This window comes from Roseinatronobacter sp., assembly GCF_051859525.1.
In the GTDB taxonomy this organism is placed as follows: domain Bacteria; phylum Pseudomonadota; class Alphaproteobacteria; order Rhodobacterales; family Rhodobacteraceae; genus Roseinatronobacter.
In genome coordinates, this window is the sequence record NZ_JBHYFM010000005.1 from 8,828 (window position 1) to 65,783 (window position 56,956).

Below are 56,956 nucleotides of genomic sequence, written 5' to 3' on the forward strand. Positions count from 1 at the left end.
GGCCAGGTTCATGGGAAATGCATCCGCGGCCTGCATCATGCGCCCCAGATGCCACGGGCCGGGGGTGCAGGTGGTGGCCAGCGTGCCATGTGCGGGGCCGGTGCCGCCGCCCAGCATGGTGGTCAGGCCCGAATGCAGCGCATCGTCAATCTGTTGCGGGCAGATGAAATGGATATGCGCATCAAACCCGCCAGCGGTCAGGATCTTGCCTTCGCCCGCGATGATTTCGGTGCCCGGCCCGATGATGACATCAACGCCGGGCTGCGTGTCGGGGTTTCCGGCCTTGCCGATCTTGGCAATACGCCCGCCACGCAGGCCCACATCGGCCTTGATGATGCCGGTATGATCGACAATCAGCGCATTCGTGATGACCGTGTCCATGGCCCCCTGTGCGCGCGTCAGTTGCGACTGGCCCATCCCGTCGCGGATGACCTTGCCGCCGCCGAACTTGACTTCCTCGCCATAGCCGCCGCGTTCCGCAATCAGGTCGCGTTCCACCTCGATTATCAGGTCGGTGTCGCCCAGCCGCACCTTGTCGCCCACAGTGGGGCCATACATGTCGGCATAGGCTTCGCGTGTGATCTTATATGACATTTACAGCGCCCCCATGACCTTGGCATTGAACCCGTAGACCACGCGCGCCCCGCCATAGGGCACCAGCGCCACGTCGCGCCGCTGGCCCGGTTCAAAGCGCACGGCGGTTCCGGCGGGAATGTCCAGCCGCAGCCCGCGCGCGGCAGCGCGGTCGAATTCAAGGCCGGCATTGGCCTCGGCGAAATGGAAATGGCTGCCCACCTGAATGGGGCGGTCGCCGGTATTGGCCACCATCAATATGGTCACCGGCTGGCCTGCATTCACGTCCAACTCGCCATCAGGGGTAAAGATTTCGCCCGGGATCATGCGCTTGCCCTTTCGCGGATGGGGTGGTGAACGGTGACCAGTTTCGTGCCATCGGGAAACGTGGCCTCGACCTGCACGGAATGGATCATGGACGGAATGCCGTCCATGCATTGATCAGCCGTGATGACATGCGCGCCTGCCTGCATCAGGTCGGCCACGCTGCGCCCATCGCGCGCCCCTTCGACCACATAATCGGTGATCAGCGCGATGGCCTCGGGGTGGTTCAGCTTGACGCCGCGCGCCAGCCGGTTGCGCGCGACCATGGCAGCCAGCGCCACCAGCAGCTTGTCTTTTTCACGAGGGTTCAGGTTCATCTATGCTCACTCACATTTGCCAGACACGGGGAAGGGCGGACGGGCGCAGCGCCTGCAACAGCCGCACCATTTGTTGCCGCAAGGGCCAGTTGTCGCGCGCCATCAGGCGCACCACCAGCCGCCCAGGCATTGCGGATGCGGCGGCGTTTACGTCAGGGTCGGGGTGCAGGGCCGTGCGCGCCAGTGCCAGCTTGTCCTGTGCGCCATCCGCGACCAGAACCAGCGTGGAAAACGCGCGCATGCCCGCCAGCCCTGCGGCGCGACTGTTCAGGCGCGCGGCATCCAGCGCGAACCCCTCGGCATGGCAGGGCGCGTTGGCGTGCTGCACCAGCCGCCAGTCGTGGAAATCCAGCGCGGTGACCTGTTCGTTCATGGCGGCGCGTCCCAGAACCACGGTTTCGGCCATCAGGCAACTTGCGCCCTCGCCCAGTGTGATAATGGTGCGCCGCCGCAGCTGCGCGGCGTCAAACAGGATGGTTTCTTGTGGCAGCCAGTCCAGATGCGCGCCATCGCCCACACTCATGGTAATATCGACATGTGCCGCGCCCGTTGTGCTGCGATAGGCGCGTTCGGCCGTCTGGGTGGTGGCGGTCAGGCGGCAGCCTGCGCCCAGCGTGATGTTCAGGCCCAGCCTGTCGCCCCCTGTCAACCCGCCCGATGTGTTCAGAAACACCAGTTCCGGCCCCGACAAAACAATTAGTTTGGCGGACCCCTGCTGATACAGATCCCCCAAGACGGCCCGCCCGCCCTGCGCAAAAAAGCCAGCGCGGGCAAGGCCCTTGCTGCGTTGGTGGGGGTCTGGCAGTTTCAGCGGGATCATGCGCACCTCGGGTTCTGATGTGTCGCTAGCAAGGGCGCGGGGGACCAATCCAGCCCCGCCGCGTTGATGCCCGTTGGAATGCGCTGGCACAGCCTGTGCCCGAATGGTGCGTGATTAATTTTAAGGCAGTGTGATTAATTTATGTGCCGAACTGAGTCACGACCCGCTGGCGGCACTGCCCCGCGCGGCACAGGGGCAAAACGCTGCCAATGGGGCAAGACATTCCAGCGCCCCTTCACCTTTCGCCATGGATGCGTTATGTGCCCACTCACTTGTTTCAAGGAGGCCAATATGGGCTATAGAGTCGTCGTTGTCGGTGCCACAGGGAATGTGGGCCGCGAAATGCTGAACATCCTCGCTGAACGCGAGTTTCCGGTTGACGAGATTGCTGCGCTGGCGTCGCGCCGCTCTCAGGGGACCGAAGTCAGCTTTGGCGACCGAACTTTGAAATGTCAGGATCTGGAACAGTTCGATTTCACCGGCTGGGACATGGCCTTGTTTGCCATCGGGTCCGAGGCAACGCAGAAATACGCCCCCATCGCGGCCAAGGCGGGCTGTGTGGTGATCGACAATTCGTCCCTGTATCGCTATGACCCTGATGTGCCGCTGGTGGTGCCGGAAGTGAATGCCGAAGCGGTGGACGGCTACACCAAGAAAAACATCATCGCCAACCCGAACTGTTCCACCGCGCAGATGGTTGTCGCGCTGAAGCCGCTGCATGACCGCGCCCGCATCAAGCGCGTGGTGGTCAGCACCTATCAATCGGTGTCGGGATCGGGCAAGGAAGCCATTGACGAGCTGTGGAACCAGACCAAGGGCGTTTATGTCCCCGGTCAGGAAGTCGCGCCAAGCGTCTATCCCAAGCAGATCGCGTTCAATGTGATCCCGCATATCGATGTGTTCATGGAAGACGGCGCGACCAAGGAAGAATGGAAGATGGTCGCCGAAACCAAGAAGATCGTGGACCCCAAGATCAAGGTTACAGCAACCTGTGTGCGCGTGCCGGTCTTTGTCGGGCATTCCGAGTCGATCAATATCGAGTTCGAGGATTTTCTGGACGAGGATGAAGCCCGCGATATCCTGCGCGAAGCCCCCGGTATTCTGGTTGTCGACAAGCGCGAGGCTGGCGGATACATCACGCCGGTCGAATGTGTGGGCGAATATGCGACCTATATCAGCCGCATCCGGCAGGATTCGACCATCGAAAACGGGTTGAACCTGTGGTGTGTGTCCGACAACCTGCGCAAGGGCGCGGCCCTGAATGCGGTACAGATTGCCGAAGTGCTGGGGAATCGTTGCCTGAAGAAAGGCTGATCCTAGCGCGACAGACCAGAAAGGCACGGGGTTTTACCCGTGCCTTTTTTTATTGGTCGGCCCCCGTGTTTCCCGCTGGTGGCCTTTGGTTTCCAATCGGAAATATGAAAGGCGTTTCCGGTGCCGAAAATGTCGGAATCGCGGCTGTGTGTTCCGACCGGCCCCGTTATACCTGTTGCAGCAGCGACATCTTACCGCAGGGAAAAGCAATGACCTTCAAGACCGATATCGAGATCGCCCGCGAGGCAAAGAAGAAGCCCATTCAGGACATTGGTGCAAAACTTGGCATCCCGTCCGAGCATCTTCTGCCCTTCGGGCATGACAAGGCCAAGGTCTCTCAGGAATTCGTGGCCGATGCGCGTGCGCGCAAGCGCGGCAAGCTGATCCTTGTCACCGCGATCAACCCGACCCCTGCGGGCGAGGGGAAGACCACCACCACGGTTGGTTTGGGTGACGGTCTGAATGCAATCGGCAAAAACGCCGCGATCTGCATCCGCGAAGCCAGCCTTGGGCCGAATTTCGGCATGAAGGGCGGCGCGGCTGGCGGCGGCTATGCGCAAGTCGTGCCGATGGAAGACATGAACCTGCATTTCACCGGCGATTTCCACGCCATCACATCTGCGCATAACCTGCTGTCGGCGATGATCGACAACCATATCTATTGGGGCAACGAGCTGGAGATTGACGAGCGCCGCATCACATGGCGTCGTGTCATGGACATGAATGACCGTGCGCTGCGCGATATGGTCGTCAGCCTTGGCGGGGTGTCGAACGGGTTTGCGCGCCAGACGGGGTTTGACATTACTGTGGCGTCGGAAGTGATGGCGATCCTGTGCCTTGCTGCCGATCTGGAAGACCTGCAAAGCCGCCTTGGTGACATTGTGATTGCCTACAGGCGCGACAAGTCCCCCATCTATTGCCGCGATATTGGTGCAGAAGGTGCGATGACCGTGCTGCTGAAGGATGCGATGCAGCCCAATCTGGTGCAGACGCTGGAAAACAACCCTGCCTTTGTGCATGGTGGCCCGTTTGCAAATATCGCGCATGGCTGCAATTCGGTGGTGGCCACGCAAACCGCGCTGGGCCTTGCCGATTATGTCGTGACCGAAGCCGGTTTCGGGGCCGATCTGGGCGCAGAGAAGTTTTTCAACATCAAGTGCCGCAAAGCGGGGCTGACGCCTTCGGTTGCGGTGATCGTGGCGACAGTGCGCGCCATGAAAATGAATGGTGGCGTTGCAAAAGCGGATCTGGGTTCGGAGAATGTGGACGCGGTGAAGAAGGGCTGCCCCAATCTGGGCCGCCATGTCGAGAACGTCAAATCCTTCGGGGTGCCGGTCGTTGTGGCGATCAACCATTTCCATTCCGACACCGATGCCGAAGTTGCCGCCGTTCAGGAATATGTCGCATCGCTGGGTGCAGAAGCGATCCTGTGCCGTCACTGGGCGCAGGGGTCTGCGGGTATTTCCGAACTGGCCACCCGCGTTGCGGAAATCGCCGATGGGGACCGCGCACAATTCGCGCCCCTATATGGCGATGACATGCCATTATTCGAGAAGATCGAGACCGTCGCGCGGCGCATTTACCGCGCCGACGAGGTTCTGGCAGATGGCAAGATCCGCAACCAGTTGAAGGAATGGGAAGCGGCTGGATATGGCCATTTGCCGGTCTGTATGGCCAAGACGCAATATTCCTTTACCACGGACCCGAACCGCCGCGGCGCACCTGTCAACCATTCGGTGCCGGTGCGGGAAGTGCGCCTGTCGGCAGGGGCGGGGTTCATTGTGGTGATCTGCGGTGAAATCATGACCATGCCGGGCCTGCCGCGCAAACCGGCGGCGCAATCGATCAGGTTCAATGACGAAGGGCTGATCGAGGGTTTGTTCTGACAATTCCGCCCGTCGGGGGGTGGTGGACGGACGCTCGCGCGCGGTATGCCGCGCGCATCGCCCCGCCCACCATCCCCTATGGGCGTCTGGCACACGTAAGCGCGTATCGCCCGACGACACGGGCGTTGCGGGCCGGGACTGACAAAAGGATCGACACATGAGCGCGGCTATTATCGACGGTAAGGAATTTGCAGCACGGGTTCGCGCGAAGGTCGCGGCACATGTGGACAGGCTGAAGGCGGATCACGGCCTGACACCGGGGCTGGCTGTTGTGCTGGTGGGGGAAGATCCTGCCAGTCAGGTCTATGTGCGGTCCAAGGGCAAGCAGACGCTTGAGGTGGGTATGAACTCCTACGAGCACAAGCTGGCGGATGACATATCCGAAGCCGAATTGCTGGCAGTGATCGACCGGCTGAACCGTGACCCTGATGTGCACGGGATTCTGGTGCAACTGCCGCTTCCGGCGCATCTGGATTCCGATCTGGTGATCAACGCGATTGATCCTGCCAAGGATGTGGACGGGTTCCATATTTCGAATGTCGGCCTGTTGGGGACCGGACAGAAAAGCATGGTGCCCTGCACCCCGCTGGGCTGCCTGATGATGCTGCGCGATTATCACGGCGATTTGTCGGGCATGACTGCCGTTGTTGTCGGCCGGTCCAATATTGTGGGCAAACCCATGGCGCAGCTGTTGTTGGGGGACAGCTGTACGGTGACCATCGCGCATTCGCGCACGAAGGACCTGCCCGCCATGTGCCGCAGCGCAGATATTCTGGTAGCTGCCGTGGGACGCCCTGAAATGATACAGGGCGATTGGGTCAAACCTGGCGCGACAGTTATTGATGTGGGCATCAACCGTGTGGAACGTGACGGGCGCAACAAGCTGGTGGGGGATGTGCATTTTGACAGCGCCGCCGCCATTGCCGGTGCGATTACCCCGGTGCCCGGCGGTGTCGGGCCGATGACCATTGCCTGCCTGCTGGCCAATACCGTGACAGCGGCCTGCCGTGCCAATGGCCTGAATGAGCCGGAAGGGCTGACGGCCTAGCCCCCGATCAGAACCGCGTGCATGATGCGTCCGGGCGAAAGGGTAAACAGCCCCGCGATCACCAGCCCGCCCCAAACCATGCCCAGCATCATGCCGCGATGGCGCGCGGTTCGTCCGCGCCTGATCTGGACAAGGGCATAGATGATGCCTGCGACCACCCAGACAGACAGCAGGTGTATCCAGCCATAGCCCAGTACCGGCCCGCCATGGGTAATGCCGAAGCTGGTGACGGCAACTGTCAGCATGGCCCCAACCCATATCCAGCCCAGCATGCGATGTGCGCGCGACCCCCTTGGGCGTGTGAAAATCAGCAGGGTCACGATGATCGCAAGCAGCGCGCTGGCTGTGTGAACCTGTATGGCCAGCGTTGTGTTCAAAAGCGGGTGCAGATTTGGTGTCATTTCGATGCCGTTCCTGTTGTTGGAAAACTGCTGCAGGGTTTGCATTCGGTCGCAGGGCGCGGCAATAAAGGTTGCGTGGAGTGTAGATAGGGTTTCGTGTATGACCGCGCATTCAAGGGCTTTGCAGGTCGCGCTTCGTGAATCGCGCAGCGTTGGTTTTCTGTGGTTAGGTTTGACAGTGCTGGCCACGCTGGCTGGTCCGTTCGGCACAATGGATGCGCTGGCCCCGGGTCCGCGTGCGGGGTATTGGGGCGGCGTGATTGCCTGTGCCATCGGGTTGCATTTCGCCATTCGTCATATGCAGCACTATCTGCCCGCGCACAGGGCAAGCGCGCTTGCGGGCAGTGTCGCCTATGCGGTCATTCTGGCAGCGGGTATTTTCGGTGTGAATGTCTGGCTGTTTCCGGGCTGGCAGGGGGGGGATATTGCCAGCCTTTTGTGGTTGATCATGATTGTGCTGGTAGTCGCCGCCGCTGTTCATGTGGGTATGACCCGACTGCGTCCGCCCCAAGTGCCTGATGCGCAGGCAGACGCACATGACGCATTCATGGCGCGGGTGCCCCTGTCCAAGCGCGGGCCACTGATCCGGCTGGAAGCGCAGGATCATTATCTGCTTGTTGTCACGCAAAACGGGTCCGAACTGGTCCTGATGCGCATGGCCGATGCGGAAGCCGCGCTTCAGGGGGCAGGCCTTCGGGTTCACAGATCGCATTGGGTGGCGTTGGCCGCCATAACGCGGGTTGAACGTCATCAGGGCAGGATAGGTCTTGTTATGCAAGATGGTGCGATTGTTCCGGTCAGCCGCTCAAACCTGCCAAGGCTGCGCGCCGTGGGGCTGTTGCCAGCCTAGCATTTATACTCGGTAGCGCAGGGTTGGCGTCACAAGGGCCGCAAACAGCACACCCGCCAGAAACCCGCCAAGATGCGCTTCCCATGCCAGCAAACCGGACAGAAGCACCCATAGCACGATGTTCAGAATGGCCAGACCCAGCAAGGACATCCAAAGGGGGCGCATAGGGCTGCCGAAATGTTGTCGCGCTTGCCATTCCCAGAATTTCCACGCCCCGATCAGGCCGAACACAGCCCCTGATGCGCCGACCATGGGCGATTCGGACCCTGACAGAAGTGCAAACCCTGCGGCCCCGCCCAATGTGCTTAGCGCATAGAGCAGCAAGAAACCCTTCTGGCCGATACGGGCAACGACAATGCCCCCCAACGCCAGAACCGCGACCATATTGCCCAACAGGTGCATCAACCCGCCATGCAGGAAGGCGTAGCTTATGAACATCACCTCGCGCTGGAAGGGGTAAAGCGGGTCCCAGCCACGCAACAGCCCGTTCCAGAACGCCCCGTATGCGATGGTGGTCATGCGCCATTCGGGGGCCGCGCTGAATGTCGCGCCCAGCAGCGTCAACAGGATTTCCGGCAGACATGTTATGGCCACCAGCGCCAATACGACGGGGCTGTTGGCTTTGGTCGAAAATGTCACGTTTCTGGGGGCCATAAGCGCCGCTTTGACATTGTCTTCTACCGGTTGCAAGCGACCCGTATCATTTTGACCATGTCGCGTGTCTTTGGCGATCAGGCGCATGGCGGTTCAGATACCGGTGCTGCGCAGCACGACCTTGATGGTTTTCGCCACAAGACGCAGATCGTTCGCGAAGCTGAGGGTGGCGGCGTATTCTGCATCGATCATGGCGCGCTGTTCAAAATTGGCATCATTGCGTTCGGTCACCTGCCACAAGCCCGAAATGCCCGGGCGCAGCGCCAGATAGGCGGGCAGGGAGGCACCATAGAGTTTGACCTGATCAAGCATCATCGGGCGCGGGCCAAGCAGACTCATGTCGCCGCGCAGGACGTTGAATATCTGGGGCAGTTCATCAATCGAGGTTTGCCGCAGGAAATGCCCGACCCGTGTGATGCGGGGGTCATTCTGCAGTTTCTGTCTGGTGTTCCATTCGTTGCGCAATGCGGCATTCTCGGCCAGAAGCGCCTGAAGGCGCTGGTCCGCATCTGCGTGCATTGTACGCAATTTCCAGATCCGGAACACCCTGCCAAACTGGCCAACGCGTTGCTGGGCATAAAAGGGGCTGTTGCCGCCGGCCACGATCATCAGGGCACTGATGGCAATGACCGGAATGGCAATGGGCAGCAGCATAAGGACCAGCGCGATATCCAGCATGCGTTTGCCAAGGCGGGCATATACCCCGCGCGGCAAGTCGCGCGGGACGGGCACGCGCTGTGCGTTTGTCCGCAACCGCAAGAAACTGTCACTGGTCGAGATACTACTCATGCTACTTGTCCTGATCGACTTATATTGGCCAGCAATGCCCGTGACAGCGCTTACCAAATTCTTAAACATTAAATTTTGATACAATACTTATGAAGTCTGGGGGGCAAAAAAGTTGTTCGTCACGAAGGATTTATACGGATTCATAAGCCGGGCTGCCGGCATTGTTGATGTATCATGAATGGTCCTTCAGTAATCTGCATATTGTTGATGGAAAGACGCCGAAAGACGGGGCCCTTTGATGTGATAGGCCGTGATCCTGTCCAGATTCGGCCAGAAAATAGCCCATAGCATGAAAGGTTGACGCGAATCGCTGCCAGTCCGAAATCAGGCCCTGCTTAGGGCACAAGGCGCGTCGCGAACTTGCCATGACCTTGACTTGTTTCAGCTTGAATTTTGTCACATCCGGCCTGTAGACCGATGCAAGTAGCATATCGATTGGCGTTAGTACCGGCTTCAGGGATCAATGGCACATAGTTTTTCTTCATATCTGGATCATTTCGGCCTGCATCAGCGGCCGTTTTCCCTGACACCAGACCCGGAATTCCTGTTCTGGTCCGATGCTGCGCGCGGGGCCTATGCCATGTTGCAATACGGGCTGGCGACACGCTCGCCCATCACAATGCTGACCGGCGAAATCGGCGCGGGCAAGACTGTGTTGTTGCAGCATTTCATTGAAGAAGCAGAAGATGACGATTCCCTGTCCATTGCGCTGGTCACGAATACGCGCCCCAATACGCGCGATATCCTGCAATGGCTGCTGCCCGAGCTTACGAAATCCGACCTGAGCGAGGAGGGCAAGTTTCTGAAAGTTCAGGAATTCCTTATTCAGGAATACAATGAAGGCCGTCGCGTTCTGCTGGTCATCGATGAAGCGCAAAACCTGTCGCCCGAAGCGCTGGAAGAACTGCGCATGCTGACGAATATCAACTTGGGCAAGGAAGAAGTGTTGCAGCTTTTCCTGATTGGCCAGCCGGAACTGCGCGATCATGTGCGCCGCCCCGATCTGGTGCAGTTCGCACAACGCGTGGCCGCGAACTACCATCTTCCCTATATGAAAATGGATACAGTCGCGCATTATATCGCGCATCGCCTGAAAATCGCGGGCGGGCGGTCCAGTGTGTTCAGCAAGCAGGCCGCGATGCTGATATTTGACGTCACCGGCGGTGTGCCGCGACTGATCAACCAGCTTTGCGATATGTCGCTGACCTATGCATTCGCGCAGGACGATCCTGTGGTGAAACGCGCCACCGTCCAGTCAGTGCTGGACGATGGTATTTTCTTCGCGCCGGTGCAGCGCGCCTGAGAGCGCGCCCTACCAATGGCCGGTATTGCCCATGCTGGCCCATGGTTCTTGCGGGGGCAGGGCGTCACCTGCTTGCAGCAATTCGATTGACACATTGTCGGGCGAACGGACAAATGCCATGTTCCCGTCACGGGGCGGGCGGTTTATTGTGACGCCTGCCGCCTGCAATTCCGCGCATTTGGCGTAAATATCGGCAACCTCATAGGCCAGATGCCCGAAATGGCGGCTGTCTGATGGCAGGCCGTCATCACCGTCCCAGTTATACGTCAGTTCGACAGGGCATTCGGGTTGTCCCGGCGGGGCAAGGAAGACCAGCGTAAAGCGCCCTTTTTCACTGTCATGGCGGCGGGTTTCTTCCAGTCCCAGAAGTTTGAAGAATGCGATCGTGGCATCAAGATCTTTGACGCGGACCATCGTGTGCAGGTATTTCATGGTGCTTGCTCCTTTTGGTGAACATGGTAACTGAATTTCCGCCCTGTTCAATGCCCTTGGGGGTTCCAGAATCAGCGCGTTCCCGCCATTGTGCAACTCATCCACAACATATTGCGGGACGGGGACAACGTGAAACAGTATCTGGATGGTTTGCAGCATATTCTGGACCATGGCACCCCATCAGAGGACCGCACCGGAACAGGCACGCTGTCGGTGTTCGGGATGCAGATGCGCTATGATCTGGAAGACGGGTTCCCGTTGGTGACAACCAAGAAAGTGCACCTGAAATCCATCATCCATGAATTGCTGTGGTTTCTGTCAGGTGACACGAATATTGGCTACCTGAAGGAAAACGGCGTCCGTATCTGGGATGAATGGGCCGACGCGTCGGGCGATCTGGGGCCGGTTTACGGGCGGCAATGGCGTGACTTCGGTGGTGTTGACCAGATTACAGAATTGCAGCGCATGATTCTGCAGGCCCCCGACAGCCGCCGCATGATCGTATCGGCATGGAACCCGCCCGATGTGCCGGAAATGGCGCTGCCGCCCTGTCATACCTTGTGGCAGGTGCGGGTTCTGGCGGGCAAGCTGCATTTGCAGCTGTATCAGCGATCTGCCGATATGTTTCTGGGGGTTCCGTTCAATATTGCGTCCTACGCGCTTTTGCAAATGATGCTGGCGCGTGTTGCGGGGCTGGGGCTTGGCAGTTTTGTGCATACGCTGGGGGACGCGCATATCTATTCCAACCATATGGATCAGGTGCGCACGCAGCTTGCGCGCGACCCGCGCCCCTTGCCCAGAATGAACATTCTGCGGACACCGGATACGGTTTTCGATTTCCGCTATGATGATTTCCAGATTGAAGGCTATGATCCGCATCCGGCGATCAAGGCCCCTGTGGCGGTGTAGCGCATGATCAGTCTGATTGTTGCACGGGCGCGTAACGGGGCCATCGGGCGGGACAATACAATCCCGTGGGACGCGCCTGAGGATCTGAAGTTCTTTCAGCGCGAAACCCTGGGCGGGGCCGTGGTGATGGGGCGCAATACATGGGACAGCCTGCCAAAGCGCCCCTTGCCGCGGCGGCTGAACATTGTCGTCACGTCCCGCCCTGCGGAGGGCAGTGCCGATGCGCTGTTTGTGCCGCTGGATCGCGCGGTCGATGCAGCGCGGCAGGCAGGGTATTTCCGTATTTACGCCATCGGGGGGGCAGGGATTTATCGGGCGTTCTTGCCGCTGGCCGAACGGTTGCTGGTTACAGATGTGGATATTGACGTGCCCGATGCCGATACGTTTTTTCCGCAGCTTGACGAGGCGCAATGGCGGGTGTCTGCCGAACTGACGTTGCGTGCCGATACGCCAGCCTGCACGATACGCGAATTTCGCCGAATTTCGCCCGCGCAATCTTGAAGCCGCAGAAGATGATGCATACCCTTGAGGTGTAATAACAAGCCGGAAAGGGCCATAAAATGCATATTCAGGTAAACACCGATAACACCATCGAAGGGCGCGAGGATGTGACCCGTTTTGTCACGCAAGTCATCGAGTCCAAACTTGGTGCGGTTTCCGGTCCGATTACCCGTGTGGAAGTGTATCTGCGCGACCAGAACGCGACGAAGAACGGCCCTGATGACAAGCATTGCAAGGTTGAAGTGCGCCTTGAGGGGCGCCAGCCTGTCACCGCTGAAGATGCCGCCGACAACATTCGTTCTGCCGTGACCGGCGCGACTGACAAAATGCGCAATGTTCTGGACAGGGAACTTGGCAAACAACGCGAGCGGCGCTGACCGGAACGCCGGACCAGAACCGGTATTTGTGGCCCATGCGCAACAATGGCGTGCCGCAATGATGCCCACGATATATTGTGACATGCGGGGCGCAGAAAACTATCTGCGCCCTTTTTCCGTCGTCCTTGGGTCTGAAACTGGTGTTTCACCCGTCATGGATCATCGATGTGGCAATGCCATGAATGCGCATTCGAGACTGCAAAACCCCGAATGGTTTATCAATCGTTGCAAACGGGCAGGCCGTGCGGTAGACTTTAGTACGAAAATCAGAATATCCGGCAGGAAATGCCGGTAATTTCCGGTAAAAGCACCCGCAAGAGGCGCTTGATCGGTTGGGCATGGGCAAGTAATGGGCAGGTCAAGCGACCAGATCCGTAATTTTGACGGCAGGATGAAACGCATCCTGACGGCGTTTTTGTGGATCATGCCCCGGCAGGCAGGGCAATGTTTAAGGATTACAAGTTTCGCGCGCTGAACAGTTTACAGGCCGCAATTCCCGCATTTGTGCGGGTTGGTGCTCTATCAGCAATCGCCGCCTTCGCGGTGTCCGCCTGTGACGGGGGCTTTTTGTCCAGCCTTGACGGCTCCAGCCCCACGGAGCTTGCCGAAGCGGTCACCGAATTTCGTGTCGTTCCCGCATCGCGTGCACTGATAAATGTGCCCAACGCGCTGATCGTCCTTGAACGCGAATTGGATGGCGCGCTGGAACAGCGGATCACCTTGCCGAATTCCACCAGTTTGCAGGGCGAAAACACCATTATTCTGCGTGCCCAGACCAATATGACGGCCAGCCGGTCGCGTTTGGTGCTGGATGACGTGCTGCGCCAGTTCGGGGGGGCACCCGCGCCTTTCGGGTCGGTGACTGACAGTTCGCTGACGTCGATTTCCGACCAATATGGCGATATCACCTATATGACGCGTGCGCCGGGGGGCGATGTGACCTGTGCGCTGGCGTTCCGGCGCACCCAAATGGGTGCGCGGGCCTTGCCGCGTGGCGCATCCGCGCTGGATATTATGCTTCGAAACTGTATTTCCGGGCCGGTTGAGCGTGCCCTTGCCCCGATAGGCCAGGGGGCGTTTGGTCTGGCCTCTCCTGTTTTGCAATAAGTATAGCAGAGGGTGTTAGTGCAATGAGTATGTTGATCGCAAATAGGCGTCTGCGCCCGAGTGAGGTGTTTCTGGCCCTGCTTTGGTTTGCCGTTGTCATTCCGCTGGCATTTCTGGCCAGTATTCCGACATCTACGGCGGTGCAGGGCGCATTGGGCCTTTTTGCTGTTTTGCTGGTTGCGGCGCTGAAACCCTTTACCATGAAAACGATTGTCGCGCGCTTCGCGCTTCTGGCAATCGCCAGCGCGATTGTCATGCGCTACTGGTCATGGCGGCTAACCGAAACGCTGCCGTCATCGTCAAATCCGCTGGAATTTTCTATCGCAGTATCGCTTTTCGCGGTTGAGACCTATGCTATCTGGGTGTTCTTCGTCAGCTCCTTTGTGACCGCCGATCCGGTCAATCGCACCTTGCCGCCCAAGGTTGCGGTGCAGAACCTGCCGACAGTCGATATTCTTGTTCCCAGTTATAACGAGCCTATCGACATGCTGGCCGTAACATTGTCTGCGGCCAAGAACATGCATTATCCGGCGAACAAGCGCACGGTGGTTTTATGCGATGACGGGGGCACGGATGAACGCTGCAACCACGAAAACCCCGAAATTGCCATCAAGGCGCGCGCGCGGCGCAAGGATTTGCAGGCGCTATGTGCTGAACTGGGCATCGTCTATTCGACACGCGCGCGCAATGTCCACGCGAAGGCAGGCAATATGTCCGCCGCATTGGAACGGCTGGACGGGGATCTGGTTGTCGTGTTCGATGCCGACCATGTGCCAAGCCGTGATTTTCTGGCGCGCACAGTCGGCTATTTCGTGGCCGATCCGAAACTGTTTCTGGTGCAAACCCCGCATTTCTTTTTGAACCCCGACCCGATTGACCGCAATATCGGCCTGCGCGATGACTGCCCGCCTGAAAACGAGATGTTCTACCATCAGGGGCACCGTGGCCTTGACCGTTGGGGCGGCGCGTTCTTCTGCGGGTCCGCGTCGGTTCTACGCCGCGCCGCGCTGGATGATGTGGGCGGTTTTGCGGGCGAAACCATCACCGAGGATGCAGAAACCGCGCTGGAAATTCACAGCAAGGGCTGGAAAAGCCTGTATGTCGATCACGCCATGATTGCGGGGTTGCAGCCCGAAACCTTTGTGACCTTCATTGAACAGCGCGGACGTTGGGCTGCGGGTATGATGCAGCTGTTGATGCTGAAAAACCCGCTGCGCCGCAAGGGCATGAGCCTGAGCCAGCGACTGTGTTATCTGAATTCCATGACCTTCTGGCTGTTTCCGCTGGTGCGGATGGTGTTCATTCTGGCACCCTTGGCCTATCTGTTCTTTGGTCTGCACATATTCGTTGCCACAATCGAAGAAGTGCTTGTTTATATGGGCGCCTATATGGCGATCAGCTTCATGGTGCAGAACGCGCTTTATGCACGGGTGCGCTGGCCGCTGATATCGGAACTGTATGAAACGGCACAGGCCCCCTATTTGTCGGGGGTGGTCATCAAGACCATTTTCAAACCGCGCGGGGCGAAATTCAATGTGACCGCCAAGGATGAAGTCCTGATCGAGGATTACATCTCGCCTCTGTTCAAGCCGCTTCTGTTTGTCTGGGTTCTGTCCCTGATGGGGGTTATGGCGGCGGGCATCCGGTGGGTCATGTTCCCCGGTGACCAGACCATCCTGTCCATTGTCGGCGGCTGGGCGGTGTTCAATTTCTTGATTGTCAGTGCATCGTTGCGCGCCATCGCAGAACGCCAGCAGCGGCGCGGTGTGCCGCGTGTGGATATGAATGTGCCCGCGGTCGCTGCAATCGGGCGCAATGACATGTTCAGTTTCACGGCGGCGACGGTCCTTGATTCCTCGACCAGCGGGGCGCGGCTTTTGTTGCGGCCCGGCCCAGATACGGACATGGCGGAATTCGCGGCAATCGAGAAGGGCTATATTTTCTATTTCACGCCGGAATTTCCGAAATCGCCGCATCTGGAAAACGCTGTCCGCGTGCAGGTCCAGAATGTGCAGCGCGACAATGCTGGTGTGATCGTCGGTGTGCATTATGACCCCGAACAGCCAATGGTTGTGCGCGAAACGATTGCGCATCTGATTTTTGGCGATTCCGCCGTTTGGGAAGCGATCCGCGAAAGCAGGAACAAACCCAAGGGCCTGTTGGCGGGGTTCGGGTATGTGGTCTATCTGGCATTCAGCGGTGTGTATCACACGATGCGCGCGCTTGCGGCGGAACCCGCACGGCGCAAACGCGCCGAGGAGCGTGAGCGCGCCGAAGTCGGCGTGACACAGGCCCCCGCGCATATTCTGGCCTTCGGCGAGGCATTTGATCCGGTGGTGATCAACCCTGATATGCCGCGCCCGTATTCGCCTGCGGCACATCGCCAGACGCAGCAAAACCCCTTGCAACCGGCCCGGGTTTTCAAGCCGGACCCCGATCAGGAGGTGCCACGATGATGGCGCGCGGGTTTCTGGCATGGGCGCGGGCGCAGATCCCGGCGCTGTGCTGCGTGACCGCATTGTGCGTCGGCCTTCTGGGGGCGGGCGCAGGGCTGGCACAAACTGCCAGTGACGGGCTGATTCTATTGCCCGAGGATGGCCTGTCCGATGGACCCCCGCAGGACAGCCTGACGCAGGCGCTGGACGAGGACCGTTTCGACCCCGCGCGGCGCGGGCTGGAGGCGATGCCACAAACAGGCCGCCAAGGCTGGGTGTCGCCCTTGCGGTTGATGGATTTGAACATTCCCGTCACTGGGACGGCGGCCCGCATCAGTGGCGAGCGGCAGGTGGTGGCGTTCGATCTGTATGTCAGCACGCCATCCGCGCACCGTGTGTTGCAACTGGTCACGCAATCCAGCATCGATCTGCTGCCCGAAAGGTCATCGATGCGTGTGCATCTTAATGGTCAGGAAATCGGTGTTGCAGGATTGGGCAATTTCGACGCGTTCGAAGGTGTGTCGCTGGATATTCCCGACAATCTGTTGGTTGCGGGCCGCAATGGCGTGCAGATCGAATTTGTGCAGGGGCATCGTATCTTTTGCGGGCCGGAGGCATCCTTCGGCTTGTGGACCGATCTCGACCTGAAACAGTCCGGCTTGCCGGTTGCCTATGGCGAGATCGGCGGCGATGCCGACAGTTTCATGATGGCCTTTGCCGCGCAAACAGCCGGCGGCGCGCCGGTTGAAATTCGTGGGATCGACCGTTTGGGGCCACAGGCCGCAAACTGGCGCAGGCACCTGATACGCAGCTTCAATCAGGCATTGCTGGGCAGTCCCGTGGCCTTCGGGTTCAGTGATTACTGGACCGTGGCGCAGCAGGACCGCGCGCTTGCCAGAATAACGATTCTGCCCGCATCCAGCGGGCGCGTCAGTTTCCACATTGGCGGTGATGGCGCGCATGTCATGGTGCTGGAAGTTGGTCCTGATACCCAGCCGCAAAATGTGCTGACCACAATCGCCCAGCTTGCCCCGCAGCCCGCCGCCAGCCGTGCGCCACTACTCCAACCCGAGCAGGATGTCCCCCTGTCTGCTTTGGGTGTGCACACCGAAAGTTTCTCGCAGCGGTATGCGCGCCGCGATCATCCTTTCAGGTTGCCAGATGACTGGCTGGTTCTGACGGCTGCGAAGGCACGGCTGAACCTTGATTATATCTACGCAACCGGCCTGCCCCGAGAGGCGATGTTGCTGATCAGCGTCAATGGCGAAGCCATCCGCCTGCTGCCCCTGCGCGATGAGGGGGGGCAGGTTATTTCCCAGTTTCCCATCGATTTCGAGGCCCGCATCCTTCAGCCGGGTGCCAACCGCCTGACATTCGAGGTGATGGTTCCGGGCGATCCGCCGGATCTGCCTTGCCCAGCTGTGGACCGCCCGTTTTTGCAAATCGGTGACTCCTCGACGTTGCATGTCCCCTATAGCCCGTCCATGGCGATTCCTGACATGAACCTTGCATTCGGGGCATTGACGCCCGACAGCATCCGGCTGAATGACATGACCGCGCGCGCCTATAGTGAAACCGATATTCTTATGCTGTCGGCGGCACTTGCGCGTTCGCAGGCGGATATGCGCGCCGCAACGCTGCATCTGATCTCACTGGATGATCTGGGGTCTGTGCCCGCCGCACATCACAGGGCGGATCGCCGGTTGCTGGAGGACACGGTGTTGTCGGTCCAGCAGCTGGATACATCCCAGTCCGATCCTGCGCTTGCGTTCAGTGACGACCCGTTCGAGCGGCGCAGGCAACAGGATTCCAGCTTCTCGCTTGGGTTCGGTCGGGCCTTCAGCAATGGTTGGGGGGCCATCAGGGACAGTGTAAGATGGGCCACGGACCGGATTTTCCCCAGCTCTGGCGAGCAGTTGAACCAATGGCTGCAAGACCGGCGCGGACAGGCGGTGCTGTTTCACCTTGACGCGACACGGCCCGATGAAATCTGGATGCTGCGCAGCCCCGACAGCGACATGAACGAGATTGCACATGCCATAGCGGCAGCACGCGCAAACGGTGCCGGACCGCGCGGGCAGGTGTCGATACTGGGTCATCAGGGGGACTGGCAAAACTGGATCGCGCCCGATCGCCGCCCCATACTGCTGGAACCCTGGTCAATGACCAATTTCCGCTATGCAATGGGCAATTTCGTATCGGCCAGACCGATTTTCTTTACGATTATGATCCTATTTCTGGCGTTGCTGTCCGCAGTCATTGCGCTGCGTCTGGTCATTTCAACAAGAGACACCAAGACATGAAAAGAAGAACCTTGATTTCAGGTCTGGGCGCGGTCGGGGCCTTGGGGCTGGCGCGGCCTGCGTTTTCCTTCGGGACTGTGGACCTTGCCGATGTGGCCATGCCTGTCTGGAACAGCTGGAAGGCCGCGTATCTGGCCAGTGACGGGCGCGTGATTGACGGGTTGCAGCGCGATGCCAGCCATTCCGAGGGGCAGGGCTACGGGATGGTGCTGGCAACGGTGTTCGGTGATGCCGCCAGCTTCCAGTCCATGTTCCAGTGGACGGAACGCAATCTTGCCATCCGGCCCGATCCCTTGCTGGCGTGGCGTTGGTTGCCGGGGCAGGGCAATCCCGTGCCTGACCGCAACAACGCATCTGACGGGGATCTGTTTTATGCATGGGCGCTGGTGCGGGCCGCGCGGCGGTTTGACAATCGCACCTATCTGGCACGGGCGCAGGAAATCGCACAGGCGCTGGCGGAAAAATGTATCGCCCCAAGGCCGGACGCCACGGACCAGACCGTTTTCCTGCCGGCGGCGTTCGGGTTTACCCATGAGACGCATGTGACAATAAACCCGTCCTATTACATGCCGGTTGCGATGCGCGAACTGGCCGCAGCGACCGGCGCCAGCGCGCTGGCCATCTGTGCCCAGCAAGGCGAGGCATTGTTGGCCCAGATCGCGTCTGAAGGGTTGGTGCCGGACTGGATTGATATATCGGCAAACGGTGTGCGGGGGGCGCAATCGCTGTCGCCCAATGCCGGCTATGAAGCGCTGCGTGTGCCGCTGTTCATGATCTGGTCCCGCGTGCCACAGCATCCGGCTGTTCAGCGCATGGTGGCGGTTTATGAACGCACAGTGCAGCCCGGCATCGGGGTGCCCACGGTGATTGAACCCTTGTCGGGTGTCGTCCTCGAAACCAGTGCGGATATGGGGTATCAGGCGCTTGCCGGTCTGGCCATGTGTTCCGGTCGCAAGTCAACTGGCGCGGCAATCCCGCCCTTTACGCCGGACCAGCCCTATTACCCTGCCACATTGCAACTTTTTGCGATGATTGCCGCGAATGAAACCCTTCCGGAATGTGTGCCGCTATGACCCATGCGTTGTTGAATATCCGTCCGGTCGCGCTTGCTGCTGTGATGCTGCTGGCGTCCGGCGCCGGTAGTTTCGCGCAGACCGCCAGCTATGATGATTTGCGCGCCCTGCGGTATTATCTGACCCAGAATGACAGCGCTGCTGCGCAGGCAGAATTGCGGCGCTTGCGCGCGGCGTTTCCCGACTGGCGCCCGCCAGCGGACCTGAATGAGGTGCTGGCCCCCCCGCAGACACAGGCCGGTGTCGATGAGGCCGAGATATGGCGGCGCATTGAACTGAAGGATTTCGCTGCCGCCCGCCGCCTGATTGATGACGGGCGCAGTCGTGTGGCGGGCTGGACACCCCCGTCCGATATGCTGCGCGTTCTGGAAACCAACGAGGCCCAGAGTCAGTTTGACGCTGCCGTGTCCAGCCGCGATGCGGGCCAGGCCATTGCGGTGGCCCGCCGGTCGCCGCAGATAATGACATGTGAACGCATCAATAACGCATGGCTGCTGGCCGATATGTATGTGCTTGCGGGGCAAACGCAATCGGCCGTGACCACCTATCGCAACGCGCTCCAGTCTTGCACGGGCTTCGGCCAGATGCAGCCGACCTTGCAAAAGGCAAGTGCAGTCGCATCAGGGTCGCAACTGGCGGAATTGTTCAGCGTTGCCCGCGCCGCCAATAGCGGCGCATCGGCCCAACTCGATGCATTATATGCGGAACTGACGGGCGGTGCCGCAACGCCACAGCCTGCCGCGCAGCCCCAGCCCCAGCAGGCCACGTCCCCCGCTGCCCCTGCACCCGCTGCCGCGCCCGCCCCGGTCGCCCCGGCGCCGGCAGTTGCCGCCCCGACCGACACTGTGTCGCGCAACCTGCCAATACAGGGCGATCCGCGTCTGGCAGAGGTGCGTCGCCTGAAAGAACAGGAACAATTCGCGCTCTGTCTTGCCGCCTCGGCGGGGCCACGGTCGCTGGATGTCTTGTATGAACGGTCGTGGTGCGCCTATAGCCATGACCGCCCGACCGAAGCGCTGTTCGGCTTCCAGCAGGCCGCGCGCGTGGGGGACAGGCTGGGGCCGAATGTCGGGCGCGATGCAACCTTCGGTATGGCGCTGGCCTATTTGTCGATGACTATGACCGAACAGGGCGCGCAGGTCGCGTCACAGGTGAACCTGAATGAGTCACAGCGCCGCGAGATTGAAACGATCGTGCTGGACCAGCGCGGTGTGCGCGCCTACCGCCTTGGCGATTTCCATCACGCAATCAGCTATTTCAACGCGCTTGAGCAGGTTCAGGGCAGTTTGCGGCGCGATCTTGCCATGCTGCGCGCCTATGCCTACCTGAATGCGGGCCAGCGCGGTATTGCGCGCGAACAGTTCGAGCGGCTGCATTCACAACTGGCGACGGCAGAAACGCGGCAGGGCTTGAATGCGGCGCGTGGTCCGTAAGCGGTGTAGCGCTGCCGTTGACATAAAAAGCCCCGCTGACTGGCGGGGCTTTTTCTATGTCGTGTCTGTCGGTAACAGATTAACCGTTCGCGGCCACGGCCTTCAGCGTGGCCTTGCCATCGGTCGGGCCGGAATGGGCGTCCATGAATTCCATCACCAGCGGGCGGATGTTGTTGCGCCAGGATTTGCCCGCAAAAATACCGTAATGACCGGCACCCGGTTCCAGATGGCTGGCCTTCTGGCTGTCTTTCAGCCCTGTCAGCAGGTCAAGCGCGGCCAGACACTGGCCGGGTGCGCTGATGTCATCCTTTTCACCCTCGACAACCTTGACGGCGACATTGGTGATCTTGCCCATATCAACCTTGTGGCCATCCACAACAAACGCATTGCGCGCAATCTCGCGATCCTTGAAGATGCGTTCAACCGTGGACAAGTAGAATTCGGCAGTCATATCCATGACGGCAAGGTATTCGTCATAAAAGCGGTTGTGCTTGTCGCTTTCGCCATCCTCGCCGCGGGCGGCGGCAGAGATCTTTTCGGAAAAGGCTGTCGCATGGCGTTCCAGATTCATGGAGATGAAGCCGCCCAACTGCAACAAGCCGGGATAGACAAGCCGCCCGACACCGCGATATTTGAAGCCCACACGCTGAATGGCCAGATGTTCCAGCTGGCCCATTGTGACGCTGCGCCCGAAATCGGTGACTTCGGTCGGGGCGGCGTCGGGGTCTACCGGCCCGCCGGTCAGTGTCAGGGTGCGGGGTTGTGCGTCGGGGTCCAGCTCGGCCAGATAGGCCGTTGCCGCCAGCGCCAGCGGCACAGGCTGGCACACGGCCAGCACATGTGTATCCGGCCCCAGATGGCGCATGAAATCGACCAGATACAGCGTGTAATCCTCAACATCGAATTTGCCTTCCGATACGGGGATATCGCGCGCATTGTGCCAATCCGTGATCCACACCTCGCAATCGGGCAGCAAACTGGCCACGGTCGAGCGCAGCAGGGTCGCATAATGGCCCGACATGGGGGCGACCAGCAGCACGCGGCGGGGTTTTTCGGGGCGGTCATGCACCTTGAAATGCAACAGATCGCCGAAGGGGCGTTTCACAGCGACCACTTCTTCGACCACATGGTCGCGCCCGTCATCGCCCACAACCGACCGGATGCCCCAGTCCGGCTTGATAACCATCCGCGCAAAACTGCGTTCGGTGACCCGCCCCCAAGCAGAAAGCGCCTTGAACATCGGGTTTGGAACCATGCCCCAGATCGGGTATGATGCAAAAGCGCGCGCAGACGCGCCCATCCATTCATTCGTGTTTCGGATGGTTTCCATCATATCATAGGTTGCCATGCCCTTCATATCAGTCCCTTTCACGGTGCCCGACATACCCGACTCAAAACGAGTATACGCGTATTTACTTAACGACCAGCTACCTTATGCTGCACTTGCGAAGGATACGGGGGAAATCTTTCTATGACAACTTCTGAATATGAGGACCACCAAAAAGCCGAGCGTATGAAGGCAAATATGGCACGCATCGAGGAACTTACAGCGCGCCTGACCAATGCCCTTGCCCAGCGCGAACAGCCCCGCGCCAGCCTTCAGGCCCCCGATTCGGACATATTTGTGCAAGCGACAGCCGCGTTCTGGACCGAAATGGTCAAGAACCCGTCCAAGATACTGGAAAAACAGCTGGATTATTGGGGTAGATCCCTGAAACATGCGGTCGAGGCGCAAGAAGCGCTGCGCAGCGGCAAGTTGCAGGCCCCCGAGGACCATACACAAGCTGATCGCCGTTTTGCCAACCCGCTTTGGAAAACGCACCCGTATTTCAACTACATCAAGCAACAGTATCTTATGGCCAGCGAGGCGGTGAATGATGCGGTGCTTGCGCTGGACACCATGACCCCGCGAGAGAAGAAGCGCCTTCAGTATTTCACGCAACAGATCGTGGATATGATGGCACCCACGAATTTTCTGGCGACCAATCCCGATGCCCTGATGAAAGCGGTCGAAACCGAAGGCGAAAGTCTGATCAAGGGGTTGGAAAACCTTGTCCATGACATAGAGGCGGGGGGCGGTGAATTGCTGGTCAGTCTGGCCGACAAGGAAGCCTTCAAGGTCGGCGAGAATTTGGCGACCACCCCCGGCAAGGTGGTGTTTCGCAACCGCATGTTCGAACTGATCCAGTACACCCCCACAACCGAGAAGGTGTATCGCACGCCGGTGGTTATTTTTCCGCCATGGATCAACAAGTTCTATATCATGGATCTGAAGTCGCAAAACAGCCTGATCAAATGGATTGTGGATCAGGGCTATACGCTGTTCGTGGTGTCCTGGGTGAACCCAGACGCCAGCTATGCCGATGCGGGCATGGATACCTATGTCGAGGAAGGCTATCTGGAAGCCATTCGCGTGGCCAAGGAGATCACCGGCGAAGCGCAGGTCAATGCGGTGGGATATTGCATTGCGGGCACAACCCTGTCGCTGGTTCTGGCACTGATGAACAAGCGCAAGGACAAATCCGTCCGATCAGCCACGTTTTTCACCACATTGACCGATTTTTCGGATCAGGGCGAAGTGGGTGTATTTCTTGAAGATGACTTCGTTGACGGGATCGAGGCCGAATGCAACGAGAATGGCTATCTGGACAGCTTCTTCATGTCGCGCACGTTTTCCTTCCTGCGGTCCAATGACCTGATTTATACCCCCGCAATCCGCAGCTATATGATGGGCGAGGCACCGCCCGCGTTCGATTTGCTATATTGGAATGGCGATGGCACCAACCTGCCGGGGCGGATGTGCGTGGAATACTTGCGCGGATTGTGCCAGCACGACCGGTTTGCGTCCGCCAGTTTTGCCATTTGCGGCGAAGACGTCAGCATCAAGGATGTCAAACACCCCTTATGCGCGATTGCGTGCGAAACCGATCATATCGCCGCATGGCGGTCCAGTTTTCGCGGGATGTCCAAGATGGGCAGCAAGGACAAGACGTTCATTTTGTCCCAATCAGGACATATCGCAGGGATCATCAACCCGCCCTCCAAGAAGAAATACGGCCACTATACCGGCACCCCGCCAGAAGGCAGCCCCGACGACTGGAAAGCGGCGGCAGACTTCAATGACGGGTCGTGGTGGCCGCGGTGGGATGGCTGGCTGTCAAAGCGTTCCGGCGCGAAGGTGGCGGCGCGCATTCCCGGTGATTCGGCCTATCCCGCCTTGGGTGATGCGCCGGGGCAGTATGTTATCAGTTCCAAAAATGATGATATGTCATAGGGTTATTTCTGGATGGCAAGAAAAATGCCGCAGTGCAGCAAATAAATCTTGAAATGCCGCAGTGCAGCATGCATATTGTTTGCAGATGCAGCGAACGGATGATCCTGAAACTGCAAGTCAGTTCAATCTAGGAGAAATACCATGAGCAAGACCGTTGACTATACCAAAATGATGAAAGACATGATGGGCGCATTCCCGATGGACACAAGCGCAATGCAGGACGCGTTCAAATCGCAAGCAGCGCTGGCCGAGAAAATGAGCAAAGTCGCTTTGGAAGCCGCTGAAAAGTCCACCGAAGTTTCTACCAAATGGACCAAAAGCACCCTGGCCAAAGTTGGTGACGTGTCCACCATCAAGGAAGACCCCGCAGATTATTCCAAAGCCATGACCGATTTCGCATCGGCCCAAGCTGAAATGGCTGCTGAACATGTTGCCGCTTTCGCTGAAATCGCGAAAAAAGTGCAGATGGACACTGTTGAGCTGCTGATGGCTGCCGGCAAGGACATGCAGGAAGAAACTGCTGCTGCTGTCAAGAAAGCAACCGACACAGCAACCAAAGCTGCCAAAACCGCTGGCGCGAAATAAGTGCCTACGGCTTTCTGAAGGACATAGATGTCTCCTCCCCGTCTTATGCCTTCACAAAGGGCGAGCGTCATGCTCGCCCTTTTCTTTTGCATCCTGCTCGCCTAGTGTTGCTGCAGTGCAAAACCCGAGGGAGGGACGCTCGTGGCCCAAGACGACAAACCGCTGCTTATCAAGCGTTACGCCAGCCGCCGGTTATACAATACCGAAACCAGTGATTATGTGACCCTTGAAGATATCGCGGGTTTCATCCGTGCGGGACGTGAAGTGCAGATTGTCGACCTGAAATCGGGGGATGATCTGACGCGGCAGTATCTGCTGCAAATCATTGCAGAACATGAAAGCCGGGGCGAGAATGTCCTGCCGCTGGATGTGCTGACCGATCTGGTGCGCAGCTACACCACGCAGGCGCAAAGCGTTGTTCCGCAGTTCCTTGCAATGTCATTTGAAATGCTGCGCGATGGCCAGTCGCATATCGTTGAAAACATGACCCGCGCCAATCCGATGGCCGCCATGCCCGGATTCGAAGAAATGCAACGCCAGCAACAAGCCTTCATGAAAACGATGATGACGGGATGGCCGCCTGTTGCCGGTGCGGCAGAAGCCGATGACGAAAAATCCGCGTCGCAGGAACTGTCCGACATCAAGCGTCAACTGGCAGAATTGCAAAGTAAACTGTCGGGCATGGACAAGTAATCAACGCCCCAGCCGGTCGCGCAGCGCATACCAGGTCATCGCCAGGGCCAGCAGCGGGCTGCGCAGGGCCGAACCGCCCGGAAAGCGTGGCAGGTTCAGCGCGGCCATCAGGTCGAACTGTTCTGCCTGCCCCGCGACCGTATCGGCCATGATACGCCCCGCCATTGTCGCCATGCCGACACCCGCGCCCGAATAGCCCGACGCGGACAGTATGTTCGGGGCCAGTCGCACGAAATGGGGCATGCGGTTGACGGTAATGGCCAGTGTGCCGCCCCATGCATAGTCGATTGGCGTGTCGCGCAGCTGCGGAAACACCTCCAGCATGGGTTTGCGCACGGTTTTCAGGATATCCGGAAACCGGTATCCGTAGCTTTCACCGCCACCAAACAGCAGCCGCCCGTCGCGCGACATGCGGAAATAGTTGATCACGAATTTACTGTCTGCCACCGCCACGTCACGGGTCAGGACCGTGCCTTGGGGCAGGGGGGCCGTGGCCACGATAAAGTTATTGATCGGCATGACCCTTGCCGCGACTTGCGGGGCCAGCCCGCCAAGATAGCCATTTGCCGCCAGCAGGACATGTTCGGCGTCAATATGCCCGCCAGCGGTCAGGACGCGGATGCGCGTGCCTTGCTGGATATCCGTCACGACAGAATTTTCGAAGATTTGCGCACCCGCAGCCTGCGCCGCGCGTGCAAGGCCCAGTGCATAAGCCAGCGGATGCACATGGCCCGCACCCGTGTCAATCACGCCGCCCTGATAGGCATCACTGCGGATAATGTCGCGGATCTGGGCGCGGTCCAGTGGTTGAACCTGATCATAGCCATATTCGCGCGCCAGCTTGTCAGCATAGGCATGCGAATGGGGGACATCGCGCGCCTTCCAGTCTGCATGTATTACACCGGGGCGAAAACCGGTTCCCATGTCATGGGTGGCGATCAGGTGTTTGACCAGTTCTTTCGCATCCTCGCCGATCTGCCACAGCTTGCGGGCGTCATCGCGACCATACAGGCGTTCAACCTCGTCCTGCTCGATGCGCTGGCCGGAACTGACCTGCCCGCCATTGCGCCCCGATGCCCCGAACCCCGCACGATGCGCGTCCAGCACGGCCACGCTGTAGCCGCGCTGCGCCAAATGCAACGCCGCCGACAGGCCGGTATATCCCGCGCCCACGATGCAGACATCCACACTCTGGCCGCCTGCAAGTGCGGGCAGGGACGGGGGCAGGGGCGTGGATGCCGCGTAATAGCTGGGCGGATATTCCCCCGCGCGATCATTGGCGAATAGCAGGTTCATACGTTCAACAGCAGATGTTCGCGTTCCCATGGGCTGATGACTTGCAGGAACTCGTTATATTCGTCGCGCTTGACCGCGCTGTAGATGCGGCAAAACTCCGGCCCGAGGATGGAATGCAGTTTTTCCGCCTGACCGAACATGTCCAGCGCGGCGCCCAGTGTCATGGGCAGTTCATTCGCGTCCATATAGGCATTTGTGGTGCATTGTTCGCGGGGGTGCTGCTTTTCCTTCAGGCCCAGATACCCGCACGCGAGAGAGGCCGCGATACCCAAGTAAGGGTTGCAATCCATCCCCGCCAGCCGGTTTTCAACACGCCGCGATGCAGGCGATGAAATGGGAATCCGCAAGCCGGTGGTGCGATTGTCATAGCCCCATTCCAGATTGATGGGGGCCGCGAAATCAGGGACATAGCGGCGATAGCTGTTCACATAGGGCGCAATCAACGCAACTGCCGACGGCAGGTGCCGCTGCAAGCCACCAATGAAATGCATGAACATTTCGGTGCTTTCGCCCGTTTCGGTGGAAAACAGGTTCTGACCTGTTTTGATGTCGATCACCGAATGGTGGATATGCATGGCGCTGCCCGGCTCGCCCTCGATGGGTTTGGCCATGAAGGTGGCAAACATGTCATGGCGCAGGGCCGCTTCGCGGATCATGCGTTTGAAATAGAACACCTGATCGGCCAGCTCGATCGGTTTGCCATGGGCCAGATTGATTTCAACCTGTCCTGCGCCGCCTTCTTGCAGGATACCGTCAATTTCCAGCCCCATCGCCTCGGCGAAATCATAGATATCGTCGATGACCTTGCCGTATTCGTCCACGGCGGACATGGAATAGGCCTGCCGCGCCGCCGCGCGCCGCCCTGTACGGCCCATGGGGGGGATGATCGGCATGTTGGGGTCGGTGTTGCGCGCAACGAAGAAGAATTCCAGTTCGGGCGCGATCACAGGTTGCCAGCCTTCGGCGCGGTACAGGTCCAGCACATGCTTCAGCACATTGCGCGGCGCTGTCGGGATGGGGGTGCCGTTTGCGTCTTCTGCGTCATGGATGATCTGCAAGGTCCAGTCGGCGGTCCAAGGTGCTGCGGTTGCCGTCGAGAAATCAGGGCGCATGATCATGTCGGGTTCCAGATCGGCCCCGTCACGGAATTCTGCCCAACCGCCTGTGATTGTCTGCAAAAAGATTGATGTGGGCAGATAGTATTTTGTGTCACCGTCAAACTTGAACGCGGGCATGGCCTTGCCACGGGCCACACCGGCCATATCGGCGATGATGCATTCAACCTCGTCCAGCCGCCGCCCGCTAAGGTAGTCGCGCGCGGTTTGGGGGATCTGGTCTCTCCATTCGGCCATAGGGCCTCCTACAGGGTTCACGCGCTGGGTGCGCTGCTGCGTTTTCGGTCGTGATGTTGGAAAAGTGCCACAATCTGGTCGGCAATGATATCGGAATCGCGTGGCCCGCCTTGCGCGGTCCGCGCCTGTTCCAGCAACGGTTCGGGCACGACACCCTTGCCGCGCGTGTCCATCAGCCCCTGAATGAAGCGGTCGGAAAATTCCGGATGGGCCTGCACCGAATAGGCGTGGTCGCTGTAGGACAGTCCGGCATAGCGGCAGAACTCATTGCTGGCGATGATGCGCGCACCATGGGGCGGTGTCAGTACCTGATCCTGATGCCATGCGTTCAGGGTCAGGGTTTTCCCTTCAAAATCATACTCCTGCGCACCAACAGCCCAGCCGCCCTGAAATTTGCCGACCTGTCCGCCAAGGGCTTGCGCCATGATCTGGTGACCAAAGCAGATGCCGGCAACCGGCAGTTCCGCACCGAAGGCGTCGCGGATAAACTGTTCCAGCGGCGCGATGAAGTCATGGGGCTCGTAAACCCCGTGGCGCGATCCGGTGATCAGCCATCCATCCGCGTCATGTATGGATGCCGGAAAGTCCATGCCTTCGACGTGCCATGTTTGAAAAGTGAAATTGCCCTTGGCCAGCAGCCTTTCGAACATTGCGGGATAGTCCCCCAGTTCGCTGCGCAAGACATCCGGGGCCTGGCCGGTTTGCAGAATGCCGATTTTCATTTTCGCGGACTTTCGGAATTTGATCAAGTTTATCAGTGTTGCATTGCGCGGGCAAGGATAGCGTCAGACAGTTTCCAGATACAGGTCCAGCACTTGTTGCGCATCCAGCCCTTGCACCGCGGCCATTTCCTGACGTTTGGTACGGATCATGTTGTCGATCAGCATGGGGTCGAAAATACGCCGCATGGTGGCGGACCCTTCAAACGCGGCCAGCGCCTCGGGCCATGTGGCGGGAATTTGCGGCAGGTCCTGCGCATAGGCATCGCCCTTGATGGGGGCGGGCGGCGCAAGCCCGTCTTCCAAGCCCAGTGCCATCCCCCCCAAGACTGCCGCCATCACCAGATAGGGGTTCACATCGCCGCCGGCAACGCGGTGTTCCAGCCTGCGCGCGCGTGGTGCCCCCAGTGGCACGCGCACGGACGCTGTGCGGTTTTCATAGCCCCACGCAATGGCTGTAGGCGCATGCGCAGCAGGGACAAGGCGGTCATAACTGTTGGCATGCGGCGCGAAAATCAGCGTGGCATCTGCCATGCTGGAAAGCGTGCCTGCAATGGCGTGGTGCAGGGCCGCGCTGCCATCCGGCCCGCCATTGTCAAATATATTCACCCCGTCACGGTCCAGCAGGGACGCATGCAAATGCATGCCGCTGCCGGATGCACCCGCATAGGGTTTGGCCATGAAACTGGCGGCCATGCCATGCTGGCGGGCCAGCCTGCGCACCAGCAGCTTGAACAGCCATGTGTCGTCCGCCATCCTCATCGGGTCGGACCCGTGGTTCAGGTTGATTTCAAACTGCCCCGGTCCTGCCTCGGATGTGGCGGTATCGGCATCAATGCCCATCGCATCGCAGCCGTTATACAGCGCATCGAAGAAGGCGTTGAATTCGTCCAGCATGCGCAGCGACAGGGTTGCCGCGCCAGTTGCGCGCCGCCCTGATACGGGGCTGGCAGGGGGACGGTAGGCGGCTTCGCTGTCATCGATCAGGTAGAATTCCAGTTCCGTGGCCGTCACAGCCGTCAGCCCGCGCGCGTGCAGCCGTGCCACAACCTGTGCCAGCGCATGGCGCGCATCGCCTGCGAAGGGGCGGCCATCCTCATAATACATGCTCATGGGCAGCAGGGCCGCGTCCGGCCCGATCCATGGCATGGGCAGCAACCCGCGTTCGGTCGGGCGTAAAAAACCGTCTGCATCGCCGGTTTGGAATACCAGCGGACTGTCCGCGATGTCGTTGCCCCAGATATCAAGGTTCAGCGCCGAAAGGGGCATTTTCGCGTCGCCGCGCATCAGTTTTTCATATTGCACGGCCGGCACCCGTTTGGCGCGGGCCTGCCCGTTCAGGTCGGGAATGGCAATGCGGATATTCTGCAATTTCGCTGTATCCATGTTCTAACGGATATACTGGGGACGAAACCGCAACCGCTGGCGGCGTTCGCGTGGAAGATGGCGGTTCAGGCGCAAATTGGCCAGCGCGAATAACCCGATAATGGCCAAGGTCAGCGCGATGAAATAGGCCGCCACAATCGGATAGGCCACGAACGGGTTGAATGTCTGGTCCACAAAATAGCGCGCGTAATAGAATGCCTCGCCGGATTGTTGGCGTGCCGGGAAGGCCGACAGGAATACCAATGTTGTGGAATGCGTCAGAAAGATCGCCTCATTGGTGTAGCTGGGCCATGCCAGCCGCAGCATGGACGGAAAGACAACGCGCCGGAATTTGGTTATGCCTGACATGCCATAGGCGTCAGCCGCTTCCAGATCGCCCTTGGGGATGGACCGCAGCGCACCGTAAAACAATTCGGCCGAATAGGCAGTGGTGTTCAGCACCAGAACCACCAGCCCGCCCACCTGTGCCGTGGTCAGCGCACTGGTGCTTATGGTCAGCGTGGTGAAGCCCAGCGGAATTTCCAGACCTGTGCGCGGCAGCAGGATGAAAAGCGCATAGAAAAAGAAAAACTGGATGAACAGCGGCGAGCCGCGAAAGATGAACACAAAGGCCGATGCCGGGCGGTTGATCCAGCGGTTCTGGCTGAATTTGGCCAGTGCCACGCCTGTAGCCAGAAAAAAACCGATGCCGATGGCGATGGCCGCGAAATAGATGTTCCAGATCAACCCGCTGCCGATCAGGAAAATCTGGTCGCATAGCGTAATATCAAGGCCGCGTGGCAACAGGTTTTCGCCATATTGCCGCCCCAGCGCCCGCAACCCGTAACCCTGAATGCTTTCCAGACATGTCCTCATGCGGCGGCCTTTCGCTGGCGTTCGCCTGCGGCAGTCGCCTGACCGCGCGACAGCTTGTCATTCAGCCGCGCGAATGCCCGTTCGCTGGCCCATGTCAGGGTCAGGTAGAAACACAACAGAACAAGGAAATACCACACCCGCCAGTCAGGATGGGGATAGGTGAAAAGTGACGTTTTCTGCCCGCCCAATTCGCGCGCCCAATAGACAATGTCCTGAATGCCCAGCAGGAACAGAAGCGGCGTGGCCTTGGTCAGGATTTGCCAGATATTCGACAGGCCCGGCAGCGCATAGACCCACATTTGCGGCAGGACGATGCGCCGGAATGCCTGACGCGGTGTCATGCCATAGGCCTCGGCGGTCTCAACCTGCGCCTGTGGGACCGCGCGCATGGCCCCGTAAAGCGTGTTGGCCACGAATGCTCCGAACACCAGCGCAAATGCGACAACCGCCATGAAAAACGCATAGATATCATAGACCCAGCGCGGCGAATTCACCGGCGGCACCTTTGCGTCGCGGCAGACAATGAAATCATTGCCCTGCCGGATGGGCTGGTCCCAGTCGGGGCAGTTGATCTGGTGCATGACCCATTCTATCCCTTGCCCAAGGGCAATGGGCACGAACAGGAAGAACACGATATCGGGCACACCGCGCACAATATTGACATACCCCTTGCCCAGCCAGTTTAGGGGCGCAATGCGCGAGCGCAGCGCCAAAGCGCCCGCCATGCCCATGGCAAGGGCCGCGGGGGCGGTGATCGCCAGCAAAAGCAACACCACCCCGAAGGCACGATAGAAATTAAGATGGGTCGCGCTTGTCAGATAACAGGCGAACCACTGCCATTGCGGCAGGCTGGACGGATCGGTGCAAAAACTGAACATGCGCGCGCACAGGGGCCACAGGCGGGGTGCGCATGCGCGCGCCCCGCCTTATGGTCTATCAGTCGAACAGCGGGTGTTCGTCGCCAAACCATTTGACGATCATTTCATTCAATGTGCCGTCTTCCTTCATGCTGGCAATCGCGGCATCAAGGGTTTCGCGCAGGCTGTCATCGCTTTGGCGCACGCCGACACCGATTCCGCCGCCCAGCAACACGTCATCGCCCAGAAAGACCAGTTCGCCACCGGAATCACCCACATAGGGGGCCAGAAACGCCTTGTCTGCCAGCACGGCGTCCGCTTCGCCGTTGCGCAGGGCGGAAATGGTTTCGTCCGGGGTGGGGAATTCCAGCAGGTCTGCATCCCCTTCGGCGACATGGCCTGCCTGAATGGTGTTGGACTGCGCCGCGATTACGCCGCTGTCGCGCACGGACTCGTCGGTTCCCGCCAGCCCGATATAGGCCGAGGGTTCGGGCAGCAGATAGTTCTGCGTGAAGGAAATCACTTCCATGCGGGCATCGGTAATGCTCATGCCGGCCATGATGGTGTCGTAATTGCCCGACACCAGATTCGGGATGATGGTGTCCCAGTCATTGATGACCCATTCGCAATTCAATTCCGCGCGGCGGCAGATTTCATCACCCAGTTCACGTTCATAGCCGTCAAGTTCGCCTGTGGCGTCATTGATGAAGTTATACGGGGGGTAGGCGCCTTCGGACCCCATGCGCACCACGTCTTGTGCCATGGCCCCGGACGTTGCCAAGGCCAGCGCGGCCAGTGTCAGACTTGTTGTTTTCATGTCAATCTCCCTTATGGATCGGTGAATATTGCCTCAGGCCGCATGCGTATGGCTGAGGAATTGCTTAAGCCGCGCGGATTGCGGGGTTTTGAACAGCGATGCGGGCGGACCTTGTTCCTCGATCCGGCCATCATGCAGGAACACCACATGATCGGACACATCTGCCGCCAGCCGCATGTCATGGGTCACAATCAGCATGGTGCGCCCTTCCTGTGCCAGCGCCTTGATCACGCGCACAACTTCCTGTTCCAGTTCCGGGTCCAGCGCGGATGTGGGTTCGTCAAACAGCAATGCCGCCGGTTCCATACACAGCGCGCGCGCGATTGCTGCGCGCTGTTGCTGCCCGCCCGACATTTGTGCGGGAAACACATCGGCCTTGTCACCAATACCGACCTTGTCCAGCAGGGCGCGCGCGCGGGTCTCAACTTCTGCGCGGTCCTGTTTCAGCACATGCAACGGCGCTTCCATGACATTTTGCAGCACACTCATATGCGCCCACAGGTTGAAACTCTGGAATACCATCGACAGGTTGGTGCGAATGCGCGTCACCTGCGCGCGGTCTGCTGGCTGGCGGCTGTGTCCGGTCCCACGCCAGCGCACGGGTTCGCCCTGAAACAGGATTTCGCCTTGCTGGCTGTCTTCCAGCAGGTTGCAACACCGCAAAAGTGTGGATTTGCCCGACCCAGAAGACCCGATCAGCGATACGACATCGCCCTTTTGCGCGTTGATGCTGACGCCCTTCAGCACATCAAGCGTGCCATAGGATTTATGCAGATCGCGAATCTCTATTACTGGCGTCGCTGGCATGGTCCCTGTCACGGTGCTTGTTTTCAGCAATACTAACACGGAAAATCCGGGTAAAGGCAAGCCTGCGTGACGGGATCGGTGAATTGCCCCTGCGTCAGTGCCGGAATTGCCCTGTGAATGGCCAGCGCGGCCACCGTGTCAGACAAAGAAAAACCCCCGCAGGACGGGCCTGTGGGGGTTCGTATTACAGGCACGGGTTTCCCCGCGCCGTCGTGGTTCTGCCGTATCAAAGCATACCTTCGCGTTGCGCCTTCTTGCGTGCCAGTTTGCGCGCACGGCGGATCGCTTCTGCTTTCTCGCGGGCTTTCTTCTCGGAGGGTTTCTCGAAATGCTCTTTAAGTTTCATTTCACGAAACACACCTTCACGCTGAAGTTTTTTCTTCAGTGCACGAAGCGCCTGATCGACATTGTTATCACGAACCGATACCTGCATGTGGTTTTCACCACCTTTCCAAGTTAGAGTTGCATATAGTGCAGGAAGCGCTCGCATAGCAAAAACGATGTGCTATGTCTAGATAGAAGCAACACAGGCAAACACGGAAGGTGCGGCGACATGACCGATAAATCCGAAACCTTGCTGGATGCAGCGTTGAACCATGTCCCTTTTGACGGCTGGAGTGATGACAGCCTGCGCGCTGCCGCGCGCGATCTGGGCATGGATATGGCCCATGCGAAAGCGTTGTTCCCGCGCGGCGGTGTGGACCTTGCGCTGGCCTATCACAAGCGGGGTGATGCGCAGATGCTGGCGCGGCTGGCCGCATCGGATTTGCACGACTTGCGGTTTCGGGACCGTATCGCCACGGCGGTGCGCCTGCGGATCGAAGCCTGCGAGGACCGCGAACTGGTCCGGCGCGGCACCACACTTTTCGCGCTGCCCCCCTATGCAGCGGATGGCGCGCGCGCGATCTGGGGCACCGCAGACCGGATATGGACGGCCCTTGGCGATACATCGCAAGATGTGAACTGGTATACCAAACGCGCCACATTGTCGGGGGTGTATTCCGCCACAGTGCTGTTCTGGCTGGGCGATGACAGCACCGGCGCACAGGCAACATGGTCGTTTCTGGACCGGCGCATTGATGATGTGATGCAGTTTGAACGGGTGAAGGCCGCGGCAAACCGCAACCCGTTGTTGCGCACAGTTCTGGCCGGACCGCGCGCGGTTTTGTCCTGCATCAAGGCCCCGTCCCCCGATTTGCGCGACACCCTGCCCGGATATTCACGCCCCACCCCGCCCGCGCAGGGTTGACGCCCGCGCATTTGCGCCGCAGGTTGCGCCGGTTACGGGATGATGCGGGGAAAGCTGGATGGCTGTCGGAAAAGAAATTGTAACCTGGTATGAGGGGCAGTGGCACAAAGGCAATGCCCCGATCATAGGGGCCGCCGACCATGCCGCATGGCTGGGATCACAAGTGTTTGACGGCGCGCGCCAGTTTGACGGCGCACGTCCTGATCTGGACCTGCATTCGGCGCGTATCATCCGGTCCGCGCAGGCGATGGGCATGGTGCCGCCTGTGGATGCAGACACTGTTCAGGGGCTGCTGGAGGAAGGCTGCAAACATTTCTCCCCCGATGCAGCCCTGTATCTGCGCCCGATGATGTGGTCGCGCGAGTCTGCGCCCGGTATTATCGACGCTGTGCCCGACAGCACAGGATTTGCGATTTGCATCGAAGCACTGGCCATGCCCGAACCGGGCAGTTTTTCGCTGACAGTCTCGCCTTTTTGCCGCCCGCGCCCCGATATGGCCCTGACCGAGGCCAAGGCAGGATCGCTTTATGCCAACAATGCGCGCATCATGGCGGATGCCCGCGCGCGCGGGTTTTCCAATGCGCTGTCGCTGGATGTCGAGGGCCATGTGGCCGAAACCGCGTCCACCAATGTGTTCATGCTGCGCGATGGTGTGGTGTTCACGCCGGTCCCCAATGGCATGTTCCTGAACGGCATTACCCGCCAGCGCGTTATCGGGCTGTTGCGTGGGGACGGCGTTGAAGTGGTGGAGACCAGCCTGACGCTGGATGATTTCGAGGCTGCGGAAGAAATTTTCGTCACGGGCAATATTGCCAAGGTGATGCCCGTGTCGCGCTATCTTGACCGCGATCTGGGCACGCCGCGCATGGGGTTGCGCGCGCGGCAGCTTTATTGGGATTATGCGTTAAGTGCCGGGGCATAAATCCGGCGGGGTTTGGGGGCGCTGCCCCCTTGCCCCCCGGAGTATTTGGGGCAAGATGAAGCGGGTAGAAACACCATGACCATGTCACATATGATGCGCGCAATCGAGATTTCGGCCCCCGGTGGTCCGGAGGTGTTGCGTGAGGTGGTCTGTCCGGTTCCGGTTCCTGGCGCGGGGCAGGTGGTGATCCGGCTGGCCTATGCGGGTGTGAACCGGCCTGATGCCTTGCAGCGTGCAGGTGCCTATGACCCGCCCGCAGGCGCGTCGCCCTTGCCCGGTCTGGAAGGGGCGGGGCATGTTGTGGCCGTGGGACCGGGTGTCACGCGCTGGGCAACGGGTGATGCGGTCTGTGCGCTGTTTCCCGGCGGGGCCTATGCGGAATACGCGGTGACGGATGCGGGGCAGGTGCTGCCTGTCCCGGATGGTATGACATTGAAGGCGGCGGCCTGCCTGCCAGAGACATATTTTACCGTGTGGTCCAATGTGTTCATGCGCGGGCATTTGCAGGCAGGAGAGCGGTTTCTGGTGCATGGCGGATCTTCGGGGATCGGCACGACCGCCATTCAACTGGCCCATGCCTTTGGCGCGCGCGTCTTTGCGACAGCGGGCAGCGAGGAGAAATGTGCGGCCTGTGTCCGGCTTGGGGCAGAGCGCGCGATCAATTACCGCGAAGAGGATTTCGTGGCGGTGTTGCAAGCAGAAGGCGGCGCAAACCTGATTCTGGACATGGTGGGCGGCGATTACATTCCGCGCAATCTGAAGGCACTGGCCGAGGACGGGCGGCTGGTGCAGATCGCATTTCTGCAAGGTCCGAAAATTGCCGTGAATTTTGCGCCATTGATGATGCGGCGTCTGAGCATCACCGGATCGACCTTGCGGCCACAATCGGATGCGGCGAAAGCCGCGATTGCGGCCTGTCTGGAAGCCGAAGTCTGGCCGCTCCTCTGTGCCGGTCGTCTGGCCCCTGTCATTGACAGCGAATTTCCACTGGCGCAGGCAGCCGCAGCACATACGCGCATGGAGAGTTCGGCGCATATTGGCAAGCTTGTTCTGAAAATCGGGGATTGAGCAAGTTTGGCATCTGCCCGGCCGGCTGCCCTACCGACTGCCTGAAACGCGCGCGGATCGCGGGGGCGTGTTCACAGATTGCAGGGTCGTTTCACAATCTCTCTTGCCAAGGCGGGCTGTTTTCCTGTCGAATGCGGGAACAGAAGAAGCGGGGGCATTGCGCATGGCAGGTGAGCTGCAAGCATGTGTCCGCCCAGTACAGGGAGATCAGAATGACCGCATCCAATCGCGCGCGCAGCAAATGTTTCATTCTTGCCGTGAGTGCCGCCATGGCCGTTCAAGCCGGCAGTGTCGCGGCAAACAGCATCAATGTCTTTAACTGGTCCGATTATATCGCCCCCGACACGATCGAGAAATTCACAGCCGAAACCGGGATTACCGTGAATTACGACGTGTTTGATTCCAATGACACACTGGAGGCGCGCATGCTTGCGGGGTCTTCGGGATTCGATGTTGTGGTGCCCACATCGGACTATATGCAGCGCCAGATCATGGCAGGCGTCTATCAGCCGTTGAACCGCGACCTGCTGCCCAATCTGGGGAACATGGACGCCGACCTGATGGAGTTGGCGGCCGCGTTCGATCCGGAGAACGAGCATTCTGTCATCTATCTTTGGGGCACGACCGGGATCGGCTATAACGCGCAGGCGGTGGCGGACCGTCTGGGCGAGGATTATGTCGTGGACAGCTGGTCCATTCTGTTCGACCCTGAAAAGGCCGCGCTGTTCCAGGATTGCGGTATTGCCTGGCTTGATACCGAAAAGGAACTGATTCCGCCTGCAATGCGGTATCTGGGTCTGGACCCCACCTCGACCTCGGAGGAGGATTTCAACACCGCTGCCGATATGCTGCTGCAAGTGCGCCCGACCGTGCGGTATTTCCATTCCTCGCAATATATTTCCGATCTGGCCAATGGCGAGATCTGTCTTGCTGTGGGGTGGTCGGGCGATGTGTTGCAAGCGGCCGAGCGTGCGGCAGAAACCGGCCAAAGTTTCGAGGTGGGCTATGCCATTCCCGATGAAGGGGCGCATTTGTGGTTCGACATGCTGACCATTCCCGCCGATGCCCCCAATCCCGAAGGGGCGCATGCGTTTATCAACTTCATTATGGATGCGCAGATTGCAGCCGATATCACGAATTATGTGATGTTCCCCAACGCGAATGCAGCATCGACCCCGTTGATTGACGAGGCGGTTTTGAATGATCCGACAGTCTACCCTTCGGAGGCGGCGCGCGCAGGGTTCTGGACATTGCAGCCCTATGACAACCGTACCGAGCGGATGAGCACACGACTGTGGACACGGCTGCGCACCGGCCAGTAACACCCGCCACCGCGGCTGCAGCACTGATGTGGCCGCGGTGCATTTCATATGGTCCTTGTTCGGGAATACGGCATGTCAAAACCCGCAATTGCTGCTGATACCAAACCCTGGCGCAAGGCCGGTGCGGAACCGTTTGTTTCGGTGCAGGGACTGTTGAAGCAGTTTGACGACTTCACTGCCGTGTCAAATGTGGATCTGGAAATATACAAGGGTGAATTGTTCTGCCTGCTGGGGGAATCCGGCTGCGGAAAATCCACCTTGCTGCGTATGCTTGCCGGTTTTGAGATCCCGACACGCGGGCGCATTGTTATTGACGGCGAAGACATGTCGCGGGTGCCGCCGGACCGGCGCCCCACAAATATGATGTTCCAATCCTATGCGTTGTTTCCGCATATGAGCGTGGAAAAGAACGTGGCCTACGGGTTGCTGCGCGAAGGGCTGGGCAAGCGCGAAGCCTATGCCCGCGCGGGCGAGATGCTGAAAATGGTCAAGCTGGAGAAGCTGGCACGGCGCAAGCCCGACCAGTTGTCGGGCGGCCAGCGCCAGCGCGTCGCCCTTGCGCGCGCGTTGGTCAAACGGCCCAAATTGCTGTTGCTGGATGAACCGCTGGGCGCATTGGACAAGAAGCTGCGCGAGGAAACGCAGTTTGAACTGATCAAGATTCAGGAAAGCCTTGGGGTGACCTTTATTGTGGTCACCCATGATCAGGATGAAGCGATGACCCTTGCGACCCGCATCGGGGTGATGAAGGACGGGATTATCAAGCAAATCGGGGAACCGCAGGACATATATGAACGGCCGAATTCCCGTTTTGTGGCCGATTTCATTGGCACAGTGAACCTGTTTGAAGGCACCGTAGAGGCCGTTGCCCCCGACCTGATGCGCATTGGAACGGCGGAACTCGGGCCTGTGCTGGTGCCGCCGCAAACAGGGTTGACGCGCGGCCAGCAGGTGTGGGGGGGCGTGCGCCCCGAGAGATTTGCCCTGTCGCGCCAGCGCCTGGAGGGCGCGCGCAATGCATGGGCCGGTGTGGTCGAGGAAATGGGCTATATCGGCCATATGACGCAATACCGCATCCGGCTGGAAAACGGCCGGCTGATCCGCGCCAGCCAGTCCAACCGTTTGCGCGACGAAGACCCCATTTCATGGGATGAAAAGGTCTGGATCAGCGTGCAACCCGCCGCCTTCAGGGTGTTGACGGAATGAGTGGCGGGAACGCCATCACGCGCTCGGTCCCGTGGCGGGGCACGGCATGGGCCATGGGGAAACTGGGCCTGTCGGGGCGCACATTGGTCATCGCGATTCCCATGTTGTGGTTGCTGGTGTTCTTTCTGGCCCCGTTTTTCGTGCTGGGGCGCATTTCGCTGGCCGAGGCCATCATTGCCCGCCCGCCCTATACCCCACTGTTCGAACGCGGGCCTGACGGGTCGCTGGAATTCATTGCCAGTCTGGAAAATTACCGTTTCCTGCTGACGGATGCGCTGTATCGCAACGCCTATCTGTCATCGATCAGGATTGCGGCTGTCTCGACGGTTTTTGCGCTGTTGATCGGCTACCCGATGGCCTATTTCATCGCCCGCGCCCCCGAGCCGCGCCGGTCACTGTTGCTGTTGTTGGTTATCCTGCCGTTCTGGACCAGTTTCCTGTTGCGCGTTTATGCGTGGATGGGGTTTTTGCGCACCAATGGCGTTATCAATAACATGCTGATGGGGTTGGGGGTGATCGATCAGCCGCTGGTGATGATGCAGACTGATTTCGCGGTCTATATCGGCATTGTCTATACCTATCTGCCTTTCATGATCCTGCCGCTCTATGCCAACCTGACCAAACTGGACGGCGCGCTTCTGGAAGCGGCCAGTGATCTTGGCGCCTCTCCTGTTGTGACATTCTTCACGGTCACCTTGCCGCTGTCATTGCCGGGCATCGTGGCGGGGTCCATGCTGGTGTTCATTCCGGCCATCGGGGAATATGTGATTCCCGCGCTGTTGGGCGGGCCGGATACGCTTATGATTGGCCGTGTCCTGTGGGATGAGTTTTTCGGCAGTCGTGACTGGCCAGTGGCCTCGGCGGTGGCGATTGTCATGCTGGTGCTGGTCGTTGCCCCAATCATGTGGCTGCAATCGGTGCAAAACCGGCGGGGGACAGAGTGATGCGGGGATGGTTCCTGCCGGTGGCGGTGCTTTTGGGGTTCATCTTCCTATATGCGCCTATCATTTCGCTGGTGGTATTTTCCTTCAACGAGTCGCGCCTTGTGACCGTCTGGGGCGGGTTTTCGACGCGGTGGTATGGCGAATTGCTGAACGACCGCCAGATCATGGGCGCGGCATGGGTCAGCCTGAAAGTGGCGTTGTTCAGCGCGACACTGGCCACGGTCATCGGCACGCTGGGTGCGTTTGTTCTGACGCGGTTCAGCCGCTTTACGGGGCGTTTGTTGCTGACAGGCATGATCACAGCGCCGCTGGTCATGCCCGAAGTGATCACCGGCTTGTCGCTGTTATTGTTGTTCATCTCCATGGAGCTGACGCTTGGCTGGCCTGCGGGGCGGGGTTTGGTCACAGTGATTATTGCCCATACGACATTCTGCGCGGCATTTGTGGCCGTGATTGCGCAGTCGCGGCTGCGCAGCATGGACGACTCGCTGGAGGAAGCCGCGCGCGATCTGGGGGCAGGGCCGGTGCGGGTGTTTTTTGACGTTACCCTGCCGGTCATCACGCCTGCGCTGGTATCGGGCTGGCTGCTGGCATTCACCTTGTCGCTGGATGATCTGGTGATTGCCAGTTTCGTGACGGGGCCGGGGGCGTCCACCTTGCCGATGGTCATTTTCTCCAAGGTGAGGCTGGGGGTCAGTCCGGATGTGAATGCGCTGGCGACCATCATCATCGGGTTTGTGTTCGTGGCGGTTCTGGCTGCGGGCTGGCTGATGCGCAAACAGATGTCCAAGGGCCTGTAGGGGGCTTGCAGGCATGGGCATGTGACGCGCATGCCAGCTTGAAATTGGGGTGTTTCGGTCGTTTGGTATTGCACCAAGGTGCGGGACAAGGCCGCAGGTGGCCCACACCATCGGCGGGCCGTCCCGCGGCCTGCCGATTTCCCTGATGGCAGGCCAAGCCTTGTAAGTCGGAATATGCCGCCAGCATAAAGTGAACTTCTATGACGCCGGATCGGCAGACCCCGGCCCGCCGATGGCGCGGGCTTTATCCAAGTGTGAACGTCCCCGTCACGCCATAACGCGCTAATCCAGTCGGGATAATTCCCGCGCCAGATCGCCATATCCGGTGAACCGCCGCTCATAGGTCAGCCCCAGCCGGCATGCGGCATCCCTGGCCTTTGCATCAAGGTCGGGATCGTTGGTCTGCGCCTGATAGATCAGTCTGGTGTAATTGCCGAACATCATCTGGATCAATTCGGGGTGACGGTCAAACCCCATGGGCTTCCAGACGAAGGCATCAAACTGGCGCACCAGAAAATCGGTCAGGTAGAAGGCCGTGATTTCATGCTCCGAACGGGCGGCGAAAGCCTCAACGCCATCAAAGAATGCATAGCAATGCGGGCCGGGCACCATGTCCACCCCCAGCGCGTCACATCTAGCCTGTAACATGCCGCCGGTTCCACAATCGGCATACACCACGAAAATCCTGTCATACCTGTCGCGGTGCCGGATCACGGCGTTTTCCACCGCATCGGGAATGCGGTCGGGCCACAGGTGCAGATTGGCGGGCAGGCACAGCAAATCCATATGCGTCCAGTTATTGGCCGATTTCAGGGCCAGAATCTCTCGCGCCAGCGCACCGCAGGCCAGCAGCAGGATCGTGCCGCGCCCCTGTGCGGGCAACCCCTTCTCGGTCAGGGTCTGGTCATTGGGCAGCATCGCGCTTTTCCTGATGCTTGGCGGCGTTCCAAAGCGCGTCCATTTCGTCCAATGTGCTGTCGGCGGGGCTGCGCCCTTGGGCTGCAAGCGCGCGTTCAATGCTTTGGAACCGGCGGGTGAATTTTGCATTTGCGGCGCGCAGCGCTTCTTCGGGGTCCAGTTGCAGATGTCGGGCCAGATTGGCCATGACAAACAGCAGGTCCCCGAATTCTTCTGCGACCTCGGCGTCGCTTAGGGTGTCGCGCGCTTCCACCAGTTCGCGCGCTTCCTCCTGCATCTTGTCCAGAACCTGATCGGTGGAGGGCCAGTCAAACCCCACGCGCGCAGCGCGCTTTTGCAACTTCACGGCGCGCATCAGCGCAGGCAGGCCAAGCGCCACATCATCCAGAACGCCGCCTTGCGCGCGTGCTGCCCGTTCGGCGGCCTTGACATGTTCCCAATCCTGCACTTGTTGTTGCGCGCTTTTATCGCGGCTGTCATCGCCGAACACATGCGGGTGGCGTGCGACCATCTTGTCGGAAATGCCGCGCGTTATGTCATTCAGGGTGAAATGCCCTGCTTCCTCGGCCATCTGGGCGTGATAGACGACTTGCAGCAGCAAATCCCCCAATTCGCCCTGAAGGGCGGGCCAGTCGCCTTTTTCAATCGCGTCGGCCACTTCATAGGCTTCCTCGATCGTGTAGGGGGCGATAGACGCGAAATCCTGCTCGATATCCCAAGGGCATCCTGTTTGCGGGTCGCGCAATGCACGCATGATCGCGCGCAGGCGTGTCAAGCTGCCATCGGGTTGGAAAATCAGCGGATCATGGTCTGGCATGCGGCACTCCGTTCCGTGGGTTGCGCCCGTGTCGTGTGGTTGTGTTACAGCGCGGCGGTTGTGTGTCCAGCCCAAAGATTGCGCGCGCTGGCCAGCACGACGATCAGCAGCGCGACCGATGTGGCCCCAAGGATCAACGCGCTGCCCCCAAGATTGGCCACCAGCACCCCGATGAATGCCCAGATAACGGCAACGCCGTAATCGGGGCTGTCAGGGCGGCGTGCCAGCACCCACACAGCCAGCGCCGTGGCCCCTGCCAGTGCGAGAATGGCCGCCCATTGCGATGACGCCAACCCGTACCCGCCCAGTGATACCCCAAGCGAGACATGCGCCGCCGCCGTCAGCCAGCCTGCATAAAGTCCAACAGGGGCCTGAAGCACCCAGCGGTCGCGCACTGGGGCGCGCAGCAGCGCTTGAATGGCAAAAAACAGCATCCAGAAAATAAGCACGGTTGCAGCAACAGGCGAAACCCCCGCCACCCATAACCACAACGCCCCCGGCCCAAGGCTAAGGATCATGGGCAGTTGCACGCGGTGCCAGCCGTCATCCTGCCTGCGCGCATAGACCCCGACAATAGCAAACACCGCCAGCCACAGGTAAATGATGCCCCAGATCGCGAAGGCATACCCCGCTGGCTGAACCGGCGGGTCGACCTGCGGGACAGGAAAACGCTGCGGGTCAAACCCGCTGAACGGGTCTGTCACATAGGGTGACAACACGAAAGCCGCCGTTGCAAGCAAGGTCAGGGTTGGCAGAAACTGTTTCATCCCCAAGACCTAACCTTTCATATGGGTGGATTCCAGTGTGCATATAAAAACGCCGCCCATCGGGGCGGCGTTTTTGTCGTTCATGTGCAAATATCAGCGGTTTTCGATTTCGGCATAGTCGCGGCGTGGTGCGCCGGTGTAGCGCTGGCGCGGACGGCCGATTTTCTGTTCGGGGTCGCTGATCATTTCCTTCCACTGCGAAATCCAGCCGACCGTGCGCGACAGCGCGAAAATTGGCGTGAACATGGATGTGGGGAACCCCATCGCTTCCAGAATGATGCCGGAATAGAAATCGACATTCGGATACAGCTTCTTGCTGACGAAATACTCATCCTCCAGCGCGATGCGTTCCAGTTCCTTCGCAACTTTCAGCGTCTCGTTGTCTTCGATACCCAGCAGCCCCAGCACTTCGTCTGCGGATTGCTTCATCACCTTCGCGCGCGGGTCGAAATTCTTGTAGACGCGGTGCCCGAAGCCCATCAGGCGGAAGGGGTCATCCTTGTCCTTGGCGCGGGCAATGAATTCGGGAATGCGGTCAACCGTGCCGATTTCACGCAGCATTTCAAGGCAGGCCTGGTTTGCACCACCATGCGCCGGCCCCCAAAGGCACGCGATCCCCGCAGCGATAGAGGCGAACGGGTTTGCCCCCGAACTGGAGGCCAGCCGCACCGTCGATGTGGAGGCGTTCTGTTCATGGTCGGCATGCAGCATCATGATCCGGTCCATCGCGCGGCTCAGGATCGGGTCAACAACATATTCTTCTGCGGGCACGGCAAAGCACATATGCAGGAAGTTTCCTGCATAATCGAGGCTGTTTTTTGGGTAAACGAAGGGCTGCCCGACCGAGTATTTATAGGCCATCGCAGCAATCGTCGGCATTTTCGCGATCATGCGAATCGCGGCCACTTCGCGTTGCCACGGGTCATTGATATCGGTGGAATCGTGATAGAATGCGGACATTGCCCCAACGACGCCCACCATGATGGCCATCGGGTGCGCATCGCGGCGGAAACCACGGAAGAAATACTGCATCTGTTCGTGGATCATCGTGTGACGGGTCACGCGGCTTTCGAAATCTTCCAGATCGGCCGCAGATGGCAGTTCCCCGTAAAGCAGCAAGTAGCAGCATTCCAGAAAATGCGATTTTTCCGCCAGCTGTTCAATCGGATAGCCGCGATACAGCAATTCGCCTTCGTCACCGTCGATATAGGTGATGGTCGATGAACAAGCCGCTGTTGATGTGAAGCCGGGGTCATAGGTGAAGACATCGCCCTGCGCATACAGTTTGCGAATATCCAGCACATCGGGGCCGACCGACGGTTTCATGATCGGCAGTTCGATTTCCTTGTCGCCTATGGTCAGCTTTGCAGATTCGGTACTATTCGCCATTGCGCATCCTTTCCCTGTTGCCTGCGGGCAAGGCACCTCGCAGACGATCCCTGACCGCGGCTTTCGGGGCAATATGGCCCTGTCCGCTCAAGTCGTTCCATCCTGAATGCGGGCAAGCGATTCCTCGCGGCCCAGCACAATCATCATGTCGAAAACACTCGGACTGCTGGTTCGCCCTGCCAGCGCAGCGCGAAGGGGTTGCGCAATCTTGCCCAAACCCAGGCCGTGTGCCTCTGCTGTTTCCTTGATAATGTCCTCAAGTATAGTCCGGTCCCACGTAGCAGTTTGCAGGCGCGGCGTCAATTCCCTCAGTATACCACGGGATACATCATCAAGGGAATTGGCCGCTTTCTCGTCCAGTTCAAGCGGACGTTCTGCCAAAATAAAATGTGCTTTCTCAATAAGTTGGTTAAATCCTTTCGCCTTCTCCTTGACCAGTGGCATGGCCGCCGCCAGACCGGAAATCTGTGCCGGAGTCAGGTCGGGCACGCCTGTGACCTTCAGGAATGCAAGAAGTTCTTGCAGCAGTGCAGCATTGTCCGCCACACTCATGTGTTGGGCGGTCAGATGGTCCAGTTTCTTGAAGTCCAGACGTGCCGGTGATTTGCCGATTCCCCCAAGGTCGAACCAGTCTTTTGCCTGATCATCGGTAAAGAATTCATTATCACCATGGCCCCAGCCAAGGCGCGTCAGGTAATTGCGCATCGCAGCCGCCGGATACCCCATACGCTGGTACTCCTCGACCCCAAGCGCGCCATGACGTTTGGACAGCTTCTTGCCATCGGGGCCGTGTATCAGCGGAATATGCGCCCAGACCGGCACATCCCAGCCCATTGCATGATAGACCAGCATCTGGCGGGCGGCGTTGTTCAGGTGGTCATCGCCGCGAATGATATGCGTGACGCCCATGTCATGGTCATCCACGACCACGGCCAGCATATATGTGGGCGTCCCGTCTGACCGCAGCACGATCATATCGTCCAGCTGGTCATTGCCAATGCGGACATTGCCTTGCACCTGATCGGCGATCACGGTTTGCCCGTCACGCGGGGCCTTGACGCGAATGACATAGGGCGCATCGGGATGGGTGGCGGCATCTGCGTCGCGCCATGGCGATTGATACAGCGTGGATTTGCCATCGGCGCGGGCGTTTTCGCGAAACGCCTCAATCTCCTCCTGCGTGGCAAAGCATTTATAGGCGTGGCCGCTGTCCAGCATCTGGTGGGCGACCTGCGCGTGACGATCCGCGCGTGCGGCCTGACTGACGGGGTCCCCGTCCCAGTCCAGCCCCAGCCATGTCAGCCCTGCCAGAATCGCTGCTGTGGCCTCGGGTGTGGATCGGGCGCGGTCGGTATCTTCGATGCGCAGCAGGAATTTTCCGCCCCGTCCGCGCGCATAAAGCCAGTTGAACAACGCTGTCCGCGCCCCCCCGATATGCAGGAAACCCGTGGGCGAGGGGGCAAAGCGTGTGACAACGGGCGGATTGGACATCGGATTTTTACCTTTTGGTAACTATGTGGCGGCAGGATCACCCGTGGTTCTAGGCAAGGTCAGGGGTGGAAACAAGGGTGCATATGCTGACCTTTTCAGTCAACCGGCCTTTGGCGCTGCTTTCTGCCTTGCGCATGGCGATCGCGTTGCAGCGCGGGCATCTGTTCTTGTTCGTGCCGGTGTGCCTTGCAATGGGAATCGGGGCCTATTTCGCCTTGCCGCGCGACCCTGCCGGTGTTGAATGGGCGCTTCTGGTGGCGGTTGTGGCAGGCGGGGCCGCGTCACTGCGGTTTATGGCAGAAGATATCGCCCCGTTTGCGGTTGCGGTGGTGCTGGTCTGTGCGGGTATGCTGGTGGCCGGTTTGCGCGTGTATATGGTGTCTGCACCCGTTCTGTCATTCCGGTTTTACGGCGCGATAGAGGGGCGGATTGTCAAGATTGACCGATCCGCCAGTGATGCGCTGCGCCTGACACTGGATCAGGTTGTTCTGGAAGGGGTGGAGCCGTTGCGAACACCCGCGCGTGTGCGCGTCAGCCTGCACGGGGATCAAGGGTATATCGACCCTGCGCCGGGCCTGCGGGTCATGTTGACAGGCCACCTTTCGCCGCCACCTGCGCCGTCCGAACCCGGCGGGTTCGATTTCCGGCGCCTTGCATGGTTCGAGAGGTTGGGCGCTGTGGGCTACACGCGCAGTCCGGTTCTGGCCCGCGCCCCGCCGCAGGACGGTGCTGCGGGGTTGCGAATTCACCGCCTGCGCATGCAGATATCCGGCGCTGTTCTAACCCGCTTGCCCGGTGACGCGGGCGGGTTTGCAAGTGCGATCCTGACAGGCGACAGGTCTGGCATCAGCCAGTCGCGGCTGGAGGAATTGCGTCAGTCCAATCTGGCGCATCTGCTGGCCATATCGGGGCTGCATATGGGGTTGTTGACGGGGTTTGTCTTCATGCTGTTGCGGTTGTTGATGGCGCTGGTGCCATGGTTCGCGCTGCGCGCCCCCACGCGGAAACTGGCCGCATTGGGCGCGTTGGGCGCAGGGGCGTTCTATCTTGCGCTGTCGGGCGGGAATGTCGCCACGGAACGCGCCTTTATCATGGTGGCGGTCATGTTCTGCGCGATCCTGCTGGACCGGCGCGCCATTTCCTTGCGGTCCGTTGCGATGGCCGCACTTCTGATTCTGCTGTTGCGCCCCGAGGCACTGGTTCAGGCCGGTTTCCAGATGAGCTTTGCCGCGACCATCGCCTTGGTGGCCGTTTTTCGCGCACTAAGCGCAGAGCGCGAATGGCGCCGGTCAATTCCGCGCTGGTTGTGGCCCGTTGTCAGTGTCATAATCTGTTCCATGGTGGCGGGTATTGCAACGGCGCCCGTGTCCGCGGCCAGTTTCAACCGGTTGGCGGAATACGGGCTGATTGCCAATCTGGCCGCGGTGCCGTTGATGGGGCTGGTTATTATGCCGGCCGCAGTTCTGGCGGCCCTTCTGGCCCCGTTCGGGCTGGAATGGATTGGCCTGCGGATCATGGAACCTGCAATCTTGTGGATATTGCGCGTCGCGCAAACCGTCAGCGGGTTTGATGGCGCGGTCATGCCTGTGGTGCAGCCCGCGCCTTGGGTTTTGCCGGTCATGGCGCTGGGCGGGGTATGGGTGGTCATCTGGCGCGGGCGGGGCGCATGGCTTGGGGTCTTGGCGATGTCCATTGCCTTGTTCGGGTGGGTGCAGGCAAGCGGCCGCCCCGATCTGCTGATTTCCGGTGACGGGGCCGCGCTGGGCCTGTTGGGGGATGGCGGGCGCATGATCAGCCGCGACAGGGCAGGGGCGTTTGCCGTGCAAAGCTGGTTGCAGGCAGACGGGGATATCGGCGCGCAGCAAGACGCGTTCGCGCGATCAGGTCTGCGCGATCCGCGCGACCCTGTGGTGCATTTGCGCAGCAATGGACTGGATGTGGTGCATCTTGTGGGCGCGCGCGGGCTGGATGCCCTTGCGCAACTGTGCCTGGAGGGGCGAATTATCGTCACATCGGCACAACCTGAGACCGCAGTTCAGGGCGCATGCCAGTTGATAACCCCGCGTGACCTGCGTGTCAGCGGGGCCATGGCAATCAGCCTTCATGCCAGCGGGCATTTGGTCCAGCGCGATGTCAGACAGGCCAGTGGCCAGCGGCCATGGACGGGTGATTAAAGTATCCGCCTTGGATAAGACGGATACCCAAGCCAAACGCAGGAAACGGCTGCGGTCACGGGCTATCTGGTTCTGGCAGGCAAGGCGGGTGCCAGGATACCGCCGATGCGCGCCAGACAGGTCTCAGGCGTTTGCTTCGCGAATCTTCTCGGCGGCGTCCTTGTCATAGGTGACGCCCTTGGCCTCGAACAGCTGGTCCAGTTCGCCCGAAAGGGTCATTTCGGTGATAATATCACAGCCGCCCACGAATTCGCCTTTTACATAAAGTTGCGGAATGGTGGGCCAGTCCGAATAATCCTTGATGCCCTGACGAATGGCGTCATCGGCAAGGACGTTCACATCGGCATATTCAACGCCCATGAAATTCAGAACGCCCGCCACGCGGCTGGAAAACCCGCATTGTGGCATCGTCTTGGTGCCTTTCATATAAAGCACGACGTCATTGCTTTCGACGGTTTGCTTGATCGTGTCTTGCGCGCTCATGGTGTGGTGGTCCTTTCAGGTATCAGTCGGGGGCTTTGGTTGTCAGGGCAAGGGCGTGCAATTCGCCATGGTTGCCATCCATCTTGCCCTTCAGCGCGGCATAAACGGCGCGTTGCTGTTGCACGCGGTTCAAGCCCCGGAAGCTGGCGTCAATAACTTCGGCTGCGTAGTGGTTGCCGTCACCGGCAAGGTCTGTGATCGTGACTTGTGCGTCGGGAAAGCCTTCTTTCAAAAGGGTTTCCAGTTCTTCGGCAGTGATGGCCATCTTGTGTCCCCGTTTGTCTTTTGCAGAAGGTAATCCCCGTGTGTGCGGGAATCAAGCGTCACCGATCGCGCGGCCAAAAGCGGTTTTATAGAGTGTGTCCAGTTCTGCCAGCGGTGCGCTGTCCTTGCCGAATGTCACTGACTCGCCGCCGAACCGGCCCATATGGGCAATGCTTACACCGGCCTGACCTGCGGCCACCATCAGTGCCTCGGCCTGATCGAAGCTGCAGGCCAGCAGATAGCGGGCCTGATCCTCGCCGAACAGGGTTGCGATGTTGTCGCTGTCCAGTGTCACGCCAAGCCCTGCCGCCGCCGCCATTTCAAATGCCGCAAGCGCAAGCCCGCCATCCGACAGGTCGCTGGCCGCCTTGACCAACTGGCGGTTCTCGCGCAGGAACTCGCCGTTGCGGCGTTCCATGTCCAGATCGACATGCGGCGCGTCGCCCTGCTCCAGCCCGAATGCTTCGGCCAGCAGGGCGGACTGGCCCAGATGGCCCTGTGTGTCACCGATAACCAGCACCAGATCGCCATCTTCCGGCAGGCCCGCGATCAGATTGTCCACATGCTCGATCAACCCCACGGCGCCGATGGTGGGGGTGGGCAATATGGGCTGGCCGTCGGTTTCATTGTAAAGCGACACGTTGCCTGACACGATGGGCATGTCCAACGCCGCACAAGCCGCGCCGATACCCTTGATGGCCCCCACGAACTGGCCCATTATTTCGGGCTTTTCAGGGTTGCCGAAATTCAGGTTGTCGGTCGTGGCCAGCGGTTTCGCGCCAACAGCTGTCAGGTTGCGATAGGCTTCTGCAACAGCTTGCTTGCCGCCCTCGAACGGGTTGGCACGCACATAGCGCGGGGTCACGTCACTGGTAAATGCTAGGGCCTTGTCGGTGCCATGCACCCGCACCACACCCGCCCCAAGGCCCGGCGCGCGCACTGTGTCGGCCATGACCATTGTGTCATATTGTTCCCACACCCACGCCTTGTGGGCATAGCTGGGGGACGCGATCAGGGCGCGCAATCCGTCCATTGCGGAAATTTCGGGAATGTCGCCCAAGGTGGCAGGCACCGGCGTCTCAACCCATGGACGGTCATATTCCGGCGCGCTGGAGGCAAGTTTCGACAGCGGCAGATCGGCCCTTGTTTCATTGCCCTGCAAAATCAGGAAGCGGTCTTCGGCTATGGTTTCGCCGACGATGGCAAAATCCAGATCCCATTTCTCGAAAATCGCGCGCGCCTGTGCCTCCATTGATGGTTTCAGCACCATCAACATGCGTTCCTGACTTTCCGACAGCATCATTTCATAGGCTGTCATGCCGGTTTCGCGGCAGGGCACGCGGTCCAGTTCCAGCTTGATGCCCAAACCGCCCTTGTCGCCCATTTCCACCGCAGAACAGGTCAGACCGGCCGCGCCCATGTCCTGAATGGAAATCACTGCGCCCGATGCCATAAGTTCAAGGCAGGCTTCCAGCAGGCGTTTTTCTGTGAACGGGTCACCGACCTGAACAGTGGGGCGTTTTTCCTCGATCGTGTCGTCAAATTCCGCGCTGGCCATGGTGGCCCCGCCGACACCGTCACGACCGGTTTTTGCGCCCAGATAGACCACGGGCATGCCCACACCGCTGGCGGCAGAGTAGAAAATCTCGTTCGCATTGGCCAGACCGGCAGCAAAAGCGTTCACAAGGCAGTTGCCGTTATAGGCGGGATGAAAGCGCACCTCGCCGCCCACGGTTGGCACGCCAAACGCGTTGCCATAGCCGCCCACACCCTCGACCACGCCACGCACCAGGTGCGGGGTTTTGGGGTGGGACGGTTCCCCGAAGGACAGCGCGTTCATGGCCGCGATGGGGCGTGCGCCCATGGTGAACACGTCGCGCAGAATGCCGCCCACGCCGGTGGCCGCACCCTGATAGGGTTCGATATAGCTGGGGTGGTTGTGGCTTTCCATTTTGAAGATCACGGCCTGCCCGTCGCCGATATCGACCACGCCCGCATTTTCACCGGGGCCGCAAATGACCTGCGGGCCGGTTGTGGGCAAGGTGCGCAACCATTTCTTGGAGGATTTGTAGGAACAATGTTCGTTCCACATGGCGGAAAAAATGCCCAGTTCCGTAAATGTCGGTTCACGTCCGATAATATCCAGAATGCGGTCATATTCGTCAGCGCTAAGGCCATGCGCGGCAATCAGGTCGGGGGTGATGGCGGGTTCGGTCATATATGGGCACCTTCGGGCAGGGCGAAAACGTAAAGCCCGCGCCAATGTCGGGCCGTTGCCCCCACTTACGGCAAAGGGGTGCGATGCGAAAGAGGGCAGCTTTGCGAACTGTGCCTGCAGGGGGTGAAACTGTGGCGAATACGCAAAAATACACGCATAAAGCGAAAAGCGACAGGGCGGACAGGGGGGTGCCTGCTGTGCTGAAGGCTTGTGCATGCGGCATATTTTCTTGGCACGCGGAAATTTATTGCCTGCCGGAATCGCCCGAGGCGGCCGGAAATCAATGCAGAAAGCCCTGCGAAAACGGCAAAAAAAAGGGCCGAGCGCGAAGCTCGGCCTAAGTCCAACAGGGAGGTAAGGTGCGAGCGATACACTCAAACACCTTGTCCAATAGATAGGTTATTGCCTATGCATTACGCAAGTTAAATTGCTTTGCGTGTGCAACATTGCCGCCATGCGTTGCGCACATGCCTCATATTGCCGGGGCCTTTGCTGGCCTAGACTTGGCGCGCCCGTCTGTAGGCCACAATTTCCTCGACCACGAAGTCGCGAAACGCGGATATGCGGCGCGAATGGCGCAGCTCTTCTGGATAGGCCAGAAATACCGGAATATCGCCGCTGGCAATATCCGGCAGGACATGAACCAGTTCTGGAAAATCCTCGCTGACGTAATCGGGCAGCACACCGATGCCCAGATGGTTCAGAACGGCTTGCAGCACGCCAAAATAGTTATTCACCGTGAAACTTGACCGCGTGGGTTGCGCTGTCAATTCCCGTATAAGTTGAGCGCCCGCGCTGACCTGTGCAGACGTGATGTTTTGCGACACAAGCCTGAAATCCTTCAGATCTTCCAGTTTTTGCGGTGTGCCATGGGCGCGCAAATATTCCGAACTGGCAAAAAGCCGCATATTGACGGTCATCAACCGTTTGCGGATCAGGTCGGCCTGACTGGGTTCTTTCATGCGGATTGCGATATCGGCCTCGCGCATGGGCAAATCCAGCACGCGTTCCTCCAGCATCAGGTCGATGCGCAGATCGGGGTATTGTGCATAAAGTGATGTCAGGCGCGGCGCCAGAAACAACGTCCCGAACCCCGTGGTGCTGGTCACACGCAAATCGCCGTATACTTCATCTTCCGCATCGCGGATCCGCGCGGCGGCTGTTTCCAGTTGCCTGCTCATGGATTTGGTTGCGTCAAACAGCAATTCGCCCTGCTCCGTCAGAATCAGCCCGCGGGCATGACGATGGAACAGGACTGTATCCAGCCCTTCTTCCAGCGCGCGAATCTGGCGGCTGACGGCGGATTGGGACAGTTGCAGCGTGTCACCTGCATGCGTCAGGCTGCCTGCATCCGCCACAGCGTGAAATATTCTTAGCTTGTCCCAGTCCATTTCAAAAGTTCCATACCGATGTTTGCGCAAAAGCAGATGATTCGTTCTAAGGGCTTTTCGTCCATCACAAAAGCGCTGAATCGTCCAGATTTCACTTTGTAGGTCAGAAATATTGACCTATGATTGATTCATACGCAACTTTGCTGGGAGGTGCAGATGGGGCGGCAGGATATTTCGTTGAACGACCGGTTCGACATGACGAAATCACCCGTTTTGCTGAATGGAACGCAGGCGATGGTGCGACTGATGTTGCAACAGGCCGCGCGCGACCAACAGGCCGGGCTGAACACTGCGGGTTATGTTACCGGCTATCGCGGGTCGCCTTTGGGCGCGGTCGACCAGCAGATGAACCGTGCAAAAGCGCTGTTGGACGCGGCAAATATCCGCTTTCAGGAAGGGCTGAACGAAGACCTTGCGGCCACAGCGCTGTGGGGTTGCCAGCAGGCCGAATTGCGCGGCGAGGGGCGCTTTGACGGTGTTTTCGGGCTTTGGTATGGCAAGGGGCCGGGCGTGGACCGCAGCGGCGATGTGTTTCGTCACGCCAATATGGCGGGAACATCACCCCATGGCGGGGTTCTGGTCGCGATGGGGGACGACCACACCGGCGAATCCTCGACCACGTTGCACCAGTCCGACTGGGCCATGGTCGATGCCTATATCCCGGTATTGTCGCCCGCAGGTGTGCAGGAAGTGCTGGATTTCGGCCATTACGGTTATGCGCTGTCACGCTATGCAGGCGTCTGGGTCGGGTTGAAAACGATGAAAGACACGGTCGAGGCGACTGCGGTGGTTGATGGCAACCCGCACCGGATGCAGTTTGTCACGCCTGAACTGGCCTTGCCGGATGGGGGCTTGAATATCCGGCTGGTGGACACACCAGTGGCGCAGGAAACGCGCATGATCGACCACAAGCGTTTTGCCGCAGAAGCGTTTTCGCGCGCCAATCGCATGGACCGCCGTGTGCTGGGCAAACCGGGTGCCAAGATCGGTTTTGTTGCCGCGGGCAAGAACTGGCTGGACCTTGTTCATGCGCTGAACCTGCTGGGCATTGGCGCACAGGAGGCCGCGCGTCTGGGCCTGACGACCTACAAGGTCGGGCAGGCATGGCCGCTGGATATGGAAAGTTTCCATGAATGGGCCGAGGGGTTGGAGCTGATTGTCGTTATTGAGGAAAAGCGCAAGCTGATCGAGGTTCAGGTCAAGGAAGCAATATTCGATGACCGGCGCGGCCGCCGTGTCTATGGCTGGCACAAGGGCGACACATGGGAACACGGGCGACAGGTGGAACTGTTTCCCACCCGCTATGCGCTGGACCCGATCATGATTGCCGAACGTCTGGGCCAGATATTGATTGAAGAAGGGCGCGGCACGGACAGCGTGAAGGCGGGCCTTGCCATGCTGGCCGATGCGCGACGCGCCGACAATGCGCCCGATCTGGCCGCGCGGCTGCCGTATTATTGTTCGGGCTGTCCGCACAACACCTCGACCAAGGTTCCGGATGGGCACCGCGCCTATGCGGGCATTGGCTGTCACTACATGGTGCAATGGATGGACCGCAACACCGTGGGTTTCACCCAGATGGGCGGTGAAGGCGCAAACTGGATTGGCGAGGCGCCGTTTTCCACACGCTCCCATGTGTTCCAGAATCTGGGCGATGGCACCTATAACCATTCCGGCGTGCAGGCCATTCGCGCGGCCCTGGCTGCGGGCACGAATATTACCTACAAGATCCTGTATAATGATGCTGTTGCCATGACCGGCGGGCAAAAGAACGAAGGCGGTTTGTCGCCGCACCAGATCGCGCATGAACTGGCCGCGATGGGCGTGCGCAAGATTGACGTGGTGTTTGACGAAAAGGAAGAACCGCACCGTGCGGATTTTCCCAAATCGGCAGGCTGGCACCCCCGCGCGGATTTAGATGCCGTGCAACGCGATTGCGCCACCCATCAGGGCGTTTCCGCCATCATCTATGTGCAGACCTGCGCCGCCGAAAAGCGCAGGCGCCGCAAACGTGGCGAATTTCCCGACCCTGACACGCGCGTGTTCATCAATACCGACATTTGCGAAGGCTGCGGGGATTGCGGCGTGCAGTCAAACTGCGTGTCCATCGTGCCTGTGGAAACCGATCTGGGGCGCAAACGCGCGATTGACCAGTCGTCATGCAACAAGGATTTTTCCTGCCTGAAGGGGTTTTGCCCGTCCTTTGTCACGCTGGAAGGCGCGAAGGTCCGGCGTGCGGCATCCCAATCGGTCGATTTGCCGAAGCTGGCAGACCCTGTGCTGCCCGAAATCGACGGCACGCATAACATTGTCATCACTGGCGTGGGGGGCACTGGCGTTGTGACAATTGGCGCAATCCTGTCGATGGCCGCGCATATCGACGGCAAGGGCGCGGGCATGATCGAAATGGCGGGACTGGCCCAGAAGGGCGGCGCGGTGCATATACATTGCCGCATCGCGAATGCGCCCGAAGATATCAGCGCGATTCGTGTGGCCGTGGGCGAGGCGCATTGCGTCATTGGCGGTGATCTGGTGGTAACGGCAGGTGCAAAAACACTGGGCCTTATGCGCAGCGGCCAGACGGGGGCGGCTGTGAACACCCATGAAATCATCACCGGCGATTTTACCCGCAACACCGAATTCCGCATTCCGGGCGCTGATCTGCAAATGGCGCTTCAGGCGCGGCTTGGCGACAATCTGCACCTGTTTGATTATTCGGAACTTGCCAGACGGCTTCTGGGCGACAGCATCTATTCCAACATGATCGCACTGGGCGCAGCGTGGCAGATGGGGCTTGTGCCCCTGTCCGAGGGCGCGATTTTGCAGGCCATCACCTTGAACAAGGCGGCAGTGGACGGCAACACCCGTGCGTTTGCGCTGGGGCGCTGGGCTGTTGTCCACCCGAAAGCTGCCGCAAAAACGCTGGCTGATACGGTCGTGGCCAAGCCCAAATCGCTGGATGAACATATTGCACTGCGAGAGGCGCATCTGACGGCCTATCAGTCCAAACGCCTTGCAAAACGCTTCCGCAAGCTGGTGGATCAGGCCCCTGATGCGCGCCTGCGCGAAGCGGTGGCCAAGGGCTATCACAAACTTCTGGCCTATAAGGACGAATACGAGGTGGCGCGCCTGCATCTGCAAACGCTGGCCAAGGCGCGCGCGGAATTCGACGGCGATTTCACGCCCCGCTTTCATCTGGCCCCGCCGCTGCTGTCGCGCATGGGGTCTGATGGCCGTCCGCGCAAGCGCAGTTTCGGGCCATGGATCATGCGCGGGTTTGCCCTTCTCGCGCGGCTCAGGGTCTTGCGCGGCACGGTGTTCGACCCACTCGGCACCACGGCCGAGCGCCGCATGGAGCGTCAGTTGATCCGCGAGTATGAGGCGCTGATGTCGCGCATTCTGGCAGATGTGACCCCCGACAGGCATGATATCGCTGTGCAACTGGCGGAACTGCCCTTGCAAATTCGCGGCTTCGGGCCGGTCAAACACCGCAATGCGGATGCGGCCGCGCAGCGCAGGGCCGAATTGCTTGCGGAATTTGACGCGCCAGCCGACCGCGTTGCGGCACAATAGGCGCGAACAGGCTGGATTTCTGCCTGCGCCGGACGTATGCAGGTTGAAATTCATGACTGTGGGGCAGGTGCATGGCCGTTGGCGTATTCGATTCTGGATTGGGCGGGTTGACTGTTCTGGGCGCAGTGACCGAACGCATGCCGGATGTGCCCTTCGTGTATCTGGGTGACAATGCCCACACACCTTATGGTGTGCGCGATGCCGATGACATCTATGCGCTGACCTGCGCAGGCGTGGAACGGCTTTGGGATGAAGGCTGCGATCTGGTGATTCTGGCCTGCAACACCGCATCTGCGGCGGCGCTGAAGCGGATGCAGGAAACCTGGGTGCCCGAACATAAGCGCGTTCTGGGTGTGTTTGTGCCGCTGATCGAGGCATTGACCGAACGCGGCTGGGGCGACAACTCCCCGCCCCGCGAAGTCGCGGTCAAGCATGTGGCGCTGTTTGCCACGCCTGCCACAGTGTCCAGC

Annotated in this window: 53 protein-coding genes (1 of these 53 only partly in view); 26 read left to right on the top strand and 27 right to left on the bottom strand. The window is 59.6% G+C overall.

What is annotated here, in order from left to right:
• The 4 genes from ACTIE1_RS06445 to ACTIE1_RS06460 all read right to left on the bottom strand — a co-directional run.
• A partial coding sequence (locus tag ACTIE1_RS06445) for an amidohydrolase family protein (protein ID WP_439563310.1) occupies positions 1-594 on the bottom strand: 594 nt, incomplete at its 3' end.
• Positions 595-900, bottom strand: a complete 306-nt coding sequence (locus ACTIE1_RS06450) for an urease subunit beta (protein WP_439561068.1) — start codon at positions 898-900, stop codon at positions 595-597. It lies immediately after the preceding gene.
• Positions 897-1,214, bottom strand: coding sequence for an urease subunit gamma (locus tag ACTIE1_RS06455; RefSeq protein ID WP_439561067.1), 318 nt, complete (start codon positions 1,212-1,214; stop codon positions 897-899). The genes ACTIE1_RS06450 and ACTIE1_RS06455 overlap by 4 nt, the downstream gene beginning before the upstream one ends.
• Before the next feature lie 10 nt (positions 1,215-1,224).
• Complete coding sequence (locus tag ACTIE1_RS06460; protein WP_439561192.1) at positions 1,225-2,034, bottom strand: urease accessory protein UreD; 810 nt, start codon at positions 2,032-2,034, stop codon at positions 1,225-1,227.
• Positions 2,035-2,325: 291 nt separating this feature from the next.
• On the opposite strand from ACTIE1_RS06460, the gene ACTIE1_RS06465 reads away from it, so the two are divergent.
• From ACTIE1_RS06465 to folD, 3 genes are all read left to right on the top strand, one after another.
• Positions 2,326-3,348, top strand: a complete 1,023-nt coding sequence (locus ACTIE1_RS06465; protein ID WP_439561066.1) for an aspartate-semialdehyde dehydrogenase — start codon at positions 2,326-2,328, stop codon at positions 3,346-3,348.
• A 209-nt stretch (positions 3,349-3,557) separates the two neighbouring features.
• Complete coding sequence (locus ACTIE1_RS06470; RefSeq protein WP_439561065.1) at positions 3,558-5,234, top strand: formate--tetrahydrofolate ligase; 1,677 nt, start codon at positions 3,558-3,560, stop codon at positions 5,232-5,234.
• A 157-nt stretch (positions 5,235-5,391) separates the two neighbouring features.
• Positions 5,392-6,282: a bifunctional methylenetetrahydrofolate dehydrogenase/methenyltetrahydrofolate cyclohydrolase FolD gene (folD, locus tag ACTIE1_RS06475; RefSeq protein ID WP_439561064.1), complete on the top strand. Its 891-nt coding sequence runs from the start codon at positions 5,392-5,394 to the stop codon at positions 6,280-6,282.
• On the opposite strand, the gene ACTIE1_RS06480 is transcribed toward folD, so the two are convergent.
• Positions 6,279-6,683, bottom strand: coding sequence for a DUF2306 domain-containing protein (locus tag ACTIE1_RS06480; protein ID WP_439561063.1), 405 nt, complete (start codon positions 6,681-6,683; stop codon positions 6,279-6,281). The genes folD and ACTIE1_RS06480 overlap by 4 nt on opposite strands.
• Before the next feature lie 100 nt (positions 6,684-6,783).
• On the opposite strand from ACTIE1_RS06480, the gene ACTIE1_RS06485 reads away from it, so the two are divergent.
• Positions 6,784-7,533, top strand: coding sequence for a LytTR family DNA-binding domain-containing protein (locus ACTIE1_RS06485; protein ID WP_439561062.1), 750 nt, complete (start codon positions 6,784-6,786; stop codon positions 7,531-7,533).
• 3 nt (positions 7,534-7,536) lie between these two features.
• Here the strand turns inward: ACTIE1_RS06485 and ACTIE1_RS06490 are convergent, their stop codons facing one another.
• Both ACTIE1_RS06490 and ACTIE1_RS06495 read right to left on the bottom strand, forming a co-directional pair.
• Entirely contained in the window at positions 7,537-8,187 is a 651-nt protein-coding gene (locus tag ACTIE1_RS06490; protein WP_439561061.1) for a rhomboid family intramembrane serine protease, read from the bottom strand.
• A 93-nt stretch (positions 8,188-8,280) separates the two neighbouring features.
• Entirely contained in the window at positions 8,281-8,976 is a 696-nt protein-coding gene (locus ACTIE1_RS06495) for a sugar transferase (protein WP_439561060.1), read from the bottom strand.
• A gap of 463 nt (positions 8,977-9,439) precedes the next feature.
• Between ACTIE1_RS06495 and ACTIE1_RS06500 the strand changes: the two genes are divergently transcribed.
• Positions 9,440-10,279: an ExeA family protein gene (locus ACTIE1_RS06500; RefSeq protein WP_439561059.1), complete on the top strand. Its 840-nt coding sequence runs from the start codon at positions 9,440-9,442 to the stop codon at positions 10,277-10,279.
• Between the two features lie 9 nt (positions 10,280-10,288).
• Here ACTIE1_RS06500 and ACTIE1_RS06505 read toward each other — a convergent pair whose 3' ends face one another.
• Positions 10,289-10,711 (bottom strand): VOC family protein, encoded by a 423-nt coding sequence (locus ACTIE1_RS06505; RefSeq protein WP_439561058.1) that lies wholly within the window; start codon positions 10,709-10,711, stop codon positions 10,289-10,291.
• 129 nt (positions 10,712-10,840) lie between these two features.
• Here ACTIE1_RS06505 and ACTIE1_RS06510 point away from each other — a divergent pair, with 129 nt between their 5' ends.
• The 8 genes from ACTIE1_RS06510 to ACTIE1_RS06545 all read left to right on the top strand — a co-directional run bounded on the left by ACTIE1_RS06510 (position 10,841) and on the right by ACTIE1_RS06545 (position 20,849).
• A complete protein-coding gene (locus tag ACTIE1_RS06510) occupies positions 10,841-11,620 on the top strand; it encodes a thymidylate synthase (RefSeq protein ID WP_439561057.1) in 780 nt (259 codons plus the stop codon).
• Positions 11,621-11,623: 3 nt separating this feature from the next.
• Positions 11,624-12,121, top strand: coding sequence for a dihydrofolate reductase (locus ACTIE1_RS06515; RefSeq protein WP_439561056.1), 498 nt, complete (start codon positions 11,624-11,626; stop codon positions 12,119-12,121).
• A 59-nt stretch (positions 12,122-12,180) separates the two neighbouring features.
• On the top strand, positions 12,181-12,498 hold the full coding sequence (locus ACTIE1_RS06520) for an HPF/RaiA family ribosome-associated protein (RefSeq protein WP_439561055.1): 318 nt from the start codon (positions 12,181-12,183) through the stop codon (positions 12,496-12,498).
• Between the two features lie 444 nt (positions 12,499-12,942).
• Positions 12,943-13,605, top strand: a complete 663-nt coding sequence (locus ACTIE1_RS06525) for a hypothetical protein (RefSeq protein ID WP_439561054.1) — start codon at positions 12,943-12,945, stop codon at positions 13,603-13,605.
• A 23-nt stretch (positions 13,606-13,628) separates the two neighbouring features.
• Positions 13,629-16,061, top strand: coding sequence for a UDP-forming cellulose synthase catalytic subunit (gene bcsA / locus ACTIE1_RS06530; protein ID WP_439561053.1), 2,433 nt, complete (start codon positions 13,629-13,631; stop codon positions 16,059-16,061).
• Positions 16,058-18,343, top strand: a complete 2,286-nt coding sequence (locus tag ACTIE1_RS06535; RefSeq protein WP_439561052.1) for a cellulose biosynthesis cyclic di-GMP-binding regulatory protein BcsB — start codon at positions 16,058-16,060, stop codon at positions 18,341-18,343. The genes bcsA and ACTIE1_RS06535 overlap by 4 nt, the downstream gene beginning before the upstream one ends.
• Entirely contained in the window at positions 18,340-19,416 is a 1,077-nt protein-coding gene (locus ACTIE1_RS06540; protein WP_439561051.1) for a glycosyl hydrolase family 8, read from the top strand. Before ACTIE1_RS06535 ends, ACTIE1_RS06540 begins: the two co-directional genes overlap by 4 nt.
• Entirely contained in the window at positions 19,413-20,849 is a 1,437-nt protein-coding gene (locus ACTIE1_RS06545; RefSeq protein WP_439561050.1) for a hypothetical protein, read from the top strand. Before ACTIE1_RS06540 ends, ACTIE1_RS06545 begins: the two co-directional genes overlap by 4 nt.
• Before the next feature lie 79 nt (positions 20,850-20,928).
• On the opposite strand, the gene phaZ is transcribed toward ACTIE1_RS06545, so the two are convergent.
• Positions 20,929-22,206, bottom strand: coding sequence for a polyhydroxyalkanoate depolymerase (gene phaZ, locus ACTIE1_RS06550; protein WP_439561049.1), 1,278 nt, complete (start codon positions 22,204-22,206; stop codon positions 20,929-20,931).
• 114 nt (positions 22,207-22,320) lie between these two features.
• Here phaZ and ACTIE1_RS06555 point away from each other — a divergent pair, with 114 nt between their 5' ends.
• The 3 genes from ACTIE1_RS06555 (at position 22,321) to phaR (ending at position 25,401) form a co-directional block, all read left to right on the top strand.
• Positions 22,321-24,123, top strand: coding sequence for a PHA/PHB synthase family protein (locus ACTIE1_RS06555; RefSeq protein WP_439561048.1), 1,803 nt, complete (start codon positions 22,321-22,323; stop codon positions 24,121-24,123).
• 141 nt (positions 24,124-24,264) lie between these two features.
• Positions 24,265-24,708 (top strand): phasin, PhaP, encoded by a 444-nt coding sequence (locus tag ACTIE1_RS06560; RefSeq protein ID WP_439561047.1) that lies wholly within the window; start codon positions 24,265-24,267, stop codon positions 24,706-24,708.
• Positions 24,709-24,849: 141 nt separating this feature from the next.
• Positions 24,850-25,401, top strand: coding sequence for a polyhydroxyalkanoate synthesis repressor PhaR (gene phaR / locus ACTIE1_RS06565; protein ID WP_439561046.1), 552 nt, complete (start codon positions 24,850-24,852; stop codon positions 25,399-25,401).
• Here the strand turns inward: phaR and ACTIE1_RS06570 are convergent, their stop codons facing one another.
• The 9 genes from ACTIE1_RS06570 to rpsU form a co-directional block, all read right to left on the bottom strand.
• Complete coding sequence (locus tag ACTIE1_RS06570; protein WP_439561191.1) at positions 25,402-26,697, bottom strand: NAD(P)/FAD-dependent oxidoreductase; 1,296 nt, start codon at positions 26,695-26,697, stop codon at positions 25,402-25,404.
• The gene (locus tag ACTIE1_RS06575; protein WP_439561045.1) at positions 26,694-28,049 is read right to left on the bottom strand and encodes a glutamine synthetase family protein; all 1,356 of its coding nucleotides are present in this window, start codon (positions 28,047-28,049) and stop codon (positions 26,694-26,696) included. Before ACTIE1_RS06575 ends, ACTIE1_RS06570 begins: the two co-directional genes overlap by 4 nt.
• 17 nt (positions 28,050-28,066) lie before the next feature.
• Positions 28,067-28,771 (bottom strand): type 1 glutamine amidotransferase, encoded by a 705-nt coding sequence (locus ACTIE1_RS06580; protein WP_439561044.1) that lies wholly within the window; start codon positions 28,769-28,771, stop codon positions 28,067-28,069.
• Positions 28,772-28,834: 63 nt separating this feature from the next.
• On the bottom strand, positions 28,835-30,154 hold the full coding sequence (locus tag ACTIE1_RS06585; RefSeq protein WP_439561043.1) for a glutamine synthetase family protein: 1,320 nt from the start codon (positions 30,152-30,154) through the stop codon (positions 28,835-28,837).
• A 3-nt stretch (positions 30,155-30,157) separates the two neighbouring features.
• Positions 30,158-31,009, bottom strand: coding sequence for an ABC transporter permease (locus ACTIE1_RS06590; RefSeq protein WP_439561042.1), 852 nt, complete (start codon positions 31,007-31,009; stop codon positions 30,158-30,160).
• Positions 31,006-31,887 (bottom strand): ABC transporter permease, encoded by an 882-nt coding sequence (locus ACTIE1_RS06595; protein ID WP_439561041.1) that lies wholly within the window; start codon positions 31,885-31,887, stop codon positions 31,006-31,008. The genes ACTIE1_RS06590 and ACTIE1_RS06595 overlap by 4 nt, the downstream gene beginning before the upstream one ends.
• A gap of 58 nt (positions 31,888-31,945) precedes the next feature.
• Positions 31,946-32,683: a transporter substrate-binding domain-containing protein gene (locus ACTIE1_RS06600; RefSeq protein WP_439561040.1), complete on the bottom strand. Its 738-nt coding sequence runs from the start codon at positions 32,681-32,683 to the stop codon at positions 31,946-31,948.
• 33 nt (positions 32,684-32,716) lie between these two features.
• Entirely contained in the window at positions 32,717-33,490 is a 774-nt protein-coding gene (locus tag ACTIE1_RS06605) for an ABC transporter ATP-binding protein (protein WP_439561039.1), read from the bottom strand.
• 226 nt (positions 33,491-33,716) lie between these two features.
• A complete protein-coding gene (gene rpsU, locus ACTIE1_RS06610; RefSeq protein WP_274350468.1) occupies positions 33,717-33,923 on the bottom strand; it encodes a 30S ribosomal protein S21 in 207 nt (68 codons plus the stop codon).
• 120 nt (positions 33,924-34,043) lie between these two features.
• Between rpsU and ACTIE1_RS06615 the strand changes: the two genes are divergently transcribed.
• The 7 genes from ACTIE1_RS06615 (at position 34,044) to ACTIE1_RS06645 (ending at position 41,001) form a co-directional block, all read left to right on the top strand.
• On the top strand, positions 34,044-34,739 hold the full coding sequence (locus tag ACTIE1_RS06615) for a COQ9 family protein (RefSeq protein WP_439561038.1): 696 nt from the start codon (positions 34,044-34,046) through the stop codon (positions 34,737-34,739).
• A 58-nt stretch (positions 34,740-34,797) separates the two neighbouring features.
• Positions 34,798-35,661: a branched-chain amino acid aminotransferase gene (locus tag ACTIE1_RS06620; protein WP_439563311.1), complete on the top strand. Its 864-nt coding sequence runs from the start codon at positions 34,798-34,800 to the stop codon at positions 35,659-35,661.
• Between the two features lie 81 nt (positions 35,662-35,742).
• Positions 35,743-36,729: an NAD(P)H-quinone oxidoreductase gene (locus tag ACTIE1_RS06625; RefSeq protein ID WP_439561190.1), complete on the top strand. Its 987-nt coding sequence runs from the start codon at positions 35,743-35,745 to the stop codon at positions 36,727-36,729.
• A gap of 212 nt (positions 36,730-36,941) precedes the next feature.
• Entirely contained in the window at positions 36,942-38,051 is a 1,110-nt protein-coding gene (locus tag ACTIE1_RS06630; protein WP_439561036.1) for a polyamine ABC transporter substrate-binding protein, read from the top strand.
• Between the two features lie 72 nt (positions 38,052-38,123).
• Positions 38,124-39,257, top strand: coding sequence for an ABC transporter ATP-binding protein (locus tag ACTIE1_RS06635; RefSeq protein ID WP_439561035.1), 1,134 nt, complete (start codon positions 38,124-38,126; stop codon positions 39,255-39,257).
• A 53-nt stretch (positions 39,258-39,310) separates the two neighbouring features.
• Positions 39,311-40,201 carry an ABC transporter permease subunit gene (locus ACTIE1_RS06640; RefSeq protein ID WP_439561189.1) on the top strand — a complete coding sequence of 297 codons (891 nt, stop codon included), beginning with the start codon at positions 39,311-39,313 and terminating at the stop codon, positions 40,199-40,201.
• Positions 40,201-41,001 (top strand): ABC transporter permease subunit, encoded by an 801-nt coding sequence (locus ACTIE1_RS06645; protein WP_439561034.1) that lies wholly within the window; start codon positions 40,201-40,203, stop codon positions 40,999-41,001. Before ACTIE1_RS06640 ends, ACTIE1_RS06645 begins: the two co-directional genes overlap by 1 nt.
• A 282-nt stretch (positions 41,002-41,283) precedes the next feature.
• On the opposite strand, the gene ACTIE1_RS06650 is transcribed toward ACTIE1_RS06645, so the two are convergent.
• From ACTIE1_RS06650 to gltX, 5 genes are all read right to left on the bottom strand, one after another.
• On the bottom strand, positions 41,284-41,919 hold the full coding sequence (locus tag ACTIE1_RS06650) for a DUF1638 domain-containing protein (RefSeq protein WP_439561033.1): 636 nt from the start codon (positions 41,917-41,919) through the stop codon (positions 41,284-41,286).
• On the bottom strand, positions 41,906-42,736 hold the full coding sequence (mazG, locus tag ACTIE1_RS06655) for a nucleoside triphosphate pyrophosphohydrolase (protein WP_439561032.1): 831 nt from the start codon (positions 42,734-42,736) through the stop codon (positions 41,906-41,908). Before mazG ends, ACTIE1_RS06650 begins: the two co-directional genes overlap by 14 nt.
• A gap of 44 nt (positions 42,737-42,780) precedes the next feature.
• On the bottom strand, positions 42,781-43,503 hold the full coding sequence (locus ACTIE1_RS06660; RefSeq protein WP_439561031.1) for a hypothetical protein: 723 nt from the start codon (positions 43,501-43,503) through the stop codon (positions 42,781-42,783).
• Between the two features lie 93 nt (positions 43,504-43,596).
• The gene (gene gltA, locus ACTIE1_RS06665) at positions 43,597-44,892 is read right to left on the bottom strand and encodes a citrate synthase (protein ID WP_439561030.1); all 1,296 of its coding nucleotides are present in this window, start codon (positions 44,890-44,892) and stop codon (positions 43,597-43,599) included.
• Between the two features lie 87 nt (positions 44,893-44,979).
• Positions 44,980-46,383: a glutamate--tRNA ligase gene (gltX, locus tag ACTIE1_RS06670; protein WP_439561029.1), complete on the bottom strand. Its 1,404-nt coding sequence runs from the start codon at positions 46,381-46,383 to the stop codon at positions 44,980-44,982.
• A gap of 83 nt (positions 46,384-46,466) precedes the next feature.
• On the opposite strand from gltX, the gene ACTIE1_RS06675 reads away from it, so the two are divergent.
• Complete coding sequence (locus tag ACTIE1_RS06675) at positions 46,467-48,557, top strand: ComEC/Rec2 family competence protein (protein ID WP_439561028.1); 2,091 nt, start codon at positions 46,467-46,469, stop codon at positions 48,555-48,557.
• 123 nt (positions 48,558-48,680) lie between these two features.
• On the opposite strand, the gene grxD is transcribed toward ACTIE1_RS06675, so the two are convergent.
• From grxD to ACTIE1_RS06695, 4 genes are all read right to left on the bottom strand, one after another.
• Positions 48,681-49,040 (bottom strand): Grx4 family monothiol glutaredoxin, encoded by a 360-nt coding sequence (gene grxD, locus ACTIE1_RS06680; protein ID WP_439561027.1) that lies wholly within the window; start codon positions 49,038-49,040, stop codon positions 48,681-48,683.
• Between the two features lie 22 nt (positions 49,041-49,062).
• Positions 49,063-49,305: a BolA/IbaG family iron-sulfur metabolism protein gene (locus ACTIE1_RS06685; protein WP_439561026.1), complete on the bottom strand. Its 243-nt coding sequence runs from the start codon at positions 49,303-49,305 to the stop codon at positions 49,063-49,065.
• Positions 49,306-49,356: 51 nt separating this feature from the next.
• Entirely contained in the window at positions 49,357-51,522 is a 2,166-nt protein-coding gene (gene purL / locus ACTIE1_RS06690; protein WP_439561025.1) for a phosphoribosylformylglycinamidine synthase subunit PurL, read from the bottom strand.
• A gap of 497 nt (positions 51,523-52,019) precedes the next feature.
• Positions 52,020-52,913 (bottom strand): LysR family transcriptional regulator, encoded by an 894-nt coding sequence (locus tag ACTIE1_RS06695; protein ID WP_439561024.1) that lies wholly within the window; start codon positions 52,911-52,913, stop codon positions 52,020-52,022.
• Positions 52,914-53,069: 156 nt separating this feature from the next.
• On the opposite strand from ACTIE1_RS06695, the gene ACTIE1_RS06700 reads away from it, so the two are divergent.
• Together ACTIE1_RS06700 and ACTIE1_RS06705 are read left to right on the top strand one after the other, a co-directional pair.
• A complete protein-coding gene (locus ACTIE1_RS06700; protein WP_439563312.1) occupies positions 53,070-56,486 on the top strand; it encodes an indolepyruvate ferredoxin oxidoreductase family protein in 3,417 nt (1,138 codons plus the stop codon).
• A gap of 71 nt (positions 56,487-56,557) precedes the next feature.
• Positions 56,558-56,956: the 5' portion of a glutamate racemase gene (locus tag ACTIE1_RS06705; protein WP_439561022.1), read on the top strand. 414 nt of this gene lie beyond the right edge of the window; the window shows 399 of its 813 coding nt (coding positions 1-399); it begins with the start codon at positions 56,558-56,560; its stop codon lies beyond the right edge, outside the window.

Bases quoted from the DNA above. Each gene is read 5' to 3' on its own strand.
- ACTIE1_RS06615 (WP_439561038.1), top strand. From the start codon at position 34,044: ATGACCGATAAATCCGAAACCTTGCTGGATGCAGCGTTGAACCATGTC.
- ACTIE1_RS06520 (WP_439561055.1), top strand. From the start codon at position 12,181: ATGCATATTCAGGTAAACACCGATAACACCATCGAAGGGCGCGAGGAT.
- ACTIE1_RS06605 (WP_439561039.1), bottom strand. From the start codon at position 33,490: ATGCCAGCGACGCCAGTAATAGAGATTCGCGATCTGCATAAATCCTAT.
- ACTIE1_RS06485 (WP_439561062.1), top strand. From the start codon at position 6,784: ATGACCGCGCATTCAAGGGCTTTGCAGGTCGCGCTTCGTGAATCGCGC.
- ACTIE1_RS06640 (WP_439561189.1), top strand. From the start codon at position 39,311: ATGGGGAAACTGGGCCTGTCGGGGCGCACATTGGTCATCGCGATTCCC.
- ACTIE1_RS06575 (WP_439561045.1), bottom strand. From the start codon at position 28,049: ATGGCCGAATGGAGAGACCAGATCCCCCAAACCGCGCGCGACTACCTT.
- ACTIE1_RS06555 (WP_439561048.1), top strand. From the start codon at position 22,321: ATGACAACTTCTGAATATGAGGACCACCAAAAAGCCGAGCGTATGAAG.
- ACTIE1_RS06635 (WP_439561035.1), top strand. From the start codon at position 38,124: ATGTCAAAACCCGCAATTGCTGCTGATACCAAACCCTGGCGCAAGGCC.
- ACTIE1_RS06630 (WP_439561036.1), top strand. From the start codon at position 36,942: ATGACCGCATCCAATCGCGCGCGCAGCAAATGTTTCATTCTTGCCGTG.
- ACTIE1_RS06700 (WP_439563312.1), top strand. From the start codon at position 53,070: ATGGGGCGGCAGGATATTTCGTTGAACGACCGGTTCGACATGACGAAA.
- ACTIE1_RS06500 (WP_439561059.1), top strand. From the start codon at position 9,440: ATGGCACATAGTTTTTCTTCATATCTGGATCATTTCGGCCTGCATCAG.
- ACTIE1_RS06470 (WP_439561065.1), top strand. From the start codon at position 3,558: ATGACCTTCAAGACCGATATCGAGATCGCCCGCGAGGCAAAGAAGAAG.
- ACTIE1_RS06595 (WP_439561041.1), bottom strand. From the start codon at position 31,887: ATGTTCAGTTTTTGCACCGATCCGTCCAGCCTGCCGCAATGGCAGTGG.
- ACTIE1_RS06600 (WP_439561040.1), bottom strand. From the start codon at position 32,683: ATGAAAACAACAAGTCTGACACTGGCCGCGCTGGCCTTGGCAACGTCC.
- rpsU (WP_274350468.1), bottom strand. From the start codon at position 33,923: ATGCAGGTATCGGTTCGTGATAACAATGTCGATCAGGCGCTTCGTGCA.
- ACTIE1_RS06515 (WP_439561056.1), top strand. From the start codon at position 11,624: ATGATCAGTCTGATTGTTGCACGGGCGCGTAACGGGGCCATCGGGCGG.
- ACTIE1_RS06535 (WP_439561052.1), top strand. From the start codon at position 16,058: ATGATGGCGCGCGGGTTTCTGGCATGGGCGCGGGCGCAGATCCCGGCG.
- ACTIE1_RS06490 (WP_439561061.1), bottom strand. From the start codon at position 8,187: ATGGCCCCCAGAAACGTGACATTTTCGACCAAAGCCAACAGCCCCGTC.
- grxD (WP_439561027.1), bottom strand. From the start codon at position 49,040: ATGAGCGCGCAAGACACGATCAAGCAAACCGTCGAAAGCAATGACGTC.
- ACTIE1_RS06495 (WP_439561060.1), bottom strand. From the start codon at position 8,976: ATGAGTAGTATCTCGACCAGTGACAGTTTCTTGCGGTTGCGGACAAAC.
- mazG (WP_439561032.1), bottom strand. From the start codon at position 42,736: ATGCCAGACCATGATCCGCTGATTTTCCAACCCGATGGCAGCTTGACA.
- ACTIE1_RS06580 (WP_439561044.1), bottom strand. From the start codon at position 28,771: ATGAAAATCGGCATTCTGCAAACCGGCCAGGCCCCGGATGTCTTGCGC.
- ACTIE1_RS06545 (WP_439561050.1), top strand. From the start codon at position 19,413: ATGACCCATGCGTTGTTGAATATCCGTCCGGTCGCGCTTGCTGCTGTG.
- bcsA (WP_439561053.1), top strand. From the start codon at position 13,629: ATGAGTATGTTGATCGCAAATAGGCGTCTGCGCCCGAGTGAGGTGTTT.
- ACTIE1_RS06560 (WP_439561047.1), top strand. From the start codon at position 24,265: ATGAGCAAGACCGTTGACTATACCAAAATGATGAAAGACATGATGGGC.
- ACTIE1_RS06450 (WP_439561068.1), bottom strand. From the start codon at position 900: ATGATCCCGGGCGAAATCTTTACCCCTGATGGCGAGTTGGACGTGAAT.
- ACTIE1_RS06660 (WP_439561031.1), bottom strand. From the start codon at position 43,503: ATGAAACAGTTTCTGCCAACCCTGACCTTGCTTGCAACGGCGGCTTTC.
- folD (WP_439561064.1), top strand. From the start codon at position 5,392: ATGAGCGCGGCTATTATCGACGGTAAGGAATTTGCAGCACGGGTTCGC.
- phaZ (WP_439561049.1), bottom strand. From the start codon at position 22,206: ATGAAGGGCATGGCAACCTATGATATGATGGAAACCATCCGAAACACG.
- ACTIE1_RS06675 (WP_439561028.1), top strand. From the start codon at position 46,467: ATGCTGACCTTTTCAGTCAACCGGCCTTTGGCGCTGCTTTCTGCCTTG.
- ACTIE1_RS06645 (WP_439561034.1), top strand. From the start codon at position 40,201: ATGCGGGGATGGTTCCTGCCGGTGGCGGTGCTTTTGGGGTTCATCTTC.
- ACTIE1_RS06585 (WP_439561043.1), bottom strand. From the start codon at position 30,154: ATGGATACAGCGAAATTGCAGAATATCCGCATTGCCATTCCCGACCTG.
- ACTIE1_RS06625 (WP_439561190.1), top strand. From the start codon at position 35,743: ATGTCACATATGATGCGCGCAATCGAGATTTCGGCCCCCGGTGGTCCG.
- purL (WP_439561025.1), bottom strand. From the start codon at position 51,522: ATGACCGAACCCGCCATCACCCCCGACCTGATTGCCGCGCATGGCCTT.
- ACTIE1_RS06455 (WP_439561067.1), bottom strand. From the start codon at position 1,214: ATGAACCTGAACCCTCGTGAAAAAGACAAGCTGCTGGTGGCGCTGGCT.
- ACTIE1_RS06590 (WP_439561042.1), bottom strand. From the start codon at position 31,009: ATGAGGACATGTCTGGAAAGCATTCAGGGTTACGGGTTGCGGGCGCTG.
- ACTIE1_RS06685 (WP_439561026.1), bottom strand. From the start codon at position 49,305: ATGGCCATCACTGCCGAAGAACTGGAAACCCTTTTGAAAGAAGGCTTT.
- ACTIE1_RS06460 (WP_439561192.1), bottom strand. From the start codon at position 2,034: ATGATCCCGCTGAAACTGCCAGACCCCCACCAACGCAGCAAGGGCCTT.
- ACTIE1_RS06650 (WP_439561033.1), bottom strand. From the start codon at position 41,919: ATGCTGCCCAATGACCAGACCCTGACCGAGAAGGGGTTGCCCGCACAG.
- ACTIE1_RS06465 (WP_439561066.1), top strand. From the start codon at position 2,326: ATGGGCTATAGAGTCGTCGTTGTCGGTGCCACAGGGAATGTGGGCCGC.
- ACTIE1_RS06570 (WP_439561191.1), bottom strand. From the start codon at position 26,697: ATGAACCTGCTATTCGCCAATGATCGCGCGGGGGAATATCCGCCCAGC.
- gltA (WP_439561030.1), bottom strand. From the start codon at position 44,892: ATGGCGAATAGTACCGAATCTGCAAAGCTGACCATAGGCGACAAGGAA.
- gltX (WP_439561029.1), bottom strand. From the start codon at position 46,383: ATGTCCAATCCGCCCGTTGTCACACGCTTTGCCCCCTCGCCCACGGGT.
- ACTIE1_RS06505 (WP_439561058.1), bottom strand. From the start codon at position 10,711: ATGAAATACCTGCACACGATGGTCCGCGTCAAAGATCTTGATGCCACG.
- ACTIE1_RS06620 (WP_439563311.1), top strand. From the start codon at position 34,798: ATGGCTGTCGGAAAAGAAATTGTAACCTGGTATGAGGGGCAGTGGCAC.
- ACTIE1_RS06480 (WP_439561063.1), bottom strand. From the start codon at position 6,683: ATGACACCAAATCTGCACCCGCTTTTGAACACAACGCTGGCCATACAG.
- ACTIE1_RS06525 (WP_439561054.1), top strand. From the start codon at position 12,943: ATGTTTAAGGATTACAAGTTTCGCGCGCTGAACAGTTTACAGGCCGCA.
- ACTIE1_RS06695 (WP_439561024.1), bottom strand. From the start codon at position 52,913: ATGGACTGGGACAAGCTAAGAATATTTCACGCTGTGGCGGATGCAGGC.
- ACTIE1_RS06540 (WP_439561051.1), top strand. From the start codon at position 18,340: ATGAAAAGAAGAACCTTGATTTCAGGTCTGGGCGCGGTCGGGGCCTTG.